The following is a 55,188-nucleotide window of genomic DNA, read 5'->3' on the forward strand; positions in this document are numbered from 1 at the left end:
GCGAAATGCGCATGGCGCAAAGCGAAGTGGGCCACCGTTGCCGAAGTGCCGAGTGTCACCGCCTCGACAGCCGACACGGTCTCCGGGAGGGGGACGAGCATCTCGGCCGAGGCGACGGCGCGCTCGGTGTAGCCGCCCTCCTCACCGGTGAACGCCCACACGCGCTGACCGATCCACGCGGTGTCGACACCCTCGCCGACCTCGGTCACGGTGCCCGCGACCTCTTGGCCAGGGATGCGACCGGGCGTGGCTCCGTGGGCGGCCAGCGCGCCACTTCGGATCAGGGCGTCGAGACCGCCGACGCCGATCGCCTCGGTCGCGATCGACACCTGTCCGGCGGCCGGATTCGGGTCGGGGAGCTCGACCACCGCGAGGACTTCGGGACCTCCGAACGCTGGGACCATCACTGCATGCATTGGTTTCTCCGTGCTCTGTTCGATCGGGACAGACCAACGGACCGTAACGGACGCCCCTGTCCGTTTAGCTAAAGTGAGAGTGGTGACCGCTCGTTTGCCTCACACCCTGCGCTCCGACGCCCGCGACAACCGCGAACGCATCCTCGACGCGGCTCGCGCGGTATTCATCACTGACGGTCTGGAGGTGCCGATGCGGACCATCGCCCGCCGCGCCGAGGTCGGCCCCGCCACCCTCTACCGCCATTTCCCGACCAAACAGATGCTGGTCGCCGAGGCGTTCACCGATCAGATGCTCGCCTGCCGGACCCTCGTGGACGAAGGGCTCGCCGACCCCGATCCCTGGCACGGCTTCTGCCTCACCCTCGAGAAACTCTGTGAGCTGCAAGCACGCGACCACGGCTTCACCGCAGCCTTCATGTCCACTTACCCGCACGCGATGGACTTCACCGCGATCCGCACAGCCGCGCTCACCGGCGCCGCCGAACTGATCCGCCGCGCCAAGGATACCGGCCGCCTACGCCCCGACATCGTCCTGGACGACCTCGTCCTCATGATCATGGCCAACAACGGCATCCACGCCAGCACGCCGGCAGCACGAATCGCGGCCTCCCGCCGCTTCGCCACCCTCATGATCCAAGCGTTCCGGACTTCACCCACGTCTGCATCGCTGCCACCAGCGCCACGATTGATGCCCGCGATGCCCAGACCCACATCCGACAGGTGAATCACAGCAGGCAGTTCCGGACGTTCCGCACGGACGTTAACGGCCCGAGATAGCCTCGGGCCGTTGATCGTCGGACTGTCGTCTCTGGCCGCCGTGCAGGGGTGCCGGCAGCATCATCGATTACGAAATCCAGCTGGGGACTTCGAATACGCCGCTACTTGACCGAGCTGGCCAACTGATCGGCATACGGGGCAGTGAATTTTCCGACAATGGGAAGCTCCGCGCGGACACCGCCGGTGTTGTTCGCCTGGACCATGGCCATGATCCAGACGACGACCGCGAAGACCGCGACGGCGAGTCCGGCGAGGCTGAAGATGATCCCCAGGACTCCGAGGAGCGAGCCGACGATGCTCAGAACAATATTGACCACCGAGACCGCCCCGAAGAAGACGATCGATTGCGAGGCATGGAATTTCACATCGGGATCGTTCTTTCCCACAAATAGGAAGATGATTCCGGTGAGCCACCCCAGCGCGTACGACAGGATCGCGCTGGTCTTTTTGTCCAAGCCGGCGGACTGCGGTTGGTTCGCGGGAGGTTGAGAAGATGTCATGAGGTGAGTAGACGCCACGCGCGCCTCCTACCGATCCCAACTTTCAGCACGAACCCACAGGTCGCGGGCCAGCCGACGACCGGGATCCCGGACGTGGTTCTCGTGACGAGATGGCTGCCAACGAGCTCGAAACGCCTGGGCGATAGCTCATTACACAATCGAGCACCGAAAGCGCCAGCAGGATCGCCGAGTCGCACCGCCACCACCTCGAACTGATCGAGACCCAGAACATCCAAGAGCTGTGGCCTGAAGACCAGCTGTTCTGGAGCAACGAACCACCACCGGTATCCCAGGGGAGTGAGCCGCCCAGACGATCGATCGTGATTGCCAAAGAGCAGTGAGTCAGTACGAATTCCGGAGGCCCGCACGCATATCCGAGTAGATTTTTCAGGGACGGCCTCAGGGTTTGTCCGGATGTTCGGAGCCGCAGCCGTCTCTACGGTCTGGATATGCGGATCGGGTGGGTGGTGACAGTGATGGCGCTGGTCGGAGCAACAGGGTGCGCGAGTGTGACCACCTCGGCGCCGCAGCCCGTGTCCACTACCCCGATGGCGTTGTCGCCCAAGCGAGTCGAGCGGATTAAGGACGGTATCGACCGGCTGGTACACGCAGGGACCACCGGGGTGATCGCGACTCTCACCGAAAACGGGCAGACCATCACTCTTACTGCCGGAGTCGGAGACCGGACCGGCCGAACAGCGATTCCGGTCGCACCGCCGCAGCAGGTGCGGGTCGGGAGCATCTCCAAAACCTTTGCGGCTGTCCTCATCATGCAATTGGTATCCGATGGGCGGCTGCGGCTCGACGAACCCGTCGATTCCTACCTGCCCGGATTGCTGAACGGCGAGGGCGTGGACGGGCGAAACATCACCGTCCGCCAGATCCTGCAACACCGCAGCGGACTTCCCGAAATGTCGAAAGACCCGGAGCTCGATGTGGTCCGGGCCGCCGCCGACGGCCGCACTTTCACCCCGGCGCAGGAGATCGCCGTGGCGCTCCGGCATCCGGCGCAGTTCTCGCCGGGAGAGCGGTTCAAATACACCAATACCAACTTCATCGTGGCGGGCATGCTGGTCGAAAAGGTGACAAGCAGGCCGTATTCCGAGGTGCTCGCCGAGCGCATCACCACCCCGAACCAACTCTCCGACACCTATCTACCCGGACCGGGAGAGGTCAGCTTCCGCGGCCCACATCCGCAGGGCTACACGCTGGTAAGTGGCGTGCCCACCGACGTAACCTCCATCGAGCCGTCAGTGGCCTGGTCGGCGGGCGCACTGATCTCCACCGGCACAGACCTGAACCGCTTCTTCACAGCCCTGCTCGCCGGAAAGATCATCGGCGACGCGCAACTGCGCGACATGCTGACGATGCTGCCCCGGTCGTCCGACAGCACCTCCGAATACGGCCTCGGCATCGGCGCTATTCAGCTTTCCTGCGGTGTCAGATATTTCGGCCACACCGGCAACATCGCCGGCTTCACCACCATCTCCGGCGCCATCACGCAGGGCCGTGCGGTAACGATCGCCATCAACGACTCCCCGGCCGACGAGCCGAACTTCACCGACGTGCTCAACGACGCCCTCTGTCCCTAGCCGACCATTTGATCGTCCGATACCGGCGTCGGCCGATGAGGTCAGCGCGGTATGCGGCTATACGGGCGTTTCGAACTTTTCAATCGTGGGTGTGTCCCGCGGTCCGGCCGCCACTGAACGAGTGATCGGCCGGTCCGGCGGGTTGTGGGTCGCGTCTACAACCGGAGGTCACTTTCCGGTCTCGCCCGGTACGAGCGACGAGATCTCCAGCAGGTGGACATCGGCGTTGGTACAGGCGCCTATCTCCCAGGTCAGGAAGAACGACTCCGTGTTGTCCGGCGGGTAGATCCGCAGGCCGGCGGCAGTGACCTGCTGGCATTTGTTGCCGTAATTCCCGGCATCGGTGATGCGGAGTACGGCGGAGGCCTTCTCGTTGATGCCCAGGGTGACCGTCGGCTTCGGCTTGTCTCGATCGGCAGGGGCTCCTATCGGGTCGCCGGTGCGGCTGTTGGCGAACGAGACGCCGGGGAATCCGGTCAGGGTGCAGGGATGCATTCCGGCGTTCGTGAAGATGAGCGGGGTGTACGCGCTACCCGCTGCTCCGTCGGACCGGCCCTTGGACAGCTTCAGATCGGCGGTGCGGCACAGCGCGGGGCCGGTCGGCGTACCGCCGGTGGCTGCGGAAGTGGTGGTGCCCGGGGCAGGTGTGCCGCCGTCGGATGCGGTGGCAGTTGCGGTTTCAGGCCCGGTGACAGTCGACGGGGAGGCACCGGTGTTGTCGGGCCCACATCCCGCCAGTGCCAGTGTGCCGACCGCGAGCAGCGCTGCGGTGATGGTCTTCAGGGCTGTCATCGGTCCCTCCACATCTGATCGCCACCACCACAACGTGATTCGGATCGCATGTACCGTCAGCACCGCGAATGACGTTGCTGTACCTGGCTATCGGATGATGCGCCCGCGAACGTAACACCGTGTCAGCGCAATGGGGACGTAGGCCGGCTGCGATTCGACCACCCGCGCTCCGTCGACCAGCGGGCGAACACCCTGCCGTCGATCTTCCACGCGCCCGCGCTTACCGGCTCGATCAGCGCGGTATGCGGCATGGGCCGTTTGCCGATGGCCTGAAGCTTGTGCCGCAGATGCGGTATGCGCCAGCCGACAAGTAGGACTCAGCGAGGGAGGCACAGTCACGGTCGCACCGGGAGCAGGCGCCTGCCCGCCCCGGTCCCGTTCAGTTCTCGGGCGAAGTCGCGCCGGCCTGGACAGGGCGAGGCGACGGCAGTCACGGCCACGAGCGTGGTTAGGACGACTTCTCGGCGGCCCACGCGGTACAGGCCGCGTGGATCGCACGCTGACCCCGCTGACCGAACCGACCAGCGCCGCACCTCGGAAGATCAACGGGCCGCGGACATTCGGGGCGGATGACCATGTGCAGCAAAGTACTCCGTACCAACGACACCCAGACTTGGGAATTTCGTTCATGGCCTCGGCGGACGGGTGGTCGGAGGTGGGCCAATATCCGGCCATGATCTCGTAGCTGTTGCGGCCCATGAGGAAGGCCCCGGCCTCCCACAGCTGGTTGACAAAGTACTGCTCCTGCTCGGGGTCGTCGATGCTCATCATGACGTCCCGGATTCCGTTGTCCGCGTCAGCGCTTTTACCGTCGAGCGAGACGTAGAAACCCAGAATCAACTTCCGCATGCCAGTGCCTCCATGTGCTGTCGGTATATCCAGAAATATCGACGACGGATCCATCCGATATTCATCGGTGCCGCCAAGATCGTGTACGCGCCCGTGCAAACGCAGCGAGCTCGGCAGAAGGGGATGTCCTGGGCCGCAGCCGGTCTCGCTGCCGGCCCTGCCCTCGCTGGCCGATTCCAACAGCGTGGGAAGCGGCATAGAGCGCGCCTAGTCAGGATCCCTCCCGGCCGGGCGGTTACAGGGCGAGCATGGCGGCAGCGACCTGGTCGGCCGCGGCGTGGCGCAGGGCGGTGCCCATGTCGTCGAGGACGAGCAGTCGCGCCCCAGGGATTTCGGCGGCGAGGACCTCGCCGTTGCCGACCGGGAAGAACGGATCCGCGCGACCGTGCACCACGAGCGTGGGCACGTCGAGCTCACCGAGCCGGCTCCGCCAGCGCGGGGCGCAGTCGATCCGGGAGAACACCATTCCGAGCTGGTTCGCCTGATGCACCGCGGGATCGCTCGACCCCGTCCGGTCCCAGATTCGGGCCGCCGTCGCCTGCGCTTGCTCCGCATCGTTGCCCAGCGGCTCGGCCCCCGCGGCGGCGAACGCCGCGACAGCGTCCCGGTCGGTCCAGTCCGGCAGCGGGCGGGAGAACAGCGCGCCCATGACTGCGTGGTCGTGTTCCGGCAGGTCCTCGTCCACCGGGCCCGGCGCCACCGGCCGAGTGCCGACGAGGGTCAGCGCGGAGAACACGTCCGGGTGGTCCAGCGCGGCGACCTGAGCGACCATCCCACCGACGCCGACTCCACCGAGATGGGCGGTCCCGGCACCGAGCACCTCGACCAGCGCGGCCGCGTCGGCGACGAGATCCCGCAGGTCGTAGTCCGGATTCTCCGGGTCGAGGGTCGTCGACGCGCCGGAGTCGCGCAGGTCGTAGCGGACCACGCGCCGCCCGCCCGCCGCGAGCCGCTCGCACAGCGCCTCAGGCCACGACAACATCGTTGTACCGCCGACCAGCAGGACCAGCGGATCATCCTCGCGGCCGAAGCTCTCGACGCCGAGATCCACACCATTCGCCCGCACCGACGTCATGCCATCTCGAAACGGTCTCGTCATGCCTGGACTCCTGTCTGTCGGTATATCCAGAGGTATCGACGACGCATTCACCGAAAAGTCATCGGTGCCGCCGAGTTCGTGCACACCGCTGCGGACGCCCTGAAATCGGCAGTACCGCGCACTGCCGGCGGTCGGTCAGTCGCCCGAGATGCCCGCTGCCCCTCGATCTTCCGAGCTGCCGCCCTGGCCGGTTCGGTCAGGGCGGTCAGCGGCATGGAAAGACGTTCTGGGCGTGGGTGGTATGTCGCCGCAAGCTCAGGCGGGGCGAACATCGAGAACGAGCACGACTGATGTCGCGATCGAGAACGCGAGGAAGACCGTGGCTCCCAGCATGTTCCGGTCGCCGCTGCGGATGTGGGCGACGATCGCGCCGCCGAAGTAGAGCACCAGCCCGATCGCGGCGGCGATCGCGAAGGGCGGGAACCAGATGCCCCAGATGAGACCGACTGTCGCGGCGATCTGCAGGCTCCCGAGTGCGGTGAGCTGGGACGTGGTGAGGTGGACCGCTTCGGCGAATTCGCGGATCCACGCTGGGCGAACGAACTTCATCACTCCGGACTGGAGCATCGCCACAGCGAGCAGGACGGACAGGGTCAGGGCTGCGATGTGCATGATGGCAACGCTAGGAATCCGATAGGTACCCTTTGGTAACCTTCGGATCGTGAGTGCCCCTGCAGGAATCATGTTCATGTCCGACTGTCCTGCGCGCACAGCAATCGAAGTCATTGCGAACAAGTGGTCGGTAGTCACCCTGTACGCGCTTCAAGACGGTCCCAAGCGGCACAGCGAACTGGTCGCCCTGTCCGGCGGGATCTCCCGGAAGGTGCTGACCCAGACCCTCCGCCGCCTGCAGAGCAACGGCCTCATCGATCGACAGCAATACGCGGAAGCGCCCCCACGGGTGGAATACAGCCTGACCGCGCTCGGCCGGACGCTCCAGGAACCGATAGCGATGCTGACGGAGTGGGCGCAGGTGCACGGAGAGGCACTCGTCGACTTCCAGGAATCGACAGCCGCGAACCAGACGCACTAGGTTCCAGACAGCCCGCCGCTTTGTCCACGTATTCCACGGCTTTGCAGGTTCCGGATGGTCCGAGCTCAGGAATTGAAAGCGCCTTCGGCCAGAACGTCGCCGGTTAGGTGTTTTGTCGGTGCCCCCAGAAGGCCGATCAAAAACTCCATGCCCGACCGGATGTCGGTCCAGCCCGCCTCGGACCGGAGTCGGTCGCTGTCGGCAGTGACCAGGCCATGCAAGGCCGCGAACAGGATGATCGCGAGCCTCTTCCCAGGGGAGGCGGGGAGAGCGCCGGCCGTCTGACACTCTTCGACGATGGCATCGAATTCGCGCGTGGCCCTGTCGCCGATGTCTGTCAGGGGACCGCCGAACGTGGCTATGTCGGGGGTGCCGAACAGCAGGCGATACCGCGCCGGATGGTCCTGGCTGAAGCGAATGACGACGTCGAGTGCGCCGATCAGACGCGCTGTCGGTTCCTCGGGCGCCGCCCGGATCCGCTCCCAGACGTCTGTGATGGCCGTCAAATCGGCTGCGGCGACCTCCGCGAGCAGCGCGAGGCGGCTGGCGAAGTGCTTGTAGGGCGCATTGTGGGAGACACCGACCGCAGCAGCGACCGAGCGGAGGGTAACCGCGGCCTCGCCACCGGAGTCGAGCAGTTCCGCCGCGGCGGAGACGAGTCGTTCGGCAGTGTTCATCGCAGGCATGCGGGTTCCTCCGCCGTGGTCAGGTGGACAAGCTGCTTCGAGTCCTCCCACAGCTTTCGCGCACGTCGCTTGTCGTAGGACAGCTGGGCCGTTCGTACCGCGGAGAGTTTGCCCCTACTTGCCTGGAAGTATTCGCCGGAGCGGTCCAGGTAGTCCGGATCGGTCACGAGCGCCGCCAGGGACGCGCCCGAGAATTCCTGATCCGATGTGGTGACACCGATGAGCCTGATCATCCACTTCATCAGGAATGTGCCCGAGAGCCACCGAATCGGCTTCGGCATCCCCCGCCCGAACCCGGTCCCGGACACGGCACCCGGGTCGAAGGCGATCGAGACCACCGAGCTTCCAGACCTGCGCAGCCGGCGGTCCAGCTCGTAGCAGTACATCACCGTGCTCAGCTTCGAAGTCGAGTAGCGCTTTCCCGTACTCAGCGCCTTGACGCCGTTCTTGCCGTCATTCGCCAGCGCCATCGCGTCGGGCTCGACGGCAGCCCCGACCAACTTGCCGTCGATCGACTCCGAATCGTGAGTGCCGCTCGCGGTGTAGATGACCCGGCCCCCCTCGACGAGGCTTGGAAGCAGCAGCTCGACAAGAAGGAAATGCCCGAGGCAGTTCGTCGCGAACGTCGTCTCGTATCCGTCGGGACTGTAGGAAACCTCCCCGTCGAAACGGCCGCCGGCGTTGCATACGATCGCGTCGAGCGCCTCGATCTCGCCGGCCTCGCGCAACTTGTGGAACTGCGCAACGGCATTCCGGACCGACGCGAGCGACGACGTATCGAGATCCAGCATCGTCACCGACACCCCGTACTGCGTGCGCAGCTCGTCCGCGGTCGGCTGCATCCGTTGCTCGCCGCGCCCGGCCAGCACGATGTCGTTGCCCTTCGCGGCGAGCTCACGCACTGCGGCGAGACCGATGCCTGAATGTCCGCCGGTGATCAAGATTGTGGACACGCCTACCTCCTGGTTGACAGTGACAACCATGTTGACAGTGACAACCCTACGTCTCCTAGGTTGACAACGTCAACCTAGGAGACGTAGATGGCGAAGGGGGCCACATGCGATGTCTTCCCCGTGGTCCACACAGAAGCTGCCCAACTTCGAGAGGGGCAGGTCGGATATGGAGACGCGTTACGCGCGTTTATCGCCGGGCAGGTCGTCGCGACGGCCGAAGCGTTCGAAGCCGGGCTGCGAGTGGAATTTCGGAGCGGCGCGATCACGCTGCGCCCCACCGACGGCGAACTCGTCGGCCCTGAGATCGCTACCCTGTCTGGGTTTGTCGATAGGGCGTGGATGTGTTGGCGACCGGGTGAGGATGCCTTCGAGTACTTCCGCTGACGCACCTCGCCTACAGCCCGACCATCGGCAGTTCAATGTGTATGGCGGTCGAGATGATTTCGGTCCGATGATCTTCTGAACTGCCGTGCGGCGGTCCGATCAGCGCGACCAGCGGCTCGAGAGTGTGCTCACTCCACTTGTTTCCGACTTTCTTTGCATCCGTACTCATTTCGCCGTGCGCGAGCGCGGCTCGGCCGATGTCGTGCCTTCAGATGCCCAATCGGCAGTCCCAGTTGAACTTCCAGGTCCCGGGCTGGCTGGTGGTTGCGTCCGCGCGATCAGCGGCAGGAGAGCGCACTGCCAGGCGGGCATGAACGGCCAACCCAACCGTTCTAAACGTGCACTACAGCTGAGGAATTGGCGTGAAATTACTGTTCTACAGCGGATTGTGCGGGATGGCACCGGTCGCCCGAGACTCGGCAGTGCAGGATGTTGTGGCTGCGCTTGCCGGAGGGCTTCTCGGGCAGCGTGTTTGCCGTTCGGTGAGGTGCGGATCAGTTCTGCGGGGCGGGTTGTGGTTGTGGATCGGCCCACTTGGAGGTGCCTGGGGCGGCTTGCCAGGTGTTCAGCAGGTCGATGCCTGCGGCGATCAAGGTCGGGCCGCCTGCCACCAGGCCACCGATGATTCCGCCTGCCGGGGCCCCGGCAACACCGCCGGGGATGCAGCCGATCGCGATGCTGGCGACGCAACCGACGACGAAACCGATTATCCCGCCGACCAATGCGCCGACCTGACCGGCGACCGACAGCTTGCTGCTGAATTCGTTCAACGCACGCTGGTCCTCTGTGGGAGAGGCGATTGGTTTGAGCGCGAGCTGCTGGTTGGAGATCTGCGCTCCTTCCGGCCTTGTCGGCGTGATCTCTAGAACAGTGTCATCGTTCTTCGTGACCGCTTTGACCGGAACCCGAACGTCCCCGATTCGGTAGTCGAGCGGCATCGACAGTACCGTCGCACCGCTATCGTCCTTGATGTTGGCCACCGGGGTCTTCGGAGCGTCCGACGTCGTGCCGTCCTGCTCGCTCAGCGCGAATCTCGCGCCCCGCAGCGTGGCGACAACCGTCTTGTCGACCACTTTGAGTGAGTACTTGATCCCCGGATCGGCCGGGGCGGCGGGCTCGGCATGCACGGTCCCCAGGTCGGCGGTCAGTGCGCCGGCAACCAGTACGGCAGCCACGGTGATGCTGCGGAATTTCATTCGATGTCCCAATCCGTCGTCGGGTTGCCCACACAACCGTCGCCATGCGAGACATCCTGTCTCCCAATGGAATTCCGCCACGATCAGTGGCGGAAGCGGTGCGGTCAACGGCAATCCTGACCAGGCTAGAACGGGTTGTAGCCGGAAGGGGGCGCTGATGATCCCCGATAGAGCACGCCATGATCGTTCAGTGATGCGGTGACGGATTGCCGACGATGATTTCTGGTTTGGTCCGAAGCCAAAGCGGTTCGGTGGCAGTGTGATCAGAGAGGTCGACCCGAAGCCGGAGGCTCAGCCTCGAACAGCCAGATATGGTCGCTGGTGCCCGCGCCACGACGAGACCCGGCCTGGCCGAGAATGTCTCGGCCGGACCCCGCCGGGACGGGCGGCGTAGTGAATCCGGGTTGCCCCGTGTCGGATCAGATGGTCCAGCTCATCGGGTAGTTGATGATCGGGCGTTCGAACTTGCCGCCGATCGCCTCCATCTCGCCGCATGCGACGACGGCCATTTCCTTCAGCTCATCCATCTGCTTCGGATGTTCCTCGGAATCCCAGACGCTGATCTGCACCGTCGAGCCATCCGGCGAGACGCCGGTGTACCAGTGTAGGAGGTCCGGCAGTTGCTTGATGGCCGGGATCAGGTACTCCGCAGGGATCGTTCGGTCGGCTCCTCCGTCCGGGAAAGTGTTCTGCCGACCTTGCGCCCTGGCTCACGGTCGCATGCGAGACTCTTTGTATGGCCAAGGCTTCTGCTCTTCCGCCAGGGTTTCATTCAGTGACACCACGCATGGTGGTCGATGACCAACTTGCCGCGGTCGAGTTCCTGCGGACGGTATTCGAAGCGGTCGGCGACGTCGAGTCGAATCGACCGACCGAAGTCCGTATCGGCGACTCGCTGGTCATGGTGTCGGCATCTGGCGAACGCGAGGTGTTTCCAGCCTTTCTGTACGTCTATGTCGATGACGTCGCCGCCACATATCAGCGGGCGCTGACCGCGGGTGCAGTCACCGTGGAGGCACCGCTCGACACGCCGTATGGTGACCGCCGAGCCATGGTGCGCGACCCGTTCGGCAACGTCTATCAGATCGCGAGTCGGCGCGGATCCACCGCGTGAGGTTGAGCCCAGCGGCCGCGGATGGTCAGCGGCCGAAGCGATTCCGGCGACAGGCGGCACCGAAGTCTCCCTGAACGATCAGAGGACTGTTTCGTCGTCGGATTCGGGGGCCTCGGTCCGGCGGCGGAGGACGTGTGGGATGCGGGCCGCCGGTGGGATGACGATGCCGGCGTCGGCGAGCCTGGTCGCTGCTTGTTCGGGGTCGGCGGGGTTGCCGACGGTGGGGCCGTGGCCGATGGGGACCACCGAGTGGACGATGGTGTCGGGGTAGATGTGGACGTAGTTGAAGGCTTGGGCGCCGTCGCGTCCGCGTTGGCCGCCCTCGGCGGCGGCCATGTCCTGGCTGTAGCAGGTGGCCGAAGCTACCGAGACCGGGATGCCGGCGAAGGTGGCAGTGCTCGAAAGATGCAGGTGCCCAGCCAGAATGGCGCGGACGTCGGTGCCGTCCAGGACGTCGGCGAGGCGGCGCTGGTCCCGTAGTTCGACCAGGACGGCCAGGTCCTGGACGCAGGGGATGGGCGGGTGGTGCATGGCGAGGACGGTGCCGAAGGGGGCGGGTTCGGCGAGAACCTCACGCAGCCAGGCCAATTGGTCGTCGGTGATCTCGCCCCAGTGGTGGCCGGGGACAGTGGTGTCGAGGGCGATGACGCGCAACCCGTCGAACATGTGGACCGCGTCGAACGGTGCGCCGGAAGCCGCGTCGTTCGAAGGCACTACGTCGAGGAGTTCCTCACGCAGCGTCGCCCGGTCGTCGTGATTGCCGGCGACCCACACCACGGGTGCGCCGATCCGTTCGGCCCACGGCTCCACCAGATCCCGCAGCTTGCGGTATGCGCCGGGCTCGCCCTGGTCGGCGAGGTCGCCGGTGAAGACGATGGCGGTCGGCGCGATGCGGCTGGCCTCGGCCTGCCCGAGCAGCGTGGTCAGCCGCGCCTCGGCGTCGACCGCACCGTAGAGCTCGGTGTCGGCGGCGATCAGATGGGTGTCGCTGAAATGGAACAGGACATGGTCTGCCCTCGGATACTCGGCGACTCGCGAGATGTGCACGGACATCCTCCCCGGCATTGGTGGTGTGCGCCCTAGGCTTGCCGACCCTGTCGACTGCGCTTGCCGAATTCGTCGCCAGAATAGCGAAGCCCGTTTCCTTCAGGTTGCCCGCGCCCAGTGACGAGATGCTTGCGGGAAGGTGAGATTTGGATGTCGGGCTAATGCCCGAGGCTACCGGCCAGCACTCGCGGATTCGCCTGCTCCTGTGCATGCAGCAGGGTGAAGAACCGGCGCAGCATCAGGGCAGCGGTGGTGGCCAGACCGGCGGTCAGCCCCCACCACACGCCCGCCGCACCCAGGTGCGCGGGGAACGCGAGCAGCAGCGCCGTGGGCAATCCCACACCCCAGTACCCGACGAGGGAGAGCCGGAACCCGGCCTTGGTGTCCTTGAGCCCGCGCAGCAGCCCGACCCCGATGTTCTGGGCGGCGTCGAAGAACTGCAGCACGATGGCGATCAGCAGTAGCGTGTGCGCCAGTGCCACCGTGGCCGAATCACTGTCGGCCAGGAACGGCCGCAGCACCCAGTCCGGCGCCAGCACATACGCGACCCCCGTGACCCCGGCGACCACTGCCACGCACCGCAGCGCCAGCCACGCCACCGACCGCGCGTGCGCGAACTCGTCCCGCGCCACCGCCTTGCTCACCAGGATCGACGCCCCGTGCGAGAGCCCGATGGCCACCTGGAACACGATGTACACGATCTGATAGACGACATTGTGCGCCGCCAGCGCCGCCGCCCCCAGATTCCCCATCACCAGCGCCAGCACCGAGAACATGCCCGCCTCCGACCCGTAGGTCAGCGCGATCGGCGTCCCCAGCCGCAACTCCTCCCACACCGTCGCCGCATGCACCGGCCATATCCGAACCGGCAGTGTCGCACCGAGTTTCGGATCCCGCCGCACCATCGCCCAGAACACCCCGAAGGTGATCAGGAAAACCAGCGAGGTCGCCACGCCGACCCCGGTCAGCCCCAGCGGGGGCAGCCCGGCCCAGCCGTGCATGAACGTCAGCGCCAGCACCAGATTCAGCACCACCGACCCCAGCGTCACCAGCAGCAGGGCCTGCGGCCGCTGCATCCCGACGGTGTACTGCCGCAACACCTGGAACCACAGGCACGGCACCAGCCCCGGCGCCAGCGCGACCATCATCGGCCGCGCCTCCGCGAGTACCTGTGCATCCTGGCCCAGCCACCGCAGCGCCCACCCGAGCCCGATGAGCAGTGCGCCGCCGAGCAATCCGGCGACGGTCGCGATCAGGAAGCTCGACCGCACCACCTCCCGAACCTCCGCCTCGGCTCCCCGCCCCTGCTTCTCGGCCCGGCTCACCACCGTCGCCACCTGATTACCCGTCCCGGTAATCAACCCCACACACATGGTCCGAATCTGGTTGAACAACACCAGCGCCAACCCACCCGCGGCCACCTCCCGCACCCCGAGCGTCCCCATCAACGCAATATTCGTGGTGGACACCGCAACCTGAGCCAGCTGGGTCAGAGCGATGGGCGTGGCAAGCGAAGTCAGCGCCCGCCCATCGGATTGCCGGAGCGCCCCGATCATTTCGTGGCAGCCCCGTCCGCGTCGGTGGGCGCCGGATCGGGGACCAGAATGGTGTGGGTGGCCGGCCGCCCGGATGCCGAGCCCCGCATGGTCGCGAGCAGCTGGTCGACCATCGCGCGCTGGTCGACCAGCCGCTGCCGGTGCTTCTCGAGGGCCAGGTGGACATCGTTGTCATTGCCGCTCGCCAGCAGCTCGCCGATTTCGTGCGGCGGCATGTCGACCTGGCGCAGCAGGTGAATCAGGTTGGCCTGCGGCACCTTCGCGTCGGCGTAGTCCTCCAGGTTCGCGCCGGTGAGTCCCTTCTCGGCGGCGAAATTGTCCGGCAACGCACGATGGAGGTGACGACGCACGGTGAGTTCGCCGGGGTCCGGCCGGCTGGGCGGTGTGTAGGTCTTCAGCAGGTCCACGACCTCGGTCTCGCGTTCCAGATCGATCAGGTCTCGGTCGCTCATCCAGGTGGCGTCGAAAACGGTGTCCAGGTACTTCTCCCCGTCATCATTGATGATGACGACCACGGTGGAGAAGTCCGGGTACTGCTCGAGCCGGGTCAGGGCCGCGTACACCGAACTTCCGGAGGAACCGCCGATCAGCAACCCCGCGGTGGCGGCCAGTGCCCGGGCGGTGGCGAACGCGTCGACGTCGGAGACCTTCACCCGATCGCGTTCCTCGATCAGGTGGAGATCCTGGTCCACATGGATGCCGGGGGTGGCGCCGAGCGGCGTTCCGGTGCCCGACTGCCAATAGTCGTGGGCCGGACCGCCGAAGGCGATCGACCCCTCGGGCTCCACGCCGACCAACCGTGGCGCGCATCCGTGGTCGCGCAGCCCGCGAGCCGTACCGAACAGCGAACCCCCGGTGCCCACAGCGCCGACCAGAATGTCGATCCGCTCGAGATCCTCGAGCAGTTCCTCGGCCAGTGCGTGGTACCCGACGCCATTGGCGAGGTTGTCGTGCTGAGCGGGAAAGTAGGCGCCGGGCCCCGCCTCCTGCGCCATCTGCGCCGCGCGTTCTTCCCGCGCCGAGGTCGAGAGGCCGTCGTCGCCCTCGTCGGAGACGAATTCGAGCTCGGTTCCCATCGCGCGCATGGCATTCAACTTCGCCGGGCACGCGTGGTGGTCGACCACGGCCGTGAACCGATATCCGCGTTCGCGCGCCACCACGGCCAATCCCAAACCCGTATTGCCGGAGGTCGATTCGATGATATGGCCGCCCGGGCGCAGCAGCCCGCGCTGTTCCGCGTCGAGCACCATGGCCCGGGCCATCCGAATTTTGGCGGTGCCCGTCGGGTTCATGGTTTCGAGCTTCAGCAGCAGCCGTGTCCCGGTTTCGGGGCTGACGGCCAGCTCGAATAGCGGTGTCCGTCCGATGAGCTCGGACACTCGCCTGACAATAACCGGCATCGAGTACTTCTCCTCGGGAAAGTCGATGGAGCGTGTAGCGGGCGGTGAGCGCGAAACTGTTCAGATCGGGAAACCGTCGGTGTCGAAGGTCCAATCGAATTGTCGTCCATCCGGCGAGCTTCGCAACACTATCTTCGGCGGTATGGGCAAGTCGTGGAATGACGACTCATTGCTGTCCATCTGATAACCGGCCGTATTCGGGTAGATGAGCAGATCGTCCGTGGTCGCCGGGCGGGGAAGCGGAATACGACGCCAGCTCAGCATGTCTTCTTCGAGGCAGGAGGATCCGCCGACGCAGGTCGGGGTGGGGTTTCCCGCACTTCGCGGCCACAGGACGGGATCAGGCAGATATTCACTGTCGAACCATTGTTCGGAGAGGCTGAGGCTGGTGCCGTTCGCGGTGACGATGAGGTACGGGACTTCGTGTGCGGTCCTGACTTTCACGCCCTGAATTCCGAATACGGTGCTACCTGCGCTGTCGAGCAGGGCGCGTCCCGGTTCGATCGCCAATCCAATTCCGTATTGGCGCAAAAGCTTTGCCAGATCCTGATGCTCCAGAATGGCCGCCAGCATCGCCGGGCCGGGGACCGGGCAGTGGTAGGGATAATAGGAGTCCGGGGCACGGTCGCGGTGGAACCACCGCGGATTGACGCCGCCGAGGAAGGCTTCCCACGCCCGCGCTGGGACATAATCGACGCCGAACCCGCCGCCGATGGAGATGGTGGTGATGGGATGGCCGAGGCCGCGGGCTTCGCGGCAACGCTCGATCAGCGCCAGGGCCAGCTCGGCGCGCGGTGCCACTTCATAGCCGCTGAGGTGAAAGCTGAAGCCTTCCAGTCGAATCGAACTCGTGTCGACGAAGGTCAGCGCGAGGTCTACTTCGTCGGACGTCATTCCGAGGCGGCTGTCCGAACCTAGTGGCAGGACCCGCAGGAGAACCCGGCTCATAATGTCGATTGCGCACAGGCGTGCGAGCTCATCGAGATCGTCGACGGCGATCAGCGCCCCGGCCCGGGTGGCCAGCTCCAGCAGCTGGTTCGATTTCGCGGGGCCGGTCACCATCAGGTCGCATCCCTGGATGCCTCCGGTCATGGCCGCCTTCAGTTCGCCGACGCTGGCGACATCGATACCGGAACCGGCTTCGGCGCAGGCGCGGACGACACACGCTGCCTTGTTGGCCTTCTTCCCGTAGTAGATCGCACCCGCGACATCGGTGCAGGCGAAGACCCGTTGGAAGGCTTGAATATTCGCAACGATCCGGTCCGGATACATGACGTGGAATGGTCCACCGATGGTTTCGGCCAACTCCCGCAGCAGCTTCGTGTCGGCGAGTAGCTGCTCCTCCCAGTCGGGGCGGTGGGCCGGCATCGGCGCGGCCGTGATGCCGGCTATGCCGGAGGGAACGACGACGGTCTCTACGGAGGCGGACATTTTTCCTTTCGGGTGCGGTGGGTGGCCATCGGCCATCCCCGCAGTGGACCCCCGACCCCGGTCCCCGGCTGGTGGCGTCGATAGCCAACCTGCATAAGAGTTTGTGCGAAACGTTAGACTCAATCGGTTATCGGCCTGATCAATGTCCGAAATAACCTTTACGGGCGAATTTCTGCCGTGAATCCATCGGATCAAGTCGGCGATTCAGTCCCAGAGCGATACTTCGGTGCCCCGCCCCTCGGCGATGGCGCGGTTGGCCAGCGCGTGCGCGACGGCGATATCGGTGAGCACCAGTCCGCTGTTGTAAACGAAAACTCGTTCGTCGTCGGTTGTCCGGCCCGCCGCCCGACGGTCGAGAATCTGGGGTAGCTCGGCATCGACCCTGCGTAGTCGACCGTCGGGACCCGCCATATCGGTTCCGGTCAAAGCCATTTGTTCTGCGCTGGTGGCGATTACACGATCGGCCTCGACGAGGGTGGAGGGCGCCAGGCCATAGCCGACCAGTACCACGGTCGCCCCGGGCGCCAGATCCTTGGCCTCGATCGCCACCTGAGTGCCGGGCCCGGCGGTGGCGAGAATGATGTCCGCTTCGCGCGCCGCCGCGTACGGGTCGCTCACGATGTCGAGTTCGGCGTGCGGATGATGGTGCAGCAGTTGCTGATTCACCGCTTCCAATCCTTCCGGGTGGGTGCCGTAGAGCATGAGTCGGTTCAGCTGCGGATTCGCCGCTAGTAGGTGAGGCAGCGCATTGCGGCCCTGGGTGCCGGTGCCGATCAGCAGGACGCTGCGTGCTCCCGGCCGGGCGCATTCGCGCACCAGCAGTGCCGAGACCGCGGGTGTGCGCAGGGCGCCGACGCGGGCACAGTCCATCAGCGCGATCGGGTTCCCGGTGGCGTCGTCGTACAGCGAGATCGTCGTGAAATACCGCTTGTTCGACCTGTCGTGGTGCGGGTCGAATTTGTAGCTGGTCTTCATGGCCACCACCCGGCGCCGCCCGTCGCGTCCCAGCATCGCGTAGGCCACCGACCATCCGTCGGGATGGGCGACGCTGAGTTTGCGGGGGTTGTCCGAATCGCCGCCCGCCAGTGCGAGATACGCGTCTTCGACGGCCCGCACCACCTCGGCCGGGGAGATCGGGACATCGGCCAGGTCGCTGCGGCTGAGTACGCGGAGCGGGGTGGGGCGGCAGTTCACGTGTGCTGTCCTCGAGTCGTGCGGAACGGTGCCACCACGCGCTGACCGTAGCCGTCCTCCCCGGCCTCGGCGTCGCGGCGGCGTTGGGGCAGGCGAATATTGACCCGCTTGAGCCAGCGGTCGGTGCCGTCGTAGCGGGGGGTGAACGGCACCCGCCCGTGCACCACCACGTCATTGTCCACCAGGAGCAGTTCTCCGGGCGCCAAAGCCGCGGTGAAGCAGACTCTTTCGAGTTCGCCGCTCAAATGCCGGTAGGCGCTGCGGAATTCGTCATCGGCGCGGTCGAGCGGGGTGTACGCCGGGTCGAAACGCAGTGTGGTCCTGCCCGCGTCGTCGCCGAGGGTGGCGATCGGCGGCGCCGGGGCGGCGCCGAAGCCGCTGCCATAGGAGACGTCCGGCAGGATCGGCAGTCGCGCCGTGCTCAGGATCTTCCGCTGCGCCGCATCGAGTTCCGCGTTCCGGATCGAGGACACGGTGGTCGCGATCCGATCGGGATTGCGCAGGCAGCCGAGCATGAGCAGGTTGGCCCGGTCCGGGTGGAAGGCGTCCTCGGTGTGCGGGCTGAGCAGCGCGGTGCTGCTGGCGCCCGACTGCTCGTGTTCGTGGCCGGGCGTGGGCACGATGTTGTTCACCAGCCGCCCCGCCTGCTGGCCCTCCCAGCCGAAGGGTTCACCGGCGCACCGCGCGAGCAGCAGCATGGCGATATCGAGCTGGAAGGAGCCGGACCGTGGTGTCCGGGTTCCGGCCAGTTCGGTCGCCTCCTGCCAGTTGTACGGCGTCGGGCCGAATTCCTCGTCATCGACGGGAAGCCGGCTGATGACCGCCACGCCCGCCGCGGTGGCGGGCGGTCGCATGGCCTCGTGCACGGCGTCGGGCAGCCGTCCGTACTTTGCGTCGATGTGGCGCAGCAGGACCGGGTGCGAGAGGGTGGTCGCGATCTCCGGGCAGCGCCCGACTGTGACGGCGATCTCAGCGGCCACGTGGCGCACTGCCCGGGCTGCGGATTCGGACAGGTCGCGTCGCTTGAGCTGGGCTGGGTGGAGCTGACTACGTTCGGGGAGAACGCTTTTCACCAACGGGAGGGCCTTCCTGGCTGGGCGGTGGCATGGTGATCTTGGCTCGGCGAAAGACGGTATTACCCCCGCGGAATTTTGGCAAGCCTTACCTAAGGGCGTGTCGTAGAAATAGCGGATGGATATGGGATTCCCGCGCGGAGGCCGGTCGAACACGATCGTTACCGGCGACCCGGGTGAACCGTGTTCACGGTGTTCGCCTCCACGCCGATCCATCTGGATGATGAATGGGGTGCGTATCCGAATGGCCGGCCTCCGGGCCCCGCTGACCCGCGCCGGCCTGCTGGGCACGGCCGCCGCGCTGGTATTGCTGACCGGTTGCGGGACAAGCAATCTCACGCCCGTCCCGAACGACATGCCACCGGGCGCGGGCGCACCGCTGCCGCCGATCGACCTGGATGCGCCGGGGCGCACCGCGATTCAGCTGCGGGACTGGGCGGAGGAACAGCACGGGCCGACCGGCATTCCGGTGCTGGCCCTGGAGGCCTACGGATACGCGGCCGCGGTGATGGCACGGTCCAAGCCGGAGTGCGGGATCGGCTGGACCACGCTGGCGGGCATCGCGAGCGTGGAGAGCCGGCACGGCACGCACGGCGGTTCGCGCATCGCCGATGACGGGACGGTGTCGCCGCCCATTCGCGGGCTGCCACTGGATGGTTCGCCCGGGCGCGCGCGGATTCTGGACGTGAGCTCCACCGAGGCGAATCCGGTGTACGTCCGGGCGATGGGTCCGTTCCAGTTCATTCCGGAGACCTGGCAGCGCTGGGGTGTGGACGCCAACGGCGACGGCAAGATCGATCCGGACAATATCGACGATGCGGCCCTCACCGCCGCGCGCTACCTCTGCGCCATGGGCGGCGACCTCACCGGCGCACCCGGCTGGCAGCAGGCGCTGCTCACCTACAACCAATCCACCAGTTATATGAACACCGTCCGCTACCGCGCCGCCGCCTACAGCGTGGGCCGCAGTGTCTGATTTGCCCTCCGCTCCGCTCCGGGCAGGTTCGCGGCGCTGGAGTCTCGTTCTTTCCTCCTCCGCTTCGCTCCCCCGCTACAAGCGCGGGGACGCGGAGCGCAGTCCAGAACGAGACGCGCCGCGAACCTGGTGTGTGGTCGTAGTAGTCGGGGAGTGTGTATATCTTGCGGGCGCGCCGACGGGGGGATGCGGCGGCGCGATCCCGGCACAGTAGGCTCGTCAGCGCACGGGTTCGCCGTGCGACCTGCCGAGTCAGCAGCCGAAGGAGTGTCGTTTCGTGGCCATCATCGAACAGGTCGGAGCTCGCGAGATCCTGGATTCGCGTGGCAACCCCACTGTCGAGGTCGAGATCGCTCTCGACGACGGCACCCTCACCCGCGCGGCCGTGCCCTCCGGCGCGTCCACCGGTGAGCACGAGGCCGTCGAGCTGCGTGACGGTGGCGACCGCTACCAGGGCAAGGGCGTGCAGAAGGCCGTCGAGGGCGTCCTCGACGAGATCGCCCCGGCCGTGATCGGTCTCGACGCCGTCGAGCAGCGCACCGTCGACCAGACCCTGCTGGATCTGGACGGCACCCCGGACAAGTCGCGCCTGGGCGCCAACGCCCTGCTGGGTGTTTCGCTCGCGGTGGCCCGCGCGGCCGCCGAGTCCTCGGGCCTGGAGCTGTTCCGCTACGTCGGCGGCCCGAACGCCCACGTCCTGCCGGTGCCGATGATGAACATCCTCAACGGTGGCGCGCACGCCGACTCCGGCGTCGACGTCCAGGAGTTCATGATCGCCCCGATCGGCGCGGCCACCTTCAAGGAGTCGCTGCGCTGGGGCGCGGAGGTCTACCACACGCTGAAGTCGGTGCTCAAGTCCCAGGGCCTGTCCACCGGTCTGGGCGACGAGGGCGGTTTCGCGCCGTCGGTCGCGAATACCCGTGCCGCCCTGGACCTGATCGCCTCGGCGATCGAGAAGGCCGGTTTCAAGCTGGGCAGCGAGATCGCGCTCGCGCTCGACGTGGCCGCCACCGAGTTCTACACCACCGGTGAGGGTTACAAGTTCGAGGGCAAGCTGCACACCGCCGCCGAGATGGCCCAGTTCTACGCCGGCCTGCTCGGCAACTACCCGATCGTCTCGATCGAGGACCCGCTGTCCGAGGACGACTGGGACGGCTGGGTCTCCCTGACCGACCAGATCGGCGACAAGGTGCAGCTCGTCGGCGACGACCTGTTCGTCACCAACCCGGACCGCCTGGAGGAGGGCATCGCCAAGGGCGCGGCCAACGCACTCCTGGTGAAGGTCAACCAGATCGGCACCCTGACCGAGACCCTGGACGCGGTCGAGCTGGCCCACCGCAACGGCTACAAGACCATGATGAGCCACCGGTCCGGCGAGACCGAGGACACCACCATCGCCGACCTGGCGGTGGCGGTCGGCTCCGGCCAGATCAAGACCGGCGCCCCGGCCCGCTCGGAGCGTGTCGCCAAGTACAACCAGCTGCTGCGTATCGAGGACGCCCTGGGCGACTCGGCGCGCTACGCCGGTGACGCCGCCTTCCCGCGATTCGCGTTCGAAGGCTGAATAATCGGTAGCTCGAGCCCCGACCCGGACCCCGAGAGTTGGGACTACTACTGAATTTCGAGGTGTGAGATGACGGAGCGACGGGCGCGCGGAACTAGTCCGGCAGGACGAAGTGACCGGCGCCCGTCGCGCTCCGCTCGCGCCAAGAGCGGCTCGGCCGGGAAGCGGAACGAATCCGCCGCCGTCCCGAAATCCGGTGCCGCCGCGAAATCTTCGAGCTCGAGCAGTAGCCGCGCGACCTCCGGGAAGCCGGCTCCCAAGCGTCGCACCGCCCCCAGGGCGGCCACGAAATCCGAACGGCACGAACGCAAGATCCTCGGCCTGTCCACCGGTCGCGCTGTGCTGCTGGCCGCCGTGCTGGCGGGGCTCGCGCTCACCCTGGCGGTGCCGCTGCGCACCTACTTCACGCAGCGCTCGGACGCCGCCGAGCTGGCCGCTCAGCATCGCCAGCTGGAGGAGGAGGTCGTGAGCCTGCGCGATCGCCGTGCGCAGCAACAGGATCCGAACTACATCAAGGCCGAGGCCCGGGACCGCCTGCGCCTGGTGATGCCGGGGGACACGCCCTACATCGTGCAGATCCCCGAGATCGAGCAGCCGGCCATCCCGACCCAGCCCGCCAAACCCCGGGAGCCCGACCCCTGGTACACGCAGCTGTGGCACAGCGTTTCCTCGCCGCAGCCCGTCGCCGCCCCGGCTCCCACCCCGCCACCCGCACCGGCGCCCCCGCCGCCCGCCCCCACCGAGGAAGGACAACCCAGGTGACCGCAGCCGAGAACGTCCCCGGCGAGCGCGATCTCGCGATCGTCGCCGAGCAATTGGGCCGGGCTCCGCGCGGCGTGCTCGCCATCGCCTACCGCACTCCGGACGGCCTGCCCGCGGTGGTCAAGACCGCGCCCAAGCTCCCGGACGGCACCCCCTTCCCGACCCTGTACTACCTGACGGACCCGCGCCTGACCGCCGAGGCGAGCCGTCTGGAGACCACCGGGCTGATGCGCGACATGTCCGAACGCCTCACCCGCGACCCGGAACTCGCCGCCGCCTACCGCGCCGCGTACGACAGCTACCTGTCCGAGCGCAATGCCATCGAGGACCTCGGCACCGACTTCGCGGGCGGCGGCATGCCCGACCGGGTCAAATGCCTGCACGTCCTCATCGCCCACTCCCTGGCCAAGGGCCCGGGCCTCAACCCGCTCGGTGACGAGGCCGTCGCCCTGGCGGCCGACCACGGCCTGCGCGGCACCGCCATTCCGGCCGACTGGCCGAAATACGAGGAGTACCGCACCGATTCGGAGACCGCCGGCGAATGAGCCGGCCGCGCCCGGATGAACAACTGGCTTGCACCGGTCCGGCGGGCGCGCACCGATGCGGAGCAGGGCGCGAGCTCAGCCGCTCTCGTGAGGTTCGATCGACCGCACCGGGCAGCGGGATGGGTAGGCTGCCGAGGGCGTGGAGTCGGCCGCGCCGCCGCGCGGGCCGGGTGGCCCGCTCGGCGAGATGTGTTCAGAACCAGTCGAATTCAGAGGTCAGGGATGAGCAACGCAGAGTTCGCGCGGAGTGCGGCCCCCGGTGCGGAAGCACACGAGCGGATCGCGGGCGTCGACTGTGGAACCAACTCGATCCGGCTCTTGATCGCCGATGTCGCGCGCGACGCCGACGGTAAGCCGCATCTGACCGACGTGCATCGGGAGATGCGGATCGTGCGACTGGGCCAGGGCGTGGACGCCACGGGTGCGCTGAATCCCGAAGCGATCGAACGCACCCGGGTGGCGCTGGGCGACTATGTCGACCTCATGCTGAAGCACGGTGTGACGCGGGTGCGGATGGTGGCCACCTCCGCCACGCGCGATGCCGCCAATCGCGAGGACTTCTTCACCATGACCGGCGTCGAGCTGGGCCGCGTGGTGCCGGGGGCCCAGGCCGAGGTCATCAGCGGCGACGAGGAGGCGCGGCTGTCCTTCGCGGGCGCCGTCGGCGAACTGTCCAGCGCCGCAGGGCCTTTCGTGGTGGTGGATCTCGGCGGCGGGTCGACCGAGGTGGTGCTGGGCGACGCGTCCGGCGTGCACGCGGCGTACTCGGCCGATATCGGTTGCGTGCGCATCACCGAGCGCTGCCTGCACGGCAACCCGCCCACCCGCGAGGAGGTCGCCTCGGCGCGCTTCTTCGCCTCGGAGCGGCTGGCGCAGGCGTTCGGCGTGGTGCCGGTGGAGCGGGCGCACACCTGGGTGGGCGTGGCCGGGACCATGACCACGATCGCCGCGGTGTCGCTCGATCTGCCCGAATACGATTCGGAGCGTGTGCATCTCACCCGCCTGCCGCTGGCCGACCTGCGCAAGGTGTGCGATCGGCTGATCGGCATGAACCACGACGAGCGGGCCGCGCTCGGGCCCATGCATCCGGGCCGGGTGGATGTGATCGGTGGTGGCGCGGTAATAGCCGAAGTGCTTGCCGATGAGCTGGCGCGGCGTGCCGGGATCCGCGAGCTGATTGTCAGCGAACACGACATCCTGGATGGCATCGCACTGTCCATTGCCTGATCAGATCACTTATCAAGCGGCTGCAGGGCATTTGCCCCTCGGCTCCGCGCACCATGAACATTCCCTTGGCGATTGTGACGCAGGTTAACATCTGAGGTTGCTGTCGGATTGCCTTTTATGGGAGGGTCGCCGGTATGTCAGGAGTAGCTCACGACGCGAAACCGGCCACTGAACGGACCCTGTTCGGCCACCCCATCGGTATCGCGAATCTGTTCGGCGTCGAATTGTGGGAACGGTTCTCGTTCTACGGAATGCTCACGATTCTCGGCTACTACCTGTACTACACGGCCACCGACGGCGGTCTCGGCATGGCCAAGTCCACCGCCACCGGCATCGTCGGCGCCTACGGCGGTCTGGTCTATCTGTCGACCGTGCTCGGCGCGTGGATCGCGGACCGGCTGCTCGGCTCGGAGCGCACCGTCTTCTACGGCGGCGTCGTCGTCATGGCCGGCCACATCGCGCTGGCCATCCTGCCCGGCCTGACCGGTGTCGGCGTCGGTCTGGTGCTGGTCGCGCTGGGATCGGGTGGCCTGAAGGCGAATGCCTCCTCGCTGCTGGGCACCCTCTACGAGAAGGACGATCCGCGCGCGGACGGCGGCTTCACCCTGTTCTATCTGGGTATCAACCTGGGCGCCTTCGCCGGTCCGCTGATCACCGGCCTGCTGCAGGATCACATCGGCTTCCACTACGGCTTCGGCGCGGCCGCCATCGGTATGGCAATCGGCCTCACCCAGTACGTCATCTTCCGCAAGAACCTGGGCGAGCACGGCCGCGACGTGCCGAACCCGTTGCCGCGCACCGCCATTCCCAAGGTTGTCACGGCCTTCGCCGCGATCCTCGTGGTGGTCGCCTTCGCCTGGGCCACCAAGCTGGTGACCCTGTCCAATCTGCCCGACGCCACCACCGTCGTGATCGTCGTGGCCTCGATCGCCTACTTCGCCATCATGCTCACCAGTGAGAAGGTGACCCCGATCGAGCGCACGCGGGTGCGCGCCTACATGCCGCTGTTCATCGCGAACGCGGTGTTCTGGTCGCTGTTCCAGCAGATCTTCACCGTGCTGGCGGTGTACTCCGACGAGCGCATGAACTGGTCCATCTTCGGCTGGACCGCGCCGTCGAGCTGGATCGGTTCCATGGAGCCGGTGTGGATCATCGCGCTGTCGCCGCTGTTCGCGATCATGTGGACCCGCCTGGGCATGCGCTCCCCGAGCACCCCGCGCAAGTTCTCGCTGGGCGTGATCGGGATGGGCGCGGCCTTCCTGCTGTTCACCCTGTTCGCGGGCGGCCACGGCAAGTCGGTGTCGTTCGTGATCGTGTTCTTCATCCTGGGCGCGTTCGCGGTCTCGGAGCTCATGCTCTCGCCGATCGGTCTCTCGGTCACGACGAAGCTGGCCCCCAACGCTTTTCGCGCTCAGATGATGGCCCTGTACTTCTTCTCGGTCGGCATCGGCACCTCGATGTCGGGCGTGCTGTCCAAGTTCTACGACCCGTCCCACGAACTGGTGTACTTCGGCATCACCGGCCTGGTGGCCATGGTTGTCGGCGCGATCGTCTGGGCCGTCGCGCCCTGGATCAGCCGCCACATGGAGGGCGTGCACTAACTCCCGTCGTCACATGCCCGGCATGGCCAGGAATTCGTAGATGTCGATGGTGCCGCCCCATTCGGTGTGCGGATGGCCCTTCAGCACCTCCTGAAGGGCTTCGCTGGAGTCGGCCTGCAGGATGGAGAAGCCGCCGATCCCGCCGTCGGCATTGAGGGATCCGGGTCCCAGCGGCGACCCGAGATCGACGATCGCCGACCCCGCCCGACCCGCCCAGTCCATCCAGGCCTTCATGCCCGCCGCCTGGGCTTCGGGGGTGGTCTGGGCCATCCGCTCGCGAGCGGACTGATCCGACTTGTAGATCACCAGGAATTTGGTCATCGGTGACTCCTGACTGTATCCCGGTCGAATCCGGCTGACCGGGCCTTTTCCGACTGGTTTGCCAATCGTATGCCGATGCTCCGGCCGATGGTGGGAATGGGTGGACGAACGCATCCGTCGACCCGTGCCGGGATACCGGTCGCGAGTACTTAAGTACGACAGATTCCCGGTCACGCGGATCTTCATACCGTGGTGTTCATCAAGTTCGAACCAGCGATCCGAGCCAAAGGGATTCCCATGTTCTTCACCACCCCCACCGACGGCACCACGCTCGCCTACGAGGACTACGGCACCGGACCGGCCATCGTGTTCGTCGCCGGGGCCATGCTCGCTTCCGATATGTGGGAGTACCAGATTCCCTTCTTCGCGGACCTCGGCTACCGCTGCATCGCCCTGGACCGCCGTGGCCACGGTCGCTCCGACCGGCCGCGCGGCGGCTACGACCTCGACACCACCGTCGACGACCTGGCGGCCCTGCTCGACCACCTGGACCTGACCGAGGCCACCCTGGTCGGGCATTCCACCGGCGGTGTGGAGATCGCCCGGTACCTGGCCCGGCACGGCGAATCCCGGGTGGCGCGAGTGGCTTTCGTCAGCTCGATGCTGCCGTTCCTGAAGCTCACCGACGACAACCCGGGCGGGGCTCCGGTGGCGGTGCTCGAGGACATGCTGCGCCGTATCCGCACCGACCGGCCCAGGTGGCTGGCCCGGCAGTCGCAGCTGTACTTCGCCGAGCAGTTCGGCACCGAGGTGTCGCCCGAGCAGTCGGACCTCACCTACCGGCAGTGCCTGTCGACCGCACCGTGGGCGACGCTGAAGATCCAGGAGGCGGTCTTCCACGCCGACAGCCGGGAAGCGGTGCGCGGCATCACCGTTCCGGCGCTGATCGTGCACGGCGACGCCGACTTCTCGGCGCCGATCGACATCACCGGCCGCCGCACCGCCGAGCTGCTGCCCGGTGCCACCTACCGCGAGTACCAGGCCGCCGGGCACGGGCTCTATGTCACCCATGCCGAGCAGCTCGACAACGACCTGCTCGAGTTCATCAAGGCATGACCCGGCAGGCGCGATGATCAATGAAGTTGTGCGGCAATATCCTTCAGCTCGCCCCGCGAGGTGACGCCGAGCTTCGGGTACGCTTTGTAGAGGTGGTAGCCGACGGTGCGGTGGCTCAGGAACAGCTGCGCGGCGATGTCGCGGTTGGACAGGCCCTGCGCGGCGAGGCGGACGATCTGCAATTCCTGCGGGGTCAGGCCGGTCGCGGTGCTGCGCGACGGACCCGGATCGGAATCCGGTGCGCCGGCCGCGGTGAGCTCGTGGCGGGCGCGCCTGGCCCACGGGTTCAGCTCCAGCCGTTCGAAGACCTCGAGGGCCTCGTGCAATCGGGTGCGCGCCTCGGCCTTGCGGCGGGCGCGGCGCAGCCATTCGCCGTAAAGCAGAGCGGTACGGGCGAATTCGATGGGGCGGGCCTCGCGGTCGTGCAGCTCGAGCGCCTTCGCGTACAGGTCTTCGGCATTCTTGTCGTCCAGCAGCGCGCGGCAGCGCAGCACCAGGGCATCGGCCCAGCCCTGTCCCACCGACTCCGCCCAGCCGGCGAAGTTCGCGAAAGGCGCCGCGGCGCGCTCCGGGGCTCCGATCCGCACGGCGGCCTCGATCAGATCCGGCACCGCCCGGGTGGCGCAAATATGATGATCGAACGGCGATTTCATCAATCGCTCGAAGCGCGACAGTGCCGATTCCGCTCGCCCGGCCCCGAGGTCGAGCAGTCCCAGCGACCAGTGCGCCCACGGTGCGCCCGGCGCGATCGCTCCCGGCGTATCCCCGGCTAGGCCGAGCTCGGCCTGCGCCCGGCACTCGTCCTCATCGCCGCGCAGTGCGTCCAGATGCGCCAGCACACTGCTGAGTTGACGCACCCACTGCTGCTGACCGGTGTCGCGGGCGAGGTCGCGGGCCTCGACCGTCGCCGTGCGCGCATCGCGCAGGCGGCCGGTGAAGATATCGGCCTCGCCGGCGAAGAAGAGGACGGTCGGCAGTCGCCCGGCGGCGCCGGCGGCGCGATGCTTGCCCTCCAGGGACATGGCCAGGTCGAAGGCGGGCCCGTCCTGGCCGCGCGCGAGCGCGATGCCGCAGAGGATCGACAGGACCTGGTCGGAAACCTCTCCCCGGGAACGGATTTCGCCGAGAATGTCCGTCAATGCCAAAGGCCGGCCCGGGCCACGCTCGAACAGCCGGCCGAGGAACTGCACCACCGGGGTCACCGGCAGCGCATCCGGCAATCGCAGGTACGCAAGGTGTTCGAGGACCTCCCGCAAATCGGCCTCGCCGAGATACCACCCGGTGTGCATGGCCTGCACCAGCATGTCCGCCGCCTGTGCGGGTCCGGTGGCCGCGATGCTCGTCGCCGCGTCGATCAGCAGCCGGTGCGCATCCGGAAACCTGCCCTGCCAGAAGAGGGCCAGCGCCCGCACCTGGGAAAGACTGGCGCGCAACGATTCCGAGCTCACCTCGCGAGCCGTGCGCCGGGCCAGCTCGGCCGCCCGCTCCAGATCACCCGACTCCAGCGCCGCCTGGGCGGCCAGCGTCTGACGTCGCGTCCGATCCTCCGGCCGATCACTGAGCCGGGCCGCCCGATCGTAGGCGGCGGCCGCCGCCTTGTGGCCGCCGCGTTCGCGCGCGCGAACAGCACTGCGCTCCAAGGCATCCGCCACCTCGGCATCGGGACCGAGGGCCGCCGCCGCGCGATGCCAGGCCCGCCGATCCGCCTGCTCGGGCGCGTCCAGCGCCTCGGCCAGGGCCCGGTGCACCGCCAATCGCTGTCCCAGCGGGGCACGTTGGTACACCGCCGCGCGAATCAGCGGGTGGCGGAACGTGATCGACAGGTCAGCGCCGGTCCCGCGCTGCAACAATCCGGCAGCCTCGGCGGGCGCGAGATCATCGATGCCCGCTCCCAGGCTCGCCGCCGCACGCAGCACGACGGCGGGCTCCGTGGATTCATCGGTGGCCAGCACGGTCAGCAGGGTCTGGGTCCGCTCCGGCAGCCGACTGATCCGGCCGTGGAAGGCCAGCCGCAGCCGATCGGTCAGGGGCAGCGCGCCCGCGGCGAGGTCCGGCGTCGATTCGGCGGCCATCGCCAGCGGCAGCTCGCGCAGGGCCAGCGGATTGCCGCGCGCCTCGGCCAGCAGCCGGTAGCGCACGGCCGGGGTGAGCGCATGCTCATCCAGCAGGGCGGCCGCCGCCTCGTGGGACAGACCGGTCAATCGCCGCTCCGGCAGCCCGGCGGCCTCGAACGATCCCTCGCCCTCGCGGACGCCGAACAGCATGGCCACACCCTCGGCCTGTAGCCGCCGGGCCGCGAACAGCAGCGCGTCCTGCGAGGCCCGGTCCAGCCACTGCGCGTCGTCGACCACGACCAACAGCCCGGCGCCGTCGGCATAATCGGTGAGCAGCGACAACACCGCCAGACCGGTGAGCATGGGCTCGCGCCCGCCGGGACCGAGGCCGAGTGCGCCCGCCAGCGCCGCCCGCTGTGGTTCCGGCAGGCCGGGCAGCCGGTTCAGGGCGGGGCGCAGCAGCAATTGCAGTCCGGCGAACGGCAATTCGGCCTCGACCTCGACGCCGGTGCCCCGCAGCACCCGTACGGCGTCCGCCCGCGCGGCGGCGTATCCGAGCAGCGCCGTCTTGCCGATCCCGGGTTCACCGCGCAGCACCAGCGCCGCGCTGCGCCCCTCGCGCGCACCCTCGATCAGGGTGTCGAGCGCCTGCTGTTCGCGCTCGCGTCCACGCAGCTGCGGAATGTGTTCGGCCACGGTCGTTCTCACACCCTCCCGCCCCGCGAGCGCACCATCGCGACGGGGCATCCTCCTCCATCATGGCGGGTTCCGGATCCGGGACCGATCCGAGCTCCCGTCCCCCCAAACGTGACCTGCCTCACTCGGCAATTTTGCCGAGTTCGATAAGTGCTGGTAGCAGCACACTTTCAGCATGCTATGGGGCTGCGGTTCACCCGATAATCGGATGAATTCTGTCGGACCCCGCCGGAATACTGACCGGAGACCGATGAGTTGAGTGATCTGTCCCCGTCTGCATGGATATGGCCCCCCGGACGGCACTGTCGCCGATTCCGCGTCACCCCCTCGAATACGAACACCCCCGGAGGTTTTCCGATGCCCGATCTATCCGCTAGCTCGACCAAGCAGCGGACGCCAACGGTCATCCGGTTGCTGGTGCTCGCGACCTTCACGGTGATCTTGAACGAGACCATCATGATCAATGCGATTCCGCGGCTCATGACGGATCTTCACGTGACCGAGCGGTCCGCGCAGTGGGTGTCCACGGCGTTCATGCTCACCATGGCGGCGGTCATTCCGGTGACCGGCTGGTTCCTGCAGCGTGTCACCACCCGGCGCGCGTACTCCCTCGCGATGGGTGTCTTCCTCCTCGGTACCGCGGTGGCCGCGATCGCGCCGTCGTTCGCGGTGCTGCTGATCGGCCGGGTCGTCCAGGCCGGCGGCACCGCGGTCATGATGCCGCTGCTCATGACCACCCTGATGACGGTCGTCCCCGAGCACGACCGCGGCCGCGTGATGGGCAATGTCACCCTGGCCATCTCGGTCGCCCCGGCCATGGGCCCGGTCATCTCCGGCCTGGTGCTCCAGATCGGCTCGTGGCGCTGGCTGTTCGCGCTGGTGCTGCCCATCGCCGGGGTGGTGACCTGGTTCGGGCTGCGCAAACTGGAGAACGTCGGTGAGCCGCAAACGGGTTCGATCGACTGGTTCAGCGTGGCGTTCGCGGCCCTCGGCTTCGGCGGGCTGGTGTACGGCCTGAGCAAGTTCGGCGCGGGCAGCGCGCTCACTCCGGCGCTGATCGTCGCCGGCGGTGTGGCCCTGGTCGCCATCTTCGTCTTCCGGCAGGTGTACCTGCAGCGCAACGGCAGCCCGCTGATGGATCTGCGAATCCTGTTGTCCGGCACCTACGCCAAGGCACTGGTCCTGATGGCCGTGGCCTTCCTGGCCATGATGGGCTCGATGATCCTGCTGCCGCTGTACCTGCAGAACCTGCGCGGCCTGAGCCCGCTGCAGACCGGTCTGCTGGTCATGCCCGGTGGTCTGGCCATGGGTCTGCTCGGTCCGACCGTGGGCCGGCTGTTCGACCGGTTCGGCGGCCGCGTCCTGGTGGTTCCGGGCGCGATCGGCATCACGGCCGCCCTCGTCGGCTTCACGCAGCTCTCGCTGACCATGCCGTATCCCGCGCTGGTGGCGCTGCACATCCTGCTGATGGTGTCGCTGGCCGCCGCCTTCACGCCGGTGTTCACGCTGGGCCTGGGCGCGCTGCCGATGCACCTGTACTCGCACGGCAGTTCCATGCTGGGCACGCTGCAGCAGGTGGCCGCCGCCTTCGGTACCGCGCTGGTGGTGACGGTCATGACGTCGCGGGCCACCCATCTGACCGATGGTGGCGCCAACCCGCTCGACGCCCACCTGTCCGGCATGCGGCTGGCCTTCGCGGTCTCCGCGGCGCTGGCGCTGATCGTCATCGTGATGGCGGTGCTGCTGCCCAACCGCGCCGAATCGCCGGAGCCGGTCGAGGATTCGCCCGAGGCCCTGGACGCCTCCGGCGTCGCACTGGTCAAGGACTGACTCTCCGAGCGTGAAAGCGCCCGTGGCCGAACGCCACGGGCGCTTTCACGTATCGGCGGTCCGGCACTCTGCATCGATAAGCGTCCTTTATCGCTGAGTGTGTGAGCTGCCCCTTGGTCGGGCTCGGGATTTCCAGTGAACTGAATGGCATGAGCAGCACAGACGAGACCCGGACGGTGATCGAGAACTACATTCGCGCCCTGCGGGCGGCGAGGCGGTCGAGCGGCGCAGCGAGTTCTTCGCGCCCGATGCCACCTGGACGCTGGCCGGGGACCTGCCGACCTCGGGCACCTGGGTCGGACCGGATCAGATCTTCCACGGCTTCCTGCCCGCCATGCTGGCGCGCTTCGACACCACCAAACCCATGAGCCAGCAGGTGCGTGGCGTGATCGCCGATGGGGACCGCGCCGTGGCAGAGTGGACCACCCGCGCGACCACCGTGACGGGCGCGGAGTATGTCAACGATGTAGTCATCGCCTTCCGCGTCGCCGACGGCCGAATCGCGGAAGCCCGGGAATATTTCGACACCGCGTACGCGAATCGCGTGCTGTTCGCCGGTAATTGACGTGCTGTTCGCTGGTAATCGAGAACGTACCCACTGACAGCGGAATACCAGTGCGGCCGACGAGGCTGTCGTGAAGACGGCCGGCGTGGCCGAGATGGAGGAGAAGATTCATGCGAGTACTGATCATCGGGGCCGGCGGCTACCTGGGTTCCGCAGTCGCCGAGCGCTTTACCGAACTGGGTCACGAGGTGGTGGCACTGGCACGGCCGGGTAAGGACGCCGGGGCCGGATTCGAGACGCGCACCGGCGATCTCGCCGATCCGGCATCCCTCACCGCCGCCGTCACCCCCGATATCGACGCCGTGGTCAATCTCGCCACCCCCAGTGGAAACGCGGACGTGGACGCCGCCGCCATCGCCGCCCTCACCGACCCGCTGCGCGGCACCGACAAGCCCTTCGTCTACACCAGCGGCGTCTGGGTTCTCGGCGCGACCGATGGCGCCGACGAATCCGCGGCCACCAACGCCATTCCCATCGTCGGCTACCGCCCGGTCATCGAACGCCAGGTTCTCGCCCTCGCCGATGCGGGCGTCCGCGCCGCGGTCATCCGCCCCGGCATCGTGCACGGCCGCAATGGCGGAATCCCCGCTCTCCTGGTCGATCTCGCTCGCAAGCACAATGCTCCGGTCGTCGTCGCCGACTCCGCTGTCGTATGGCCCACCGTCCATGTGGACGACCTGGCCGACCTCTTCGTGAAGGTCGTCGAATCGGCTTCGGCGGGCACCATCTGGCACGCCGTCACCGAGCCCGCCGTCTCGGTGCTCGACCTCGCCACCGCTGCGGCCCAGGCCGCCGGTGTCTCCGGCGATCCGGTGATCTGGCCCCTCGCCGAAGCCGAAGCCGCCCTCGGCGCTCCCTTCGCCGAAGCCTTGGCCCTCAGCCAATCCGTCACCGGTCACGCCGCCCGCGCCGACCTCGGCTGGAACCCCCAGGGCCCCAGCGCAACAGCCGACCTGAGCGCCGGTTCCTACCGCTGATCAACGTCGACCGGGTGGCCGCCCGCATCGAGCGGCCACCCGGCCTCGCTGGAGTTCCGGCAGCCCGCGTGCCCGGCGGTCCGCCAGCAGCTCCGAAGCCCGAGCGTCGGTGATGGATTCGACCTCGTCGCCCTTGCGCAGGCATCGCCGACCGTCGCGCCGCCGAACTGCGTGCGGCGCAACGATCAAGCCCCGGCGGGAACCTTGTCGAGGAAGCCGTAGACGCGTTCGATGCGCCCGTCCTCGGCGAGGGCGGCGACATCGAAGCCGACGACCAGGGGCTCCGCGCCCGGGGTGCCGAGGTGCCAGGTGAAGCGGGCGATGTGGTGGTTCGCGTCGACCGGAGCACCGAGGCTGAACTCCAGTCCGGCGAACTGAGCCTGGACCGCGGCGATGGTGGCGTCGAGTCCGGCGTGCCCGCGGACCGAGCACAGCGGGTCGGTGTATTCGGCGTCGTCGGTGAACAACTCGGCGACCAGGGCCGCGCGGGCCGAGGCGTCAGTGGTGTTCCAGGCGGTGAGGTAGCGCTGGACGAGTTCGTTGATGTCGCTCATGTCGGTTCTCCTTGCTGGTGCGAACTTGATGAGCACAACGTTATGAAGAATGCCGGACCTGGGAATCTGTCGTACTTAAGTACTCATGACCGGTCTCCCCGCGCCACGGTTCCCCGGTCGTCCGGAGACGGTCCATCACGAATCCGATGTCGTTCGGGCGCGGGATCGTCCGGGCCCGCTGCCCGGCGGGGTCGCTGGCACTGCTCTGTATAGTCGGGCGAACATTTTGTGACGATGGTGGGAACCCGGTGGGAATCCGGGACGGTCGCGCCACTGTGTCCGGGCCGCTACGGCGGTACGGGAGTCAGACCTCACATCGCCACAGCCCTACGTGCGGGGACGCGGGTTCCCCGAGAAGGTCTCTGCGCGCATGTCTGTCGATTCTGCTTCGAATTCCGCTGTCCCCGCGCGCCGTCGGTTGCGGCATGTCCTGCACGACTGGTCGCGGCGGGACTGGATCGAGGCGGGGGTGCTGCTCGGGGTGGTCGCGGCGATCCATCTGGTGGCGTTCGGGCTGCTGTTCGGGGCGGTGGCGCCGCACAGCTATCAGCTCGGGTCGCAGGTGTTCGGGGTCGGATTGGGTTTCACCGCCTACGCGTTCGGCCTGCGGCACGCGTTCGACGCGGACCACATCGCGGCGATCGACAATACGACCCGGAAGCTGATGGCCGATGGGCAGCGGCCCAAGTCGGTGGGGTTCTGGTTCGCCATGGGGCACGCGACGATCGTGTTCGTGCTGGCGGCGCTGGTGGTGGCCGGGGCGCGGGTGGTCGGCGAGCTGGTCGACGACGATTCGCCGACCCGCAAGACCCTGGGTGTCGTCTCGACGGTGGCGTCCGGATCGTTCCTCTATCTGATCGGGCTGCTCAATGTGGTTGCGCTGATCGGGATCTGGCGGGTGTTCCAGCGCAGCCGGCACGGCGAGTTCGATGCCGAGGAGCTGGAGGCCGCCCTGCAGGCCCGCGGTGCACTGGCCCGGCTGCTGGGCCCGGTCATGCGGGCGGTGCGCCGGCCGGCGCAGGTGTATCCGGTGGGCGTGCTGTTCGGGCTGGGCTTCGACACCGCCACCGAGGTCGCGCTGCTGGCCCTCGCCGGTTCCGGGGCTGCGGCCGGGCTGCCCTGGTACGCGATCGTGGTGCTGCCGCTGCTGTTCGCCGCGGGCATGAGCCTGATGGACACCCTCGACGGACTGTTCATGAACGTGGCCTACGACTGGGCCTTCTCCGAACCGATCCGCAAGATCTACTACAACCTGACCATCACCGCGCTGTCGATCGCGGTGGCGCTGGTCGTCGGCTCCATCGAACTGATCACCGTCCTGCACGACGACGCCGACTTCGTCAACCCGATCACCGACTGGATCGCCGGAATCAACCTGAACAATGTCGGATTCGGCATTGTCGGACTGTTCGTGCTGGCCTGGATCATCGCCGTCGCCTACTGGCGCTGGGCCAAGGTCGAGCAGCGCTGGACCTCGGCCCCGTCGGAATGAATCCGGCCTGCTGGCCGAAGTGTGCGCACCGCCGGCGGTGAACCCGGGCGGGACCTGCACCGTCGTATCGACGTGTGCCCGATCCCGCCACTGCATTCATGGGATGACATGAGGTCGAGAAGCCCTCTGGCACAGGCGTTCGCGTGGTGATGCGACGATGGAGCTCGCCATGACCGACCCACTCGTGACCCCGGTGTCGCGTGCCGTGCGGGCGGCGATTTTCGCCGTGATCGCCGTCGCGGTGTCGGCCGCTGGGCACGGTCACGTGGTCGGGCACGGGCTGTCGTTCTCGGCCCTGGTAGTGGCGTGCGGCGGGACCGCCGCAGTGGCATGGGCTTTCGCCGATCGGCAGTGGGGTGTGCTGCCCATCGTCGGTGGTCTGGCCGGCATGCAGTTGGTGCTGCATCTGTGGTTCGGGCTCGCGCCGATGTCGGGCGGCCACATGAACCATGTTGCTGGGATGAGCGGCGCCGTGAGCGCCGGGTCCAGTACTCCTGCGATGATCTCGGCGCACTGCCTGGCCGCGATGTTCTGCGGCCTCTGGCTGTGGCGCGGTGAACGGGCTTTGTTCGCATTGCTGCGCGCGCTGTATGCGCGTTTTTTCGTGCCGCTGCTGCTCGTCTATCTCCATCCGAGTGTGCCCGCCGGTCTCCCGGCCGGGCGGGTGGCGGAGCACCGGGTTCCGAAGCCGTCGGAAACCCTGCTGCGGCATGTGCTGGCTCGACGCGGCCCGCCCGCGTGTGCATTCCAGGTCTGAACAGTTCACTGCCGGTGGCGAATTCGCCCACCGGTGACTGATCGACCGCCCCCTTCGCGGTGCGCCGCTGATCGTGCGGCGACCGATTCCGATCGACGTCTCATTGCTGTGGCGTCTGCAATCGAAGGCTTGGCAATGCACCTAATCCCTTCCGCGCCAGCGTCTGCGCGCGGCCTCGTCCGGGCGAACCCGGCCCCGAACAGTCCCGCGGTCTCGGCGGATGATCAGCTGACCGCGCTCGCGCTGGCCGCCGGTCGTGGCGACCGGGGCGCCCTCGAAGAATTCATTCGCGGGACCCAGCGCGACATCTGGCGTTTCACGGCGCATCTGACCGATGTGCAATCCGCCGACGACCTCACACAGGAGACCTACCTCCGCGCGTTGCGCAGCCTGCCCGGTTTCGCCGGCAGGTCCTCGGCGCGAACCTGGTTGCTGTCCATCGCCCGGCGCACCGTCGTGGACCGGATCCGGAGCGCCGCGGTGCGCCCGAAGAAGGCCTCCGGCGACTGGCAGACCGTGATCGATGAACGCTGCGAGCGTGACAGTTCCGACTTCCCCGAAATGCTCGCCATCGCCGACCTTCTGCGCGGCCTGCCCGACGACCGCCGGGAGGCGTTCGTGCTCACCCAGATGCTCGGGCTGTCCTATGCGGAGGCGGCCCAGGCCGTCGGCTGTCCGGTCGGGACCGTCCGGTCGCGGGTGGCCCGTGCCCGGGAATCCCTCGTCCTCGCATGGCAGGAGCCCGACCGGCCCATCGTCACGAGACCGAGCTGAGCGGCGAGTTCGGCGGCAGTTGTCGCAGGATGCCGGCCGTGAGGTCGGGTACCGAGGGTCTGGGAATCGCTGTCAGCGTCCGCTGCAGCGATTCCGCGCGCAGGTACCAGGAACGGCAGTCGGCGCAGGCGTCCAGGTGCCGATCGGCCGATTCGGCCGCGATGGGCTCCTGTTCGCCGTCGATTCGCGCGGACAGCGCTTCGCGGATCGTTTCGCACCTCATGGCTCAATGGTCGCGCAGGCCCGGCGGGAAGTTCCCGGCGGGCCGGACGGCGACGCGGGTCCCGGGCGAATCCGCGGGAACCGGGGCCGCCGTTCGTTCGACTTGTCGGGTGTGAGTGTGCGCGCGGAAACCCCGGCGGTCACGGCTGTCCGCAGCTCGGTGCTGACGGCGCTGCTGACCACGGCGATGGCCCTGTCCATGCTGCCGCTGTTCCTGCTGGGCGCGCTGGGTCCCCGGCTGGTCGGCGAATTCGGCATTGCCACACGGCAACTGGGATTACTGGTGGCTGCCGGGTTCGGGGTGGCGGCGGTACTGTCGCCGGTGGTCGGTCCGATGGTGGCGGCGCTGGGAGCCCGGCGCTGCCTGATCGGAATGTTCGCGCTGTCCGCGCTGGCCCTCGCCCTGTTCGCGGCGGCACCGGGCTACGCGGGGCTGGTGGCGGCGATCGCGGTGTCCGGGCTGGGACAGGCCCTGGCCAACCCGGCGACGAATCAATTGATCGCAACCCGTGTTCCGGCCGCCGTGCGCGGTGCCGTGGCGGGATGGAAGCAGTCGGGCGTGCAGTTCGGCGCGTTTCTCGCGGGACTGCCCCTGGCGGCGATCGCGGGCGCGGTGAACTGGCGCGCGGCCGTGGCCACGGCGGCGGCGATCGCGGCGCTCGCGGTGGCGGCGGCGCTCACGGTGGTGAAAGATCCGCAGCCGCCGCGTCTTCCACCACTGGTGGTGGCACGCCCGCACGGCGACGCGGGCTGGATGTGCGGCTACTCGGTACTGCTCGGGACCGGAATCTCGGCGATCAACACCTATATCGCGCTGTACGCCGCCAAGCAGCTGGGGCTGTCCGCGGGCGCGGCGAGCACCCTGGTCGCCGTGCTCGGCGTCGCCGGAATCGCCGGGCGAGTGGGCTGGACCCGATGGTCGTCCCGATTGCCGACCCCGGCGATCCTGCTGGGGCCCTTGGCCCTCGGCGCGGCGGTCGCGGCGCTGGGAATTCTCACCGGGACCTGGTGGAGCGGGTGGGTGTGGCTGGGCGCGCTCGGCATCGGCTGCTGTGCGGTCTCGGCGAATGCCGTCTCGATGATGACCGTCATCGCGACGGCCGCGCCCGAGCACGTGGGCCGCGACTCGGCGGTGGTGTCGGCGGGGTTCTTCGCCGGATTCGTCATCGGGCCACCGGTTTTCGGTGCGCTCGTGGACGCCTCGGACGGCCGCTACGGACCCGCGTGGACCCTGGTGTCGGGGGCGTTCCTGGCGGCCGCAGCGGTGGCATGGTGGTGGCGTGCGCGGACCGCGCGACGAGCGAAGCCTGATGCCTGATGACCTCGGAGACGGGTCGAATGGGCCGGACACTCCCGGGCATGCGCGCAGCCGCTGCACTGGAGCCGATCCTCGACAGGATCGCGGTCACCGAAGCGGCTGTGCGAGACCGATTTCCGCTGTACGCCGAGCCGGACGCGGGGGAGTGGACGACGACCCGCCGCGGCTCCTGGGCGGCGGGGTTCTGGGTCGGACAACTGTGGCTGCGGGCGCGACTGACGCGGGATACGCGGCACCGGGACGTCGAGGTACTTGTCGGCGAGCATTTTTCGACCGGTGAGTCGCCGGGGCGACTGTTGAACGGCCGCTACGACCTGTCGCGCGGTCTGGCGATCCGCCACGAATTGATCTGGGGCGACTTCTTTCTCATGCTGGCGCTGGCGATCCTGTCCGGCGAGGTCGATCCAGCCGAACTGTGATCGCCCCGCCGGACACGCCGCCCAGCCCGGCCCGGCCGCTCAGCCGTGCATCGCCGCGGTGAGCTTGGCGGCGGCGTCCCGGTACACCGAGAGCAGATCCTGGTCCTGCGTGGGGTAATTGGTGAGATCGATCTGCTTGGCGGACGAGCCGGGCAGCACCTGGCCGGTGCTCATCTGCTCATTGCCCAGCACGTACTGCGGATTCTTGGCGGAGAGGTCCGCGACCTGCCCCGGGGTGATGGGCGCCGGACCATAGGTGCCGAGCACCTGCGCGCCGGACAGCTGGGCGGCGAAGCCCATGAACGCCTGCTGCACCACCTTCGGCGGCTGCCCGCCCGGCCAGGCGGTCTTGACGTCGGTGGCGAGCTTGCCGTACTCGGTCTCGAAATCGACGATCCATTTGTCGGCGGTGGTGCGGGTGCCGAACAGGTCGCCCAGGCGGCGCACCTCGGATTCCATGGTGTCCTTGGCATTGTCGAGATTGACCTCGACCAGCTTGGCCTTGGATCCGGCCGCGTCCTTGATCTTGCCCGCGAAGCCTTCGAACTGCGCGTACAGCACGAAGTCGGCCTTGGCGACCGTGGCCAGATCCGAGGGCTTGGGATCGTAATCGGGGGCGTGCTTGATGGCGGCGGGCACGATGACCGTCACGTCGGAGGCCCCGGCGGCCTTGGCGAACGCCGCCTCCCACGAACTCGCGGCCACCACATGCGGGCCGTTGTGGTCATGGTCGCTGCTCGAGGAACAGCCGGTGGCAACGGCCGCACCGGTGATCAGTGCAACGGCACCGATCGCGATGCGCGCGAGCCGGTTTCGTCGGATGAGGGCCATCCTCGTCTTCTCCAATCGGGTATCACATGAACGACGAGGGCGACGGCCCCCGCCAAGAGCACCAGGACCGGACCGGGCGGCAGGTCCAGTGCCACCGCGAGCGTGAAGCCCGCGATATTCACCACCACGCCCACCACGACCGCCGTGATCGCCATGGTGGTCAGCGAATTCGCGAGCCGGCGCGCTGCCAGGGCGGGCAGCAGGGTCAGCGCGTCCACCAGCAGCGCGCCGGTGAGCCGGATGCCGGCGGCCACCGCGATCGCGACCAGCACGAGCAGGATCAGGGTCAGCCGATCCACCCGCACGCCCGAGCAGGCAGCCAGCTCCCGGTCGTGCAGCAGCAGTCCGATCTGGCGGCGGCGGAGCACGAACAGCAGCGGCACCACCGCGGCGAGCACACCCAGCAGCACCACATCGGCGGTGCGGGTGGCCAGGATGGATCCCCAGAGCAGTTCGAACGCGCCATTGGCGTTGACGCCCGAGATCGACAGCACCAGCAGCGCGCCCGCAATGGACAGGCTCATCAAAAGGCCCATGGCCCCGGACAATCCGGTGCGGCTGCGGGCCAGCGGCGTCAGCGCCGCCCCCGATCCGCCGCAGGCCACCAGGGCGCAGAGCATGGGGTCCAGCCCGGTCAGCATGCCGACCGCGATGCCGAGCAGCGCCACGTGCATCATGGCGAACCGCACCGGCATGATGTCCAGCCCGATGATGACCACGCCCACGATCGGCAGTCCGACCGCGCCCAGCACCAGCGCGAACAAACCGCGCTGCACCGGAGCCAGCTGCCACACGTCCATGAAATTCGCCGCACTGTTCACACGATCTCCTCATGCCGGGCGGGGATTTCGCGCAAGCGGCCGTCGGCCATCTCGAGCACGCGATCACAACGGTCGGCCAGCGCGCGATCATGGGTGACCACCAGCACCGTCACGGGCAGCGCCACCAGCAATTCGACCGCTTCGGCTTGGCCGGCGAAATCGAGTGCGGCCGTGGGCTCGTCGGCCAGGAGCAGCCGTGCGCCCGCGGCGAAGCAGCCGACCGCCCGGGCCAGATACATGCGCTGCAACTGACCGCCCGACAGCGTGTCCAGCGGCCGATCCGCGAAGTCCGCCACGCCGAGCCGCTCACCGGCCTCCAGCGCCGCGCCGAGATCGCCACTGCTGACCAGCAATTCGCGCGCCAGCAGCGGAAACCGGCCGGACGCCTGCCGCTGCGGAATCCACGCGGCGACCTTGCGCCGGCGGTCCCAATCCCGTGCCGACCGCGCCCGATCCCCGTCCACGGCAATGACACCCGACGACACCGGGTGCAGCCCCAGCAGCGCGCGCAGCAGTGTCGTCTTCCCGGACCCGTTGGTACCGGTGAGCGCTACCCGCTCACCGGGCTCGACCACCAGATCGACCTCTCGCACGACCGGCCGCCGGTCGTGCGCACAGCACACCCCGGTCAGCTCCACCCTCGATCCCGCTCGCACCCTCAGCTCCCACTCGTCGTCGATCCACAAGTCGTGCCGCGAATCGATTCGGTTCCCGGGATTTCGAGGTCGCCGTCCGCCGCTGCCCGCCTCTCGCGGACGAACCGGGCCAGGGCCGACGTGGCTCGATCCGCGATCCACCCTCGGCTCGGCACAACGGGTTGCGATGGTCTCCGCCTGAATCAGCTGGGACAGAGGCGACTTCGTCGCGATGTGAACAGCTGTCGTGCCGGCGGACGACTACCACGGGCCGGCGATCGCCGTAGTGGGTGGGGCGTCAGTGGGCGGGCGGTCGACCCTGGCCGGAGTAGTCGCGCAGGAGGCGGCGAGCGGTGGCGGTGATGTGGAATTCGTCGGCGCCGTCGAGGATCCGGGCGGCGCGCGCGGTGCGCAGCAGGCGGGGGAGACCCGTTGCGGCGGTGAGACCCTCGGCGCCGTAGACCTGGATGGCGGCATCGACGGCGGTGCCGAGGGCGCGGGCGGCGGCGGTCTTGGCCAGGCCGACTTCGATCTGGGCGGGGGCGTCGGCGGCCACCGGGCGGGCGGCCTCGGCGGCGAGCAGCCGTGCCGAGCGGAGCTGTAGTTCGGACTCGAACACCAGCTGCTGGATCAGTTGGCGATCGGCGAGAACGCCGTCGCCGAGCCGGCGTTCGCTCGCGCGGCGGGCGAATTGTTCCACGGCGCGCTGGGCCTGCCCGATCCAGCGGAGGGCGCGCAGGGTGCGCCCGAGCGCGAGCCGTTCGGCCGCCAGCGTCATCCCCGCGCCGACCGTGCCCAGCAGGTGCGTGCCGGGCACTCGGACCCGGTCGAATTCGATCTCGTGCTGGCCGCCCGCACCGAGCACGTCGACCTCGCGGATCACCCGGAATCCCGCGGCGGTGGTCGGTACGGCCAGGATCGAGAACGCCTGCCGGGTGGGCAGATTCACGCCGGTGCGGGCGACGACGAGTACCCAGCCGGCACGGGCGGCGGCCGTGATGAACCATTTGCGGCCGGTCACGATCCATTCACCGGACCCGTCGCGGACGGCGGTGGTGCGCAGGCCGCTCGGGTCGGATCCGGCCACCCCGGGCTCGGTCATGGCATACGCCGCCTTGGCGGTTCCGGCCACCAGCTCCGGGAGCAGGCTCGCGCGCAACTCCGGATGCGCGTGTGCGCCCAGCATGCGGACGGTGAGCAGAGCCGAGGAACCGAGCGCCTCGGGCCCGTGATCGCTGCGGCCCTCCAGCTCCGCGAGCGCGAGGTAGTCCGCCAGCGGGACGCCTCCGCCGCCGTGCTCCCGTGGCAGCGGCAGCGCCCAGAGACCGGCGGCAATGGCTTGCTCGCGCAGTGTGGCCCACACCGCACCGTCATCGGCGTCGAGGGCGTCCTCGAGTGGAATGACCTGGGAGTCAACGAATTCCTGGATCCGGCTCGGCAGGGTCGCGGACAGGGCGGACACAGTGGGTGATTCGGGCGACATGTTCCGATCGAACCATTTGTCGGAACTCTTCCACCCTTCCGGCCGACTCGTTGACTGCACACCCGAATCCGGCGGAAGGCGCGCAATGTCGCACACACACGCAACCATCCCGGCGGTCGCTCCCTTGCTCGCGGGCGCGACCGCGACCGTCAGCGGGTCCGGCGCGGCGGCCGAGGTGCTGCGCATCCATCTCGGCGCGCTCGGCGCCGCCGTCACCGTCGGTGATCTGCCCCGTGGCGTGGCGGCGACGGCGCACCTGGCCCTCCCGGACGGCACCCGGCGCGCACTGACCGTGGACTGGGCGGGCCCGGTCGACGAACCGGCGCTCACCAATGAGACTGCCGTGCAGGCGATCTGCGGGGTCATGCACGTGAACGGCCGCCGGGCCGGTCGCCCCCGGGGACTCTCGGTCGACTATTGCGAGACCGCCGCGGGAGCCCTCGCCGGCACCGCGTTGCTGGCCAGCCTGCTGACCGCGCCCGGCGGCCTCGCCCGGGTCGAGACCAGCGTCGCCGAGGCCGCCCTGCTGTCGATCTCCCAGTACCTGGCCGCGGCCGGCGGCGACGATCCCGAAGCCGTGGACCTCGCCCCGGGTGGCCCGCCGTTCACCAGCGCCGACGGCATCCGATTCGAAATCGAGTCGCTGCAGCCGGAACCGTGGGGTGCGTTCTGGACCGAGCTGGGCGCGGAACCCAGGGCCTGGCGAAAAGGCTGGCGCCCCTTCCAATTCCGCTACGCCACGGCGACCGCGCCGCTCGCCGAGAACCTGCACGACACCACCCGTGCGCACACCTTCGACCAGATCCGGGTGGCCGCCGCGCACTCCGGGGTCCAGGTGTGCCGCCTGTACAGCGCGGCGGAGTCCGGCACGCCGTCCCCCCAGTCGCTGCCCGCGCCGTGGACCGTGCTGCCGGTCCCGAATTCGCCGCTCGCCCAGCCGGATCGATGTCGTGGCACCCTCGAAACTCCGCTGAGCGGCCTCGTCGTCCTGGAGGCGGGCCGCCGGGTGCAAGCGCCGCTGGCCGCACACCTGCTGCGCCTGCTCGGAGCCGACGTGACCCGCATCGAGCCGCCAGGCGGTGACCCGCTGCGCGAGATGCCGCCGTGCAGTGGCGATCTGTCGTCGCGCTGGCTGGCCCTCAACCGGCGCAAGCGGGCGGCCGAATTCGACATCAAGTCTGCCGCCGACCGGAAGCGACTGCGGGCTCTGGCCGCCGAATCCGGTGTCTTCCTGCACAATTGGGCTCCCGGCAAGGCCGAGCAGCTGGAGCTCTCGGCCACCGACATGCCGCCCGGCGTAGTTCACGTCTACACCTCCGGCTGGTCCGGCCTCGACCTCGGTGATCTGCCACCCGGCACCGACTTCATGGTCCAGGCCCGCACCGGCCTCGCGGAACTGGTCGGCCCGCCGTGTGCGCCGCCCGCGCCCTCGCTGATGACCCTGCTCGATGTGCTGGGCGGCATCCTCGGAGCAGAAGCCGCCGTCGCCGGACTGCTGCTGCGGCAGCGTGACCGCACCGGTGCCGCAGTCGAGAGCAGCCTGTTGAGCGCCTCGAATACGCTGCGCCGCTGCGGTGTCCGCCCGCAGACGGCGGATCGGCAGCCGATTCCCGACGAGGACGGCTGGACGACCGGCACCGTGGCGGTCGCCACCGATCTCGGTGACCTCCTCACCGATGCGCGCTTCGCCGCGGTGATCGGCCGCGACGAATTCGGCTGCCCCGCCCTGAGCACCCCGTGGCGAATCTCGTGAGCGGCGCCGAAAAAACCGTCGCGCACTGGTATTCGGACCTGGTGCCCGCCGAGCTGAGGAATTCCTGGGCGCGAGCCGGGTACTACCCCGGCCGTGACATCTACTCGCTCTACGCCGCACGGTGCGCACAGCATCCGGACAAGCCCGCGGTGATCGACGCCGATGGCACCGTCACCTACGCCGAACTCGATGAACAGGCCCGGCGGCTGGCGGCCGGTCTGACCGGTCTCGGCGTGACCGCTGAAGACGTTGTCGCCGTGCAGCTTCCGAATGGCCGCCTGGCCTGTGCCGCGGACCTGGCCATCGCGGCGCTGGGGGCGGTCGCGCTGCCGTTCCCGGTGGGACGCGGCGGCCGGGAAGCGGCGAGCCTGCTGCGGCGCTCCGAAGCCGTCGCCGTCATCACCCTGGCCGAACACAATGGCTTCCCCTGCGCCGCAGGCATCCGCGAAATGGCGGCCGAGCTCCCGGCACTCCGCGCGGTCGTCGCCGTTGGACGGCACGTCGCGCGCGGCTGCGTGCCCGTGCACGCCCTGCTCGCCACCGACGCGTGCGAATTCCGCGCCCGGACCGTGGATCCCGACGGCCCGGCCCGAATTCTGGTCACCTCCGGTTCGGAGGCCGAACCGAAAATGGTGCTCTACTCGCACAATGCGCTCGCAGGCGGGCGCGGGGCCATGCTGGCCGCGCTGCACGAGGATCCGGCTGCCATGCGCAATATGTTCCTGGTTCCGCTCGCCTCGGCGTTCGGTTCCAGCGGCACGTCGGTCACCCTGGCCACCCTGGGGGCGACGCTGGTGTTGCAGCCCAGGTTCGAGCCCGCCGCTACGCTCGCCATGGTCGAAGGGGCGGCTCCCACACATCTGCTCGGCGTTCCCACCATGTTGCGGATGCTGTTGGATCATCCGGCCATCGGTTCCGCGGACCTGTCGAGCCTGCGGGCGGTGGTGGTCGGCGGCTCCGCCCTCGACACGCCGACCGCCGTGCGTGGTCGCGAGGCGCTGGGCTGCCCGGTGGTCAACCTCTATGGATCCGCCGACGGCGTCTCCTGCCACACCGCCCTCGACGATCCGCCCGAACGCGCCACCACCGCTGGCCGTCCCCATCCGGCGGTCACCGAAATCCGGGTCGTGGACCGGGAATTCACCACCCTGCCACCAGGATCGGTAGGGGAGATCGTCTCCCGCGGGCCGATGTCGCCGATGTGCTACGTCGACGACGCCGAACTGGATCGCACGCTGCGCACCCCCGATGGCTGGACCCGGACCGGCGACCTCGGCGTCCTCGATCCGGACGGATACCTGACGATCGTGGGCCGCAGCAAGGATGTCGTCATCCGGGGCGGGCTCAATATCAGCCCGGCCGAGGTGGAATCGCTACTCCTCACTCATCCGGCCATCACCGACGTGGCCTGCGTGGCCGTGCCGGATCCGCTGTACGGAGAACGGTTGTGCGCCTGCGTCGCTGCCACCGCCACGCTCACCCTGCGCGATCTGACCGAGCATCTCGCCGGGCGCGGCTTGGAACCGCGCAAGTTCCCGGAGCGCTTGCTCGTGTTGCCCGCGCTGCCGCTGGGCCCGGCGGGCAAGGTCGATCGCCGCGCCCTGCGCCGGATGGCGGAATCTCACGAAAACCCGTCCGCCTGAAAATAATTCGGTGATTCACCTCACGGACCTGCCGGGAACCGAACGTGTTCGCATCCGACTAACTGTCCGGAAAACGCAAGTCACAGTTGATGAAGGACCATTCGTGAGGGAAATCCAGAATTCCGCCGTGCGTCGTGGTGCCCGTGTCGCGGGCGCCGGGGCAGCGGCGGCCGTGGCCATCGGCCTGCTCTCCACCGGCGCGGCCAATGCCGACACCTTCGTGCCGCTGCCGGATGGGCAGAAGGCCGCGCCGGGCGTCACGGTCAACCGCACCGGCGAACACGCCGTGGTCTCACCGTCGCTGGCGGCCAACGGCGCGGGCCGGGTGGTCTGGGTTTCCGGCATCGCGACCGCCGATGTCACCGATACGCCGGACGGCACCGTCGGCCCCAACAACGGTCCGGTGAGCCAGGCCGGCTCCAACAACTCCTCCACACACGGTGCCTCGCAGATCAGCACCGGCTATATCGTCGGCTGCCAGGTGAGCATCGGCGAGGACGCCGTCTCGGCGGGGGTCTCGGGCTCGCTCAGCCTCAACGGCGGCAGCCTCGGCGGGTCCATCGGCGTGAATCTCGGCCCCGGCCAGGTGCAATTCGTGCAGATCGACTACAAGGACATCCTGAAGGCGGGCACCTACTCGGTGGAATACCGGGACGCCGAAGTCCAGATCCAGGGCTGCGCGGGCTACGCCCAGGCGCGGGCCTACACCGTGGTCGAGATCATCGGCGACCACTACTCCAAGACCACCCTCTACGGGCAGCCGTTCAGCATCGGCTGACGCCGCGCCCGACGTCGCCAATTCACCTCTCGCATCAGCGAATTCGATACCCAGAGGGAAATCATCATGCAGTTCCGTAAGACCGCGGCCCGGCTGGCCGGAATCGGCGCGGCCGCCACTGCCGCCCTGGGCATGTCCGCCGCCGGGGCGGCTCACGCCGACACCTTCGTGCCGCTGCCCGGCGGCCACCTGACCCAGACCCTGTCCGACGGCACCGTCATCGATGTCACGCTGACCGGCGAATCCGCCACCATCAGCCCGTCGATGGGCGCGACACCCGTGCACCGCAATGCTTGGGCGTCCGGCGCCGTCTCGGTGCAGCTGTCCGGAACCACCGCCAAGGGCGGCCGCATCGACCCCGGATATGTCGTCGGCTGCCAGGTCGCCATCGACGGCGGCGGTGTGAACGGCGGCCCGAGCGTCGGGGCCAGCTGGGACAACCAGGGCAATGTCACCCCGCAGGCGGGCGTCAACGGCGGCGGCAACCTCAGCCTCGGCCCGGGTCAGGCCCAGGCCTTCCACCTGCTGGATCTCGAACAGCCCGACGACTTCGGCCGCGAGACCCACCGCTGGCGCAATGAATTCCACGGTCCGAACGGCAGCGTCAGCTGGTCCGACGAGACCATCGCCCTGTCGGGCTGCGGCGGCTACGCCCAGGCGCGCTCGTTCGTGAACGTCGAAGTGGAAACCGACAACGTCAAGACCTGGGTCACGCTCTGGGGACAGCCCTTCGGTCTCGGGTGATCGAGCGGACGCGAGTGACTGCCAGAGAGGAATCGGCGATGAGTACACGGTTCGGCGTGATACCCAGGATCGCCGGATTCCTGCTCGTGCTCGCGGTCGTGTTCGGTGCGGCCTGGGCGGTCGGCACGTGGGCTGCTCCCGGTCACTCCGGGCCGCAGGCTCCGACGACGACGGCACGTCACAGCCACGGTCATTGAGAAAGACGCGCGGCCGACGGGTACCTGCCCGGGTGGGCGGTACCGGTCGGCCGCGGTGCAGGATCGGGTAACGCCTCAGGACTTGCGGCGGGCGAATCCGAGGCCGAGGGCGCCGAGCAGGCCCAGCGCACCCAGCACGATGCCGACGCTGCCGAGCCAGCGGGCCGTCGTGTCCTTCTCCGACTGGGACTGCGGCATCGCGGTCTTGATATCGCCGTGACCGGCTGTAGCGGACTGCTTCGAAGCCAATTGCAGTACCGGAGCCGGATTCTCGGGCTCGGAGCCGCCCGACGAGGTCTGGTCCCACTTCACGACCTGCCCATCCGCATAGGTCTGGGTGGCGGGCATGGTGATCGAATCGGTATCGGGCAGGCCGTCGGCCAGCACGGCGAAGGACCCGAACTGTCCCGGGCCGATGCCGCCGCCCGCGTCCGCGGTCCAGGTGACGCCGGTGACCTTGTGATCGGCGTCGCGCGAGACCTCCGCGCGCCAGCCCGGCATCGCCTGGGTGTTCACCTCCGTCAGCGCCGGGAATTGCACGGTCAGCGCGGTGGTCGGGCTGCCGGTGGCCGACTCGTTCGGCACCCGGAACGTCAATACGGCCGAACCGCCGCGGGCGGCATCGGGCCCGGAGACGCTGACATGGGCACCCGCGGGTGCGGCCGCGATCACGACCGCCGCGGCCGCGGCGACGCCGGTGAACGCGGCTCGATACATCCATGCATTCTTCATCGAAACGGTCACTCCTTCGTCTGAACGGGATCGGAGACAACCTCGTGTTCTCCGTAGACTATGCCACCTGTTCAGAGCCGATATCTATAACCAGCTGCTCGGTGTCGAATCGGCTCGGCTCGGTCGCCCGAATCTCTTCCGTTCAGAAGCGAATTGGCCTTGTGGTCGAGTTGTTTTCGAGGCGCGGAAGGGATTTCGGGAATTCCGGTGGACCGGTTATAGTCTTCGCGAATCCATTCCGCTCTGGCTTGTCTGTGAAGGTTGTCGACGATGGTTGTGCTCGCGTGTGCCGGCGCTCCGTCGCGTGACCGAATACGTGGCAGCCTGGCCGGAATTCTGTGTGGCCTATTGGCCATAGCGGCCCATGGCTTCGAGGGCGCCCTACCGCATTCGGCCGCACTGACACTGCTTCTGGTGGTCAGCGGCGCCGTCGGCGCGGCGGTCGGATCTCCTGCCGGGCGCGGGCGGGTCCGGCTCGTCGCGGCGCTCGGAGCAGGGCAGTTCCTCGCGCACAATGCGCTGATGATGGCGACCGTCGCGGATCATTCCCACACCACCGTCGAAGGGTCCGGCGTCGCCGGATGGACGATGCTGGCCGCGCATGCTGTGGCAACCGTGCTCGCCGCCTTGCTGATCGCCGCGGTGGAACGTGTCTACGCCGCGGTGTCGCGCGCCGTCTGGTCGCTGCTCGCCCACTTCGAATCGCTTGCGCCGGATGAGGATCGGCTGGTCCGCACACCCGACGCGCCCGCCCGGCCGCCCGGTGCGCTGCTGCTCGGCGCCATCTCCCGGCGTGGCCCGCCGATCTCTTCCGCCCTCGCGACCGTGCTCTGATCCGGGTAGGCCCGGGTACGCGCGCGTCCGAGGCTGTCCTGTGCCCGTCGCGGATACGTTGTCCGCGCCGGAAGGATATCGGTGCGCCAATTTTTCGGTCCGGCTCACGGCTGCGTAAATCGCGCTGTGAGAAATTCCCCGGCGGCCGTGTGCAATTGACTTCTGTGCACTGATATCGAAATCGCGCGGTGTCGATCGTTTATCGACCATTGGCAATTCATGCTGCGCGCACGACGGATTCGTGCTGCCGTCGACCATTCCGGTCGGCGTGTGGAAGGGAAATGCTTTGTCGAGCAATAAATTCACGTGGCCCGGTCGCGGGCTGCCCCGGCTGCGGCCCGCGTTCACGGTGCTGGCCGCGGCATTGATCGGCGCGACAGTGCTGGGCACCGGAGTGGCCGACGCGCACTCGCACATCACGCACGCCGAGCCGGCCGACGGTGCGGTGCTGCAGGCGGGTCCGCCGCAGGTGAGCGTCACCTTCAACGAGAAGGTGGACGATCCGGAATTGGCGGTGAGCGGTCCGGACGGCAACACCTGGTCCGTCGGCGATGTGCACGTCGACGGTCGCACGCTCAGCGTCGATCTGGCCCCGCTGGGCCCGGCCGGGGTGTACACCACCCACTTCACCGTGACCTCCAAGGACGGCCACCGCATCGAGGGGCAGCGCACGTTCACGCTGGCCCAGCCCGGTGACGGCACCGCACCGCAGCAGTAGTTCCCCTCCTCCCCACAGCTTTTCGTCTCGCGGACCGGAGTTCGCGAGGAAGGACATCCCCTGATGAAGACCCTGAACAAGTTCACCGCCACCGCCGCGCTCGCCGTCGCCGCGCTCGCCATCACCACCGGCACCGCCGCCGCCGACGCCCCCGCGACCCAGGAACGGCCGGGCAGCACCGTCAGCACCGACATCGCCCCCGGCATCCACTACACCGCCAATGTGGTGGACCACTCCGTCGTGCTGCGCACCGACGCCGGCCGGATCAACGTGCGCGGCACCCAGTTCGAGATCCTCGACGCCGACGGCAAGCTGGCCTTCGGCATGCCGCTGACCTACCAGCTGGACAAGAAGGACTGGCCGATCGCCGCGCAGGTCGACGCGGATGGCAAGACCATCACCCTCACCCCGAGCGCCGACCCCGCACAGGCCACCCCCGCCGCCGAGGTCGCCCTGAAGCCGGTCTTCTCCCAGGACGACTTCAACGACGCCCTCGGCGTGGCGGGCACTCAGATCGGTCTGGCCACCGCGATCGGTGGCATGCTCGGCGCGGCCATCGGGCTCGTCGGTGGCTGCATCGCCGGTGCGATCGTCGGCACCGAGCTGATGCCGCCGGTGTTCCTGATCGGCGCGCCCGGCGGCTGCATCGCGGGCGCGGGCGTCGGCGCGGGCCTCGGCACCGCCATCGGCACCCTCGCCATCGGCGCGCCGGTGACCGTGGTCAGCCTGATCCAGATGTACAACACCCTCACCAACAGCCAGAATTGATCCGCGTCCCGGGTGTCCCGCGTCGCCGGGACACCCGGCACGGCGAATTCGGCTACCTCCGAACGGATTTCCCGCCATGGCTCTCTCCTCCATTTCCCGGACCGCCATTACGGCCGCGATCAGCGCCGCCGCCCTGCTCACCGGCGCGGGCGTCGCCTCCGCGCACGTCACCGTGTCCGCCCCCGACGCCGTCCAATCCGGCGACGCGGTCCTCACCTTCCGCGTCCCCAACGAGTCCGGCACCAATAGCCTGACCACCGCACTGACCGTTCAGTTCCCATCCCTGCTGTCGGTCGACGCCCAGCCGATTCCCGGGTGGAAGTCGGTCATCACCAAGGACGCCGGCGGCAAGGTCACCGCCGTCACCTGGACCGCCGATCCCGGCGCGGGCATCGCACCCGGCCAGTTCCAGCAATTCCAGGTCCTCGCCGACGACCTGCCCGACCAGGACCACCTCACCTTCCCGGCCACCCAGACCTACTCCGACGGCGAGGTCGTGAAGTGGGATCAGGCCGATAACCCGGACGGCACCGAACCCGAACGCCCGGTCCCCACACTGGATCTCGCGCCCAAGGGCTCCGACCACAAGCCGACGACCGCGGCGACCGCCGACCACGACACCACCGCCCGCTGGCTCGGCGGCATCGGAATCGCCCTGGCCGCAGGAGCACTCGGCGGCGCCGCCTTCGCGACCCGCCGCCGCGCCTGAGAACCCGCCCGCCTGACACCGGTCGTGCCCGTGCCCATCACGAACACGGGCACGACCTCGGACAAGGGTGAACCTCCCGCCCGCGGTTCGTCAGCCGAGGTGGTCGAAGCGGCGCTTCGTGGTGGTGACAGGGGAATTCAGGGTCAGGTCGAGTACGGTGACCGTCACGTCGGTGATGGATCCGGATTGGAATTTGGGCGACTCGCCGAACAGTTGAACGGGATTCACCGTGACGATCGTCTGCTGGGGCTGGCCGATGCAGTTGACCGGGGCGAGGGAGCTGCCGTTGACTCCTGAGCCGAGGTAGGGCGTGGCTCGGACCGTCACCGACAGTTCCGCGCCGAGACCGGAGGTGCACTGGTAGGTCACGCCGATCACGGCATTGCCATTGGTTTCTCGGGCGGTATCGACGGTGAGCGTGGCGGTCGCGTCCGCGGTGCCGGTGGCCAGCACGGTGGTGACGGCGAGCGCGCCGAGTGCGGTGACGAGGGAGCGTGCGTGCACGGTGTTTCCTTGCTGTCCGGACGGCTACCACACGAAGCACCGACGACCCGGCAACCAGCCGATCCGCCGACCCGCATGCCGATTGCAATACCGTTGGCCTGCACTATTTTTCGGATTCCGGCGGTGCCTCGGGAGTGAGGATAGCGGATAGCAAACCAACCGTGACGAACTTTTGAGACATTCGCCGGAAATAACTGGTCGCCCGACCGAGACTGCGCCCCACCGGTCGACCGCGCCGGCGGCACCCGACTTCGGGAATCGACGATCACATCGCCCGTGTCGGGCGGAGTCACCTTGGCTCAGAGGGTATTCCGGCCACTGACCCCGGGAGGTTCAGGCCCGCGCGGTGGTCGGCGGCAATCCGCTGGCCCGGGGGACGCTGTGTTCGGCGCGCCATTGGTTGGGAGTCAGGCCGTAGCGTTGGCGGAAGCGGCGGGTGAAGTGGGTGGGGTCGCGGAATCCGCTGGCGTGGGCGATGGCGGCGATGGAGCGTTGATGTGCGGCGGGGGCGGAGAGCAGGCGGCGGGCGTGGTCCAGGCGGGCGGCGATGAGGCGTTGTTCGAGGCTGATCCCGGCCTCGGCGCACAAGCGGTAGAGGCGACGCACCGAAATGTGGTGTGCGGCTGCGATGGTCGGCACGTGCAGGTCGGGGTCGGTGGCGCGGCGGCGGGTGAAGTCCAGGATCTGACGCATCAGCAGGTGGGCGGGGACCGCGGTGCCGTCGCAGGGGCCGTGCTCGGCGGCCGAGATCAGCACTGCGCGAAGCAGTTCGATGCACGCATGGCCGAGTTGCTCGGCGGCGGGATCGCCGGTGAGGCCATCGGCACGGTCGATCATGGAGGCCAGTTGCGTGGTGAGGAGTGAGTGCAGGGGACTGGTGTGCAGGTTTCCGGTCGCCGCGGCGATGGTGTCGCCGGGCAGGTCGAGATGGTCGGCGTCGAGGAACATCCCGATCGGGGAATCCTGCCCGGACCAATCGAATCGGAGTGGCCGCGAGTAGTCGAACACCTCGCAGGCCCCCGGTCGCGCCACGTATCGGCGGTGCTCATGTTCGCGGCGACCGGTGCGCGACGGCAGCAGTGACACCGTGAGCATCGAAGTCGGGGAGGCGCGCACGTGCGCGGCGCTGCGGGTGGTCGATATGCCCGGCATATTCGCCCGCATCAGGGTCACCGGCCCGACCTGCCATGTCTCCACCCGCGCTGACACCGCATCCTGCCCAGGCGCGACTTCGAGTTTCCGATCCGCCCGAAGTGTTGTTTGCTCGAGCGTCGCCACGAGGGCGGGGAGGCGATCTCTCGGCGGCAGGGCGGCCGTGTCGAACACCACGCTCATCAGTCAGCTCCCACCCCGCTCCGTGCGCGATTCCGCGCCCCGCCACCATCGAGGTGCGCACCGTCGGGCACCCGTGAGCCGGAAGCTTAAACACGTGAATGGCTAATCGTCGGCACCTCCTGAATCCCGGATGTTCCTCCCATCACGCCGAAAACCGGCAGGCAAACGGGGCATCGTCGGCTCACGGTGCCGTCTCACCGGCTCTCGCTGCCGATTCCGGACGCTCCGCCTGCTCGGCGCATATCGGGCACTCCGAAGCGGGTCCGGCCTCGAATACGTGGGGTGGCGTGCCCGTCCCCTTCCGGCCGGGCACGCCACCTTCGGTGAATTCGCCCTGTGCACAGCATGATTCGCCCTTCCTCCCGTGAAAGGACCCCAGCGTCATGTCCGCCCGCGCAGTCCTCGTGATCGTGGCCCACGTCCTGTTCGCCGCCGCGGCCACACCCGCCGCCGCCGCACCGCTCCGGTCGGGCGGGTACCGGATCTTCCTCGAGGCCCAGCCCGCCTACACCCTGCGGCCCGTCGTCACCGCGGCCGACATCGCCGATGTGCGAACGAGTGCGGACGAGGGCGCGGACACCAACCGGTGGGAGCCGGTCCTGATCGGGTACCGGCCCGCCGGGCCGGTGTTCCAGCTCCTCAACTCCTCGACCAGGCTGTGCCTGCAACCCGTTCGGCTCGACTCGCTGACCTACTCCGTCGGCCAGAACGTGTGCGGCGTCGCCGACACCGGCCTGTGGTACGTGAGCGAGACCAACGGCAACCGTCGCGTCAGCCTCGCCTCCGACCCCAGCCGAACCCTCTACGGCGACACCACCTCCACCACACCCGTCGCACTGCTCGGGGCCATCGGCGACGAGCCACGTGCCCGCTGGATCTTCCGCCATCTCTGACCCGGCCGCCCGCCGGCGGGGTGTACCCCGACCGGTGCAACGGTGCGGTGGCGGCCGGGTCGTGCCGCGCGACCCCGCCGACGCCCGGCGCGAACCATGGCGCCACAACCGAAACCCCTACTGCGATGGGCATTCCCGGCGTCGACGGGCACGAGTATCCAGGCTAGGGCCGCCCACCCGGCGCACGGGCGAACCAGGGAACGCCAGTCGGCGGCTGTCCGCGCCGGACCTTCGGCTCTGACTGCCCCGCCCCGCCGCGCCGGACGCCGCTGGCATCGGAATGGCAGGATCCGCTCGCGAGCGGCGCGGTGAGCCGGAATCACTGCTACAGAGCAGCGTTCATCGTCGCCGAACGTTTGGTCCGCAATGACCGCGCGGCGTGATCGGAGATTGCGTGCACTGATAGTCCCGCTGCGGCCGGCCGCTGGGTCCCCTGCAGGTGGGTGGTTCGGTGGCGACCGGCCGCAGCGGGTAGGCCGGGGAAGGCGGCTCATTGCGTTCCCGCAGCCCGCTACGAGGCTGCCAATGTCGGTAGCCGTTGCCAACAGCTGTGCCTGCACCACCATCGGCCCTCACTGTCACCGGCCGTTCCTGCTGTTCTGAAAGCAACGGGCATCCTGGACCGGGTGACCTGCGTCGAAGTCCGGAGCGGCGTCGTTGGTGGGCGGGTCGTCGATCTGATCGGTGATCTGTAGGTGTTACGGTGCGGCAGAACGTAGTTCGACCTGGATTGGTCGCCGATCCCCGCGATCGATGGGCGTCGGCGTGAGTGCGCGTGATCGGAGGAGCCGGTGCTTGCGGGCAAGGTGTGTGTGATCAACGGTGCCGCCAGCGTGATCGGTCAGGCTGTCGCCGAGAGGTTTTCCCGTGACGGTGCGGTGGTTGTCGGCGTCGACAAGGTCGAGCATTCGGTCGGCGATAGGTCGATGCGGGCCGACCTTGCCGATGAGCCGCAGGTTCAGGCGATGTACGAGGAGGTCGTGCGCGAGCACGGCCGACTCGACGTCA

General features: G+C 68.2%; 57 protein-coding genes and 2 pseudogenes (2 of these 59 running past the window's edge). 31 read left to right on the forward strand and 28 right to left on the reverse strand.

The window, feature by feature from the left end; all coding sequences use genetic code 11:
* Positions 1-416, reverse strand: the 5' portion of a protein-coding gene (locus ACWEKS_RS20045) for a zinc-binding dehydrogenase (protein WP_452341475.1). Its footprint begins 556 nt before the window's first position; only the first 416 of its 972 coding nucleotides appear in the window; it begins with the start codon at positions 414-416; its stop codon lies beyond the left edge, outside the window.
* Between the two features lie 82 nt (positions 417-498).
* On the opposite strand from ACWEKS_RS20045, the gene ACWEKS_RS20050 reads away from it, so the two are divergent.
* Positions 499-1,140, forward strand: a complete 642-nt coding sequence (locus ACWEKS_RS20050) for a TetR/AcrR family transcriptional regulator (RefSeq protein WP_452341476.1) — start codon at positions 499-501, stop codon at positions 1,138-1,140.
* 154 nt (positions 1,141-1,294) lie between these two features.
* Here ACWEKS_RS20050 and ACWEKS_RS20055 read toward each other — a convergent pair whose 3' ends face one another.
* The gene (locus tag ACWEKS_RS20055; RefSeq protein ID WP_452341477.1) at positions 1,295-1,693 is read right to left on the reverse strand and encodes a DUF4870 domain-containing protein; all 399 of its coding nucleotides are present in this window, start codon (positions 1,691-1,693) and stop codon (positions 1,295-1,297) included.
* Positions 1,694-2,202: 509 nt separating this feature from the next.
* On the opposite strand from ACWEKS_RS20055, the gene ACWEKS_RS20060 reads away from it, so the two are divergent.
* Positions 2,203-3,285 carry a serine hydrolase domain-containing protein gene (locus ACWEKS_RS20060; RefSeq protein WP_452341478.1) on the forward strand — a complete coding sequence of 361 codons (1,083 nt, stop codon included), beginning with the start codon at positions 2,203-2,205 and terminating at the stop codon, positions 3,283-3,285.
* A gap of 168 nt (positions 3,286-3,453) precedes the next feature.
* On the opposite strand, the gene ACWEKS_RS20065 is transcribed toward ACWEKS_RS20060, so the two are convergent.
* From ACWEKS_RS20065 to ACWEKS_RS20075, 3 genes are all read right to left on the reverse strand, one after another.
* On the reverse strand, positions 3,454-4,077 hold the full coding sequence (locus ACWEKS_RS20065; protein ID WP_452341479.1) for a DUF4232 domain-containing protein: 624 nt from the start codon (positions 4,075-4,077) through the stop codon (positions 3,454-3,456).
* A gap of 1,084 nt (positions 4,078-5,161) precedes the next feature.
* A complete protein-coding gene (locus ACWEKS_RS20070) occupies positions 5,162-6,001 on the reverse strand; it encodes an alpha/beta fold hydrolase (protein WP_452341542.1) in 840 nt (279 codons plus the stop codon).
* A 279-nt stretch (positions 6,002-6,280) separates the two neighbouring features.
* The gene (locus ACWEKS_RS20075; RefSeq protein ID WP_452341480.1) at positions 6,281-6,637 is read right to left on the reverse strand and encodes a DoxX family protein; all 357 of its coding nucleotides are present in this window, start codon (positions 6,635-6,637) and stop codon (positions 6,281-6,283) included.
* 70 nt (positions 6,638-6,707) lie between these two features.
* Between ACWEKS_RS20075 and ACWEKS_RS20080 the strand changes: the two genes are divergently transcribed.
* Positions 6,708-7,058 (forward strand): winged helix-turn-helix transcriptional regulator, encoded by a 351-nt coding sequence (locus tag ACWEKS_RS20080; protein ID WP_452341481.1) that lies wholly within the window; start codon positions 6,708-6,710, stop codon positions 7,056-7,058.
* A gap of 65 nt (positions 7,059-7,123) precedes the next feature.
* Here the strand turns inward: ACWEKS_RS20080 and ACWEKS_RS20085 are convergent, their stop codons facing one another.
* Both ACWEKS_RS20085 and ACWEKS_RS20090 read right to left on the reverse strand, forming a co-directional pair.
* A complete protein-coding gene (locus tag ACWEKS_RS20085; protein ID WP_452341482.1) occupies positions 7,124-7,744 on the reverse strand; it encodes a TetR/AcrR family transcriptional regulator in 621 nt (206 codons plus the stop codon).
* A complete protein-coding gene (locus ACWEKS_RS20090) occupies positions 7,732-8,685 on the reverse strand; it encodes an SDR family NAD(P)-dependent oxidoreductase (protein ID WP_452341483.1) in 954 nt (317 codons plus the stop codon). Before ACWEKS_RS20090 ends, ACWEKS_RS20085 begins: the two co-directional genes overlap by 13 nt.
* Positions 8,686-8,784: 99 nt before the next feature.
* Here ACWEKS_RS20090 and ACWEKS_RS20095 point away from each other — a divergent pair, with 99 nt between their 5' ends.
* Complete coding sequence (locus ACWEKS_RS20095; RefSeq protein ID WP_452341484.1) at positions 8,785-9,081, forward strand: hypothetical protein; 297 nt, start codon at positions 8,785-8,787, stop codon at positions 9,079-9,081.
* 10 nt (positions 9,082-9,091) lie between these two features.
* On the opposite strand, the gene ACWEKS_RS20100 is transcribed toward ACWEKS_RS20095, so the two are convergent.
* The 3 genes from ACWEKS_RS20100 to ACWEKS_RS20110 all read right to left on the reverse strand — a co-directional run bounded on the left by ACWEKS_RS20100 (position 9,092) and on the right by ACWEKS_RS20110 (position 10,846).
* Positions 9,092-9,250: a hypothetical protein gene (locus ACWEKS_RS20100; RefSeq protein WP_452341485.1), complete on the reverse strand. Its 159-nt coding sequence runs from the start codon at positions 9,248-9,250 to the stop codon at positions 9,092-9,094.
* Between the two features lie 325 nt (positions 9,251-9,575).
* Positions 9,576-10,277 (reverse strand): hypothetical protein, encoded by a 702-nt coding sequence (locus ACWEKS_RS20105; protein WP_452341486.1) that lies wholly within the window; start codon positions 10,275-10,277, stop codon positions 9,576-9,578.
* Positions 10,278-10,696: 419 nt separating this feature from the next.
* Positions 10,697-10,846 carry a hypothetical protein gene (locus tag ACWEKS_RS20110; protein WP_452341487.1) on the reverse strand — a complete coding sequence of 50 codons (150 nt, stop codon included), beginning with the start codon at positions 10,844-10,846 and terminating at the stop codon, positions 10,697-10,699.
* A gap of 167 nt (positions 10,847-11,013) precedes the next feature.
* Here ACWEKS_RS20110 and ACWEKS_RS20115 point away from each other — a divergent pair, with 167 nt between their 5' ends.
* On the forward strand, positions 11,014-11,391 hold the full coding sequence (locus ACWEKS_RS20115) for a VOC family protein (RefSeq protein WP_452341488.1): 378 nt from the start codon (positions 11,014-11,016) through the stop codon (positions 11,389-11,391).
* A 78-nt stretch (positions 11,392-11,469) separates the two neighbouring features.
* On the opposite strand, the gene ACWEKS_RS20120 is transcribed toward ACWEKS_RS20115, so the two are convergent.
* The 6 genes and pseudogenes from ACWEKS_RS20120 to ACWEKS_RS20145 form a co-directional block, all read right to left on the reverse strand.
* Complete coding sequence (locus ACWEKS_RS20120; RefSeq protein ID WP_452341489.1) at positions 11,470-12,438, reverse strand: phosphodiesterase; 969 nt, start codon at positions 12,436-12,438, stop codon at positions 11,470-11,472.
* Positions 12,439-12,596: 158 nt separating this feature from the next.
* The gene (locus ACWEKS_RS20125; RefSeq protein ID WP_452341490.1) at positions 12,597-13,994 is read right to left on the reverse strand and encodes an MATE family efflux transporter; all 1,398 of its coding nucleotides are present in this window, start codon (positions 13,992-13,994) and stop codon (positions 12,597-12,599) included.
* A 350-nt stretch (positions 13,995-14,344) separates the two neighbouring features.
* Positions 14,345-15,394, reverse strand: a pseudogene (locus tag ACWEKS_RS20130) (cysteine synthase family protein); the annotation flags it as partial.
* A 60-nt stretch (positions 15,395-15,454) separates the two neighbouring features.
* Positions 15,455-16,825 (reverse strand): Y4yA family PLP-dependent enzyme, encoded by a 1,371-nt coding sequence (locus tag ACWEKS_RS20135; RefSeq protein WP_452341491.1) that lies wholly within the window; start codon positions 16,823-16,825, stop codon positions 15,455-15,457.
* Positions 16,826-17,029: 204 nt separating this feature from the next.
* Positions 17,030-18,019, reverse strand: coding sequence for an ornithine cyclodeaminase family protein (locus ACWEKS_RS20140; RefSeq protein ID WP_364625087.1), 990 nt, complete (start codon positions 18,017-18,019; stop codon positions 17,030-17,032).
* On the reverse strand, positions 18,016-18,999 hold the full coding sequence (locus tag ACWEKS_RS20145) for a TauD/TfdA family dioxygenase (protein WP_452341492.1): 984 nt from the start codon (positions 18,997-18,999) through the stop codon (positions 18,016-18,018). Before ACWEKS_RS20145 ends, ACWEKS_RS20140 begins: the two co-directional genes overlap by 4 nt.
* 316 nt (positions 19,000-19,315) lie before the next feature.
* On the opposite strand from ACWEKS_RS20145, the gene ACWEKS_RS20150 reads away from it, so the two are divergent.
* From ACWEKS_RS20150 to ACWEKS_RS20175, 6 genes are all read left to right on the forward strand, one after another.
* Entirely contained in the window at positions 19,316-20,068 is a 753-nt protein-coding gene (locus tag ACWEKS_RS20150; protein WP_452341543.1) for a lytic transglycosylase domain-containing protein, read from the forward strand.
* A 277-nt stretch (positions 20,069-20,345) separates the two neighbouring features.
* Positions 20,346-21,632, forward strand: a complete 1,287-nt coding sequence (gene eno / locus ACWEKS_RS20155) for a phosphopyruvate hydratase (protein ID WP_354833209.1) — start codon at positions 20,346-20,348, stop codon at positions 21,630-21,632.
* Between the two features lie 69 nt (positions 21,633-21,701).
* Positions 21,702-22,394, forward strand: coding sequence for an FtsB family cell division protein (locus tag ACWEKS_RS20160; protein WP_452341493.1), 693 nt, complete (start codon positions 21,702-21,704; stop codon positions 22,392-22,394).
* Positions 22,391-22,939, forward strand: coding sequence for a DUF501 domain-containing protein (locus ACWEKS_RS20165; RefSeq protein WP_452341494.1), 549 nt, complete (start codon positions 22,391-22,393; stop codon positions 22,937-22,939). Before ACWEKS_RS20160 ends, ACWEKS_RS20165 begins: the two co-directional genes overlap by 4 nt.
* 222 nt (positions 22,940-23,161) lie before the next feature.
* Positions 23,162-24,166, forward strand: a complete 1,005-nt coding sequence (locus tag ACWEKS_RS20170) for a Ppx/GppA phosphatase family protein (protein ID WP_364625096.1) — start codon at positions 23,162-23,164, stop codon at positions 24,164-24,166.
* Positions 24,167-24,300: 134 nt separating this feature from the next.
* A complete protein-coding gene (locus tag ACWEKS_RS20175; RefSeq protein WP_452341495.1) occupies positions 24,301-25,767 on the forward strand; it encodes a peptide MFS transporter in 1,467 nt (488 codons plus the stop codon).
* 9 nt (positions 25,768-25,776) lie between these two features.
* On the opposite strand, the gene ACWEKS_RS20180 is transcribed toward ACWEKS_RS20175, so the two are convergent.
* Positions 25,777-26,088 (reverse strand): YciI family protein, encoded by a 312-nt coding sequence (locus ACWEKS_RS20180; protein WP_364625100.1) that lies wholly within the window; start codon positions 26,086-26,088, stop codon positions 25,777-25,779.
* Between the two features lie 189 nt (positions 26,089-26,277).
* Here ACWEKS_RS20180 and ACWEKS_RS20185 point away from each other — a divergent pair, with 189 nt between their 5' ends.
* A complete protein-coding gene (locus ACWEKS_RS20185) occupies positions 26,278-27,144 on the forward strand; it encodes an alpha/beta fold hydrolase (RefSeq protein ID WP_452341496.1) in 867 nt (288 codons plus the stop codon).
* A 17-nt stretch (positions 27,145-27,161) separates the two neighbouring features.
* Here the strand turns inward: ACWEKS_RS20185 and ACWEKS_RS20190 are convergent, their stop codons facing one another.
* Positions 27,162-29,906 (reverse strand): helix-turn-helix transcriptional regulator, encoded by a 2,745-nt coding sequence (locus ACWEKS_RS20190; RefSeq protein WP_452341497.1) that lies wholly within the window; start codon positions 29,904-29,906, stop codon positions 27,162-27,164.
* Between the two features lie 345 nt (positions 29,907-30,251).
* Here ACWEKS_RS20190 and ACWEKS_RS20195 point away from each other — a divergent pair, with 345 nt between their 5' ends.
* From ACWEKS_RS20195 to ACWEKS_RS20205, 3 genes are all read left to right on the forward strand, one after another.
* Complete coding sequence (locus ACWEKS_RS20195) at positions 30,252-31,724, forward strand: MDR family MFS transporter (protein WP_452341498.1); 1,473 nt, start codon at positions 30,252-30,254, stop codon at positions 31,722-31,724.
* Positions 31,725-31,998: 274 nt separating this feature from the next.
* Positions 31,999-32,289: a nuclear transport factor 2 family protein gene (locus ACWEKS_RS20200; RefSeq protein WP_452341544.1), complete on the forward strand. Its 291-nt coding sequence runs from the start codon at positions 31,999-32,001 to the stop codon at positions 32,287-32,289.
* 110 nt (positions 32,290-32,399) lie between these two features.
* Complete coding sequence (locus ACWEKS_RS20205; RefSeq protein ID WP_452341499.1) at positions 32,400-33,266, forward strand: NAD-dependent epimerase/dehydratase family protein; 867 nt, start codon at positions 32,400-32,402, stop codon at positions 33,264-33,266.
* Here ACWEKS_RS20205 and ACWEKS_RS20210 read toward each other — a convergent pair.
* Positions 33,267-33,407 (reverse strand): annotated as a pseudogene (locus ACWEKS_RS20210) (topoisomerase C-terminal repeat-containing protein); the annotation flags it as partial.
* Positions 33,408-33,451: 44 nt separating this feature from the next.
* Positions 33,452-33,820, reverse strand: a complete 369-nt coding sequence (locus ACWEKS_RS20215) for a nuclear transport factor 2 family protein (RefSeq protein ID WP_364625112.1) — start codon at positions 33,818-33,820, stop codon at positions 33,452-33,454.
* A gap of 370 nt (positions 33,821-34,190) precedes the next feature.
* On the opposite strand from ACWEKS_RS20215, the gene ACWEKS_RS20220 reads away from it, so the two are divergent.
* The 3 genes from ACWEKS_RS20220 (at position 34,191) to ACWEKS_RS20230 (ending at position 36,843) form a co-directional block, all read left to right on the forward strand.
* Positions 34,191-35,312, forward strand: a complete 1,122-nt coding sequence (locus ACWEKS_RS20220; RefSeq protein WP_452341500.1) for a HoxN/HupN/NixA family nickel/cobalt transporter — start codon at positions 34,191-34,193, stop codon at positions 35,310-35,312.
* 169 nt (positions 35,313-35,481) lie between these two features.
* The gene (locus ACWEKS_RS20225; protein ID WP_452341501.1) at positions 35,482-36,069 is read left to right on the forward strand and encodes a hypothetical protein; all 588 of its coding nucleotides are present in this window, start codon (positions 35,482-35,484) and stop codon (positions 36,067-36,069) included.
* A 135-nt stretch (positions 36,070-36,204) separates the two neighbouring features.
* A complete protein-coding gene (locus ACWEKS_RS20230) occupies positions 36,205-36,843 on the forward strand; it encodes a sigma-70 family RNA polymerase sigma factor (RefSeq protein WP_452341545.1) in 639 nt (212 codons plus the stop codon).
* On the opposite strand, the gene ACWEKS_RS20235 is transcribed toward ACWEKS_RS20230, so the two are convergent.
* Positions 36,827-37,066 carry a zf-HC2 domain-containing protein gene (locus tag ACWEKS_RS20235; protein ID WP_452341502.1) on the reverse strand — a complete coding sequence of 80 codons (240 nt, stop codon included), beginning with the start codon at positions 37,064-37,066 and terminating at the stop codon, positions 36,827-36,829. The two genes, ACWEKS_RS20230 and ACWEKS_RS20235, sit on opposite strands and share 17 nt — an antisense overlap.
* Before the next feature lie 111 nt (positions 37,067-37,177).
* On the opposite strand from ACWEKS_RS20235, the gene ACWEKS_RS20240 reads away from it, so the two are divergent.
* Positions 37,178-38,383, forward strand: a complete 1,206-nt coding sequence (locus ACWEKS_RS20240) for an MFS transporter (RefSeq protein WP_452341503.1) — start codon at positions 37,178-37,180, stop codon at positions 38,381-38,383.
* 41 nt (positions 38,384-38,424) lie between these two features.
* On the forward strand, positions 38,425-38,802 hold the full coding sequence (locus ACWEKS_RS20245; protein WP_452341504.1) for a hypothetical protein: 378 nt from the start codon (positions 38,425-38,427) through the stop codon (positions 38,800-38,802).
* Between the two features lie 39 nt (positions 38,803-38,841).
* Here the strand turns inward: ACWEKS_RS20245 and ACWEKS_RS20250 are convergent, their stop codons facing one another.
* The 4 genes from ACWEKS_RS20250 to ACWEKS_RS20265 form a co-directional block, all read right to left on the reverse strand.
* Positions 38,842-39,633 carry a hypothetical protein gene (locus ACWEKS_RS20250; protein WP_452341505.1) on the reverse strand — a complete coding sequence of 264 codons (792 nt, stop codon included), beginning with the start codon at positions 39,631-39,633 and terminating at the stop codon, positions 38,842-38,844.
* Positions 39,576-40,454: a metal ABC transporter permease gene (locus ACWEKS_RS20255; RefSeq protein WP_452341506.1), complete on the reverse strand. Its 879-nt coding sequence runs from the start codon at positions 40,452-40,454 to the stop codon at positions 39,576-39,578. The genes ACWEKS_RS20250 and ACWEKS_RS20255 overlap by 58 nt, the downstream gene beginning before the upstream one ends.
* On the reverse strand, positions 40,451-41,110 hold the full coding sequence (locus ACWEKS_RS20260; protein ID WP_452341507.1) for a metal ABC transporter ATP-binding protein: 660 nt from the start codon (positions 41,108-41,110) through the stop codon (positions 40,451-40,453). Before ACWEKS_RS20260 ends, ACWEKS_RS20255 begins: the two co-directional genes overlap by 4 nt.
* Positions 41,111-41,387: 277 nt before the next feature.
* Positions 41,388-42,572 carry an acyl-CoA dehydrogenase family protein gene (locus ACWEKS_RS20265; RefSeq protein ID WP_452341508.1) on the reverse strand — a complete coding sequence of 395 codons (1,185 nt, stop codon included), beginning with the start codon at positions 42,570-42,572 and terminating at the stop codon, positions 41,388-41,390.
* A gap of 85 nt (positions 42,573-42,657) precedes the next feature.
* Here ACWEKS_RS20265 and ACWEKS_RS20270 point away from each other — a divergent pair, with 85 nt between their 5' ends.
* From ACWEKS_RS20270 to ACWEKS_RS20290, 5 genes are all read left to right on the forward strand, one after another.
* Positions 42,658-44,325, forward strand: coding sequence for a CoA transferase (locus ACWEKS_RS20270; RefSeq protein ID WP_452341509.1), 1,668 nt, complete (start codon positions 42,658-42,660; stop codon positions 44,323-44,325).
* Positions 44,322-45,968, forward strand: a complete 1,647-nt coding sequence (locus ACWEKS_RS20275) for an AMP-binding protein (protein ID WP_452341510.1) — start codon at positions 44,322-44,324, stop codon at positions 45,966-45,968. The genes ACWEKS_RS20270 and ACWEKS_RS20275 overlap by 4 nt, the downstream gene beginning before the upstream one ends.
* A 103-nt stretch (positions 45,969-46,071) precedes the next feature.
* Complete coding sequence (locus tag ACWEKS_RS20280) at positions 46,072-46,746, forward strand: MspA family porin (RefSeq protein WP_452341511.1); 675 nt, start codon at positions 46,072-46,074, stop codon at positions 46,744-46,746.
* A 66-nt stretch (positions 46,747-46,812) separates the two neighbouring features.
* The gene (locus ACWEKS_RS20285) at positions 46,813-47,490 is read left to right on the forward strand and encodes an MspA family porin (RefSeq protein ID WP_452341512.1); all 678 of its coding nucleotides are present in this window, start codon (positions 46,813-46,815) and stop codon (positions 47,488-47,490) included.
* Between the two features lie 38 nt (positions 47,491-47,528).
* Positions 47,529-47,687: a hypothetical protein gene (locus ACWEKS_RS20290; protein ID WP_452341513.1), complete on the forward strand. Its 159-nt coding sequence runs from the start codon at positions 47,529-47,531 to the stop codon at positions 47,685-47,687.
* Between the two features lie 75 nt (positions 47,688-47,762).
* On the opposite strand, the gene ACWEKS_RS20295 is transcribed toward ACWEKS_RS20290, so the two are convergent.
* Positions 47,763-48,419 carry a YcnI family copper-binding membrane protein gene (locus ACWEKS_RS20295; protein WP_452341514.1) on the reverse strand — a complete coding sequence of 219 codons (657 nt, stop codon included), beginning with the start codon at positions 48,417-48,419 and terminating at the stop codon, positions 47,763-47,765.
* Between the two features lie 414 nt (positions 48,420-48,833).
* Between ACWEKS_RS20295 and ACWEKS_RS20300 the strand changes: the two genes are divergently transcribed.
* The 4 genes from ACWEKS_RS20300 to ACWEKS_RS20315 all read left to right on the forward strand — a co-directional run bounded on the left by ACWEKS_RS20300 (position 48,834) and on the right by ACWEKS_RS20315 (position 51,448).
* Positions 48,834-49,253, forward strand: coding sequence for a hypothetical protein (locus tag ACWEKS_RS20300; RefSeq protein WP_452341515.1), 420 nt, complete (start codon positions 48,834-48,836; stop codon positions 49,251-49,253).
* A 286-nt stretch (positions 49,254-49,539) separates the two neighbouring features.
* On the forward strand, positions 49,540-49,971 hold the full coding sequence (locus tag ACWEKS_RS20305; RefSeq protein WP_354833265.1) for a copper resistance CopC family protein: 432 nt from the start codon (positions 49,540-49,542) through the stop codon (positions 49,969-49,971).
* A gap of 63 nt (positions 49,972-50,034) precedes the next feature.
* Positions 50,035-50,739, forward strand: coding sequence for a hypothetical protein (locus ACWEKS_RS20310; RefSeq protein WP_452341516.1), 705 nt, complete (start codon positions 50,035-50,037; stop codon positions 50,737-50,739).
* 76 nt (positions 50,740-50,815) lie between these two features.
* Positions 50,816-51,448 (forward strand): YcnI family copper-binding membrane protein, encoded by a 633-nt coding sequence (locus ACWEKS_RS20315; protein WP_452341517.1) that lies wholly within the window; start codon positions 50,816-50,818, stop codon positions 51,446-51,448.
* Positions 51,449-51,538: 90 nt separating this feature from the next.
* Here ACWEKS_RS20315 and ACWEKS_RS20320 read toward each other — a convergent pair whose 3' ends face one another.
* Together ACWEKS_RS20320 and ACWEKS_RS20325 are read right to left on the reverse strand one after the other, a co-directional pair.
* Positions 51,539-51,952, reverse strand: coding sequence for a hypothetical protein (locus tag ACWEKS_RS20320; protein WP_354833271.1), 414 nt, complete (start codon positions 51,950-51,952; stop codon positions 51,539-51,541).
* A gap of 333 nt (positions 51,953-52,285) precedes the next feature.
* Positions 52,286-53,287 carry an AraC family transcriptional regulator gene (locus ACWEKS_RS20325; RefSeq protein WP_452341518.1) on the reverse strand — a complete coding sequence of 334 codons (1,002 nt, stop codon included), beginning with the start codon at positions 53,285-53,287 and terminating at the stop codon, positions 52,286-52,288.
* 383 nt (positions 53,288-53,670) lie between these two features.
* On the opposite strand from ACWEKS_RS20325, the gene ACWEKS_RS20330 reads away from it, so the two are divergent.
* Together ACWEKS_RS20330 and ACWEKS_RS20335 are read left to right on the forward strand one after the other, a co-directional pair.
* The gene (locus ACWEKS_RS20330) at positions 53,671-54,180 is read left to right on the forward strand and encodes a hypothetical protein (RefSeq protein ID WP_452341519.1); all 510 of its coding nucleotides are present in this window, start codon (positions 53,671-53,673) and stop codon (positions 54,178-54,180) included.
* An 812-nt stretch (positions 54,181-54,992) separates the two neighbouring features.
* A protein-coding gene (locus ACWEKS_RS20335) for an SDR family oxidoreductase (RefSeq protein ID WP_452341520.1) crosses the window boundary here: on the forward strand, positions 54,993-55,188 show its 5' portion. 527 nt of this gene lie beyond the right edge of the window; only the first 196 of its 723 coding nucleotides appear in the window; the start codon lies at positions 54,993-54,995; the stop codon falls past the right edge of the window.

This window comes from Nocardia sp. NPDC004711 (genome assembly GCF_053601595.1).

What these genes read in the sequence shown, in the direction of transcription:
- ACWEKS_RS20080 (WP_452341481.1), top strand. Translation starts at nt 6,708, where the DNA reads ATGTTCATGTCCGACTGTCCTGCGCGCACAGCAATCGAAGTCATTGCG.
- ACWEKS_RS20055 (WP_452341477.1), bottom strand. Translation starts at nt 1,693, where the DNA reads ATGACATCTTCTCAACCTCCCGCGAACCAACCGCAGTCCGCCGGCTTG.
- ACWEKS_RS20125 (WP_452341490.1), bottom strand. Translation starts at nt 13,994, where the DNA reads ATGATCGGGGCGCTCCGGCAATCCGATGGGCGGGCGCTGACTTCGCTT.
- ACWEKS_RS20325 (WP_452341518.1), bottom strand. Translation starts at nt 53,287, where the DNA reads ATGAGCGTGGTGTTCGACACGGCCGCCCTGCCGCCGAGAGATCGCCTC.
- ACWEKS_RS20230 (WP_452341545.1), top strand. Translation starts at nt 36,205, where the DNA reads ATGCACCTAATCCCTTCCGCGCCAGCGTCTGCGCGCGGCCTCGTCCGG.
- ACWEKS_RS20175 (WP_452341495.1), top strand. Translation starts at nt 24,301, where the DNA reads ATGTCAGGAGTAGCTCACGACGCGAAACCGGCCACTGAACGGACCCTG.
- ACWEKS_RS20180 (WP_364625100.1), bottom strand. Translation starts at nt 26,088, where the DNA reads ATGACCAAATTCCTGGTGATCTACAAGTCGGATCAGTCCGCTCGCGAG.
- ACWEKS_RS20205 (WP_452341499.1), top strand. Translation starts at nt 32,400, where the DNA reads ATGCGAGTACTGATCATCGGGGCCGGCGGCTACCTGGGTTCCGCAGTC.
- ACWEKS_RS20315 (WP_452341517.1), top strand. Translation starts at nt 50,816, where the DNA reads ATGGCTCTCTCCTCCATTTCCCGGACCGCCATTACGGCCGCGATCAGC.
- ACWEKS_RS20330 (WP_452341519.1), top strand. Translation starts at nt 53,671, where the DNA reads ATGTCCGCCCGCGCAGTCCTCGTGATCGTGGCCCACGTCCTGTTCGCC.
- ACWEKS_RS20285 (WP_452341512.1), top strand. Translation starts at nt 46,813, where the DNA reads ATGCAGTTCCGTAAGACCGCGGCCCGGCTGGCCGGAATCGGCGCGGCC.
- ACWEKS_RS20245 (WP_452341504.1), top strand. Translation starts at nt 38,425, where the DNA reads ATGCGCGCAGCCGCTGCACTGGAGCCGATCCTCGACAGGATCGCGGTC.
- ACWEKS_RS20100 (WP_452341485.1), bottom strand. Translation starts at nt 9,250, where the DNA reads ATGAGTACGGATGCAAAGAAAGTCGGAAACAAGTGGAGTGAGCACACT.
- ACWEKS_RS20220 (WP_452341500.1), top strand. Translation starts at nt 34,191, where the DNA reads ATGTCTGTCGATTCTGCTTCGAATTCCGCTGTCCCCGCGCGCCGTCGG.
- ACWEKS_RS20225 (WP_452341501.1), top strand. Translation starts at nt 35,482, where the DNA reads ATGACCGACCCACTCGTGACCCCGGTGTCGCGTGCCGTGCGGGCGGCG.
- ACWEKS_RS20105 (WP_452341486.1), bottom strand. Translation starts at nt 10,277, where the DNA reads ATGAAATTCCGCAGCATCACCGTGGCTGCCGTACTGGTTGCCGGCGCA.
- ACWEKS_RS20075 (WP_452341480.1), bottom strand. Translation starts at nt 6,637, where the DNA reads ATGCACATCGCAGCCCTGACCCTGTCCGTCCTGCTCGCTGTGGCGATG.
- ACWEKS_RS20170 (WP_364625096.1), top strand. Translation starts at nt 23,162, where the DNA reads ATGAGCAACGCAGAGTTCGCGCGGAGTGCGGCCCCCGGTGCGGAAGCA.
- ACWEKS_RS20265 (WP_452341508.1), bottom strand. Translation starts at nt 42,572, where the DNA reads ATGTCGCCCGAATCACCCACTGTGTCCGCCCTGTCCGCGACCCTGCCG.
- ACWEKS_RS20095 (WP_452341484.1), top strand. Translation starts at nt 8,785, where the DNA reads ATGGCGAAGGGGGCCACATGCGATGTCTTCCCCGTGGTCCACACAGAA.
- ACWEKS_RS20085 (WP_452341482.1), bottom strand. Translation starts at nt 7,744, where the DNA reads ATGCCTGCGATGAACACTGCCGAACGACTCGTCTCCGCCGCGGCGGAA.
- ACWEKS_RS20150 (WP_452341543.1), top strand. Translation starts at nt 19,316, where the DNA reads ATGAATGGGGTGCGTATCCGAATGGCCGGCCTCCGGGCCCCGCTGACC.
- ACWEKS_RS20250 (WP_452341505.1), bottom strand. Translation starts at nt 39,633, where the DNA reads ATGGCCCTCATCCGACGAAACCGGCTCGCGCGCATCGCGATCGGTGCC.
- ACWEKS_RS20310 (WP_452341516.1), top strand. Translation starts at nt 50,035, where the DNA reads ATGAAGACCCTGAACAAGTTCACCGCCACCGCCGCGCTCGCCGTCGCC.
- ACWEKS_RS20290 (WP_452341513.1), top strand. Translation starts at nt 47,529, where the DNA reads ATGAGTACACGGTTCGGCGTGATACCCAGGATCGCCGGATTCCTGCTC.
- ACWEKS_RS20135 (WP_452341491.1), bottom strand. Translation starts at nt 16,825, where the DNA reads ATGTCCGCCTCCGTAGAGACCGTCGTCGTTCCCTCCGGCATAGCCGGC.
- ACWEKS_RS20215 (WP_364625112.1), bottom strand. Translation starts at nt 33,820, where the DNA reads ATGAGCGACATCAACGAACTCGTCCAGCGCTACCTCACCGCCTGGAAC.
- ACWEKS_RS20115 (WP_452341488.1), top strand. Translation starts at nt 11,014, where the DNA reads ATGGCCAAGGCTTCTGCTCTTCCGCCAGGGTTTCATTCAGTGACACCA.
- ACWEKS_RS20070 (WP_452341542.1), bottom strand. Translation starts at nt 6,001, where the DNA reads ATGACGTCGGTGCGGGCGAATGGTGTGGATCTCGGCGTCGAGAGCTTC.
- ACWEKS_RS20065 (WP_452341479.1), bottom strand. Translation starts at nt 4,077, where the DNA reads ATGACAGCCCTGAAGACCATCACCGCAGCGCTGCTCGCGGTCGGCACA.
- ACWEKS_RS20295 (WP_452341514.1), bottom strand. Translation starts at nt 48,419, where the DNA reads ATGAAGAATGCATGGATGTATCGAGCCGCGTTCACCGGCGTCGCCGCG.
- ACWEKS_RS20270 (WP_452341509.1), top strand. Translation starts at nt 42,658, where the DNA reads ATGTCGCACACACACGCAACCATCCCGGCGGTCGCTCCCTTGCTCGCG.
- ACWEKS_RS20235 (WP_452341502.1), bottom strand. Translation starts at nt 37,066, where the DNA reads ATGAGGTGCGAAACGATCCGCGAAGCGCTGTCCGCGCGAATCGACGGC.
- ACWEKS_RS20160 (WP_452341493.1), top strand. Translation starts at nt 21,702, where the DNA reads ATGACGGAGCGACGGGCGCGCGGAACTAGTCCGGCAGGACGAAGTGAC.
- ACWEKS_RS20195 (WP_452341498.1), top strand. Translation starts at nt 30,252, where the DNA reads ATGCCCGATCTATCCGCTAGCTCGACCAAGCAGCGGACGCCAACGGTC.